Raw genomic sequence first — 57,671 nt, forward strand, 5'->3', positions numbered from 1 at the left:
TCTCAATTAATATCACCAAACTGAAATTTGGATTAAAAATTGAGTGCTACGTTTTTTGGTCTCTGAACATTCCGTATATCCATTTTTAACTCCTGAGCAGAAATTCAATAATTCAGGTTAGGACAAAAATTGATAGAAGAAAAATATTGATTTTCAAAAATACTGCGGAAAGTAAGGTATACTCTGAGTCTGGGACTTTTACCTAGCTTCTAGCTGCAACTCAGAAGAAAATGTAGGGTTAATATTTATAGCATCATGTTAAACAATTATGCTTAATCAATTCCAATGAGAATAACCCTTCAAGAGCTTGAAGGTTCCAAACTGTAATTTTTATCGGAATTTTTTCACTATAACGACTATATTAATCGGGAGCTCCATAGCTTTTTCATCATATCTGAAAAATATGAATTTTCGCATATTTTGTCCCCATTAAACTTTCTTAAGTTATTCACATCAAACTATATTAATTTTTTTGCTAAATACCCCTAACCAATGTATTTTTAATCAATATTTATCTTTCATAGAAAATTTCCCTGATATTTCCTGACAAAACTATATGTTTATATAGTTCCTTCACACATAACCTCCTTACTGTTGTATTATATCCTTAACAATAGAAACAAGGGGAAACAGTTTTTTGACTCAGGAATGCTCTGATGACTCAGGCGAATCGGATCGTGACCGTAGTTTCTTGTGTTTTTTTGGACTGCATAAATGGAAGCGAAAAAGTGGGGCATTGTTTTTTTTGCCAACAGTGCTCGAAAAACGCTATGAATGCATACGTTGTGGCAAATACAAGGTGATGTTCGAGAGGGAAAAAAGCTCTTACAGCCTTCCTGCTGGCAGGTCTTAACTGCAGAGAATTTATAGCCCTTATTTTTTCCATTCTTTTTCCATCTTTTTCTATCTTTTTCTAATCTTTTTTTCATTCTTTTTCTAATCGTTTCTAATCTTTTTCCTTCTTACTTTTTCTTTCTTCCAGTTGTTTTCCGCTGCCCTTCAATTATTATACCGGCGCCCTTTTCCTTGCTCGAAAAGTTAATCTATCTTAACTTTGTTTGTTAGAGCTATGAGAAGAATTGTGATTCTCGATTACGGGCTTGGAAACCTCCGCAGTGTTCAAAAGGGGCTAGAAAACGCCGGATCCAATTCCGTAATCTCTGGGGACCCTGAGGAGATTCTTGCCGCAGAAGGTTTAATCCTCCCAGGGGTTGGCGCTTTTGTGGATGCTATGAAGTGCCTTACCCCCATTAGAGGGATTATAGAAGAGTACGTTCGGTCAGGAAGACCTATGCTCGGGATCTGCCTCGGACAGCAGGTGCTCATGAGCTCTTCTGAAGAAGGAAAGCTGACCAACGGGCTTGATCTCATCTCTGGCAGGGTGCTGCGCTTTCCGAAGTCTGAATTAAAGGTACCTCATATTGGCTGGAACAATCTTAACATCAAGCAGGATCACCCTCTGTTTGAAGGTATTCCTGACAATTCTTTCGTATATTTCGTGCATTCATACTATGTGGACACCGCGGCTGAAAACACGCTTGCAGCCTGCAACTACGGGCTGGATTTCTCGGCGTCTGTCGTGAACTCGAAAGGCAATGTAATGGGTACCCAGTTCCACCCCGAGAAAAGTGGAGCTATAGGATTAAAGATCCTGAAAAACTTTGTGGAAATTTGTTGAAATGATTTATCGGGGACATCTGCCCCGTATCTGAATTTATATTTCATTTCTCCGGAATTAGTTATAATCCCTTAGACAGTTGAATTTTGAGTCTCAGGGTATTAAGTTTTGATCCCTGAATATTTTTACACTAATCATATTAAATTAACAGATTACTTAAAATAATAGACTACTTAAAATCAACAGATTATTTGTGAAATCAATTGACTGATACTTGGATGCCAGACTATCCTGCCCTGCCACCTTTAAGGGCAGAAATGTCTGCAAGAGATGATTACTATGGATATAGAAGGTTATGCAAAACGGGCTCTCAGGGAGGACCCTTCAGATGAAGCAAGGCTTGAGGCAAAGCTGGCTTCAAGAATTCTCGAAATTAAGAACATAAGCTCTGAGAGAGCTCATGAGATCGCGGCTGCGGTCATTTGTGAGGCAAAAGTAACACTTAACGTAGAAGGAGATGTGTTAGCCCCGACTATTTCAGGTGTTTCAATGGGAGAATTCGGTGTAGGTTCCAGGGGCACAGGGGATTTTTACGTTCACTCCAAGCTCGGAGAGGTTATAGGTAAGACAGGTGCAGTTGTGGATAGTTCCCAGCTTGATGACTCAGGGGTTGTCAAAATCGGTGAAAACTATCTGGTGGTCACGATTGATGGTATTCACTCTCGACTGAGCGACTTCCCTTTCCTCTCAGGCTTTCACGTAGCCAGGGCAGCTCTGCGTGATGTATATTCTATGGGAGCCCGGCCCCTGGCAATGCTTTCCGACATTCATGTAGCAGACGACGGAGATGTTGCAAAGATATTCGACCATATTGCAGGCATAACAACGGTCTCGGAACTTACCGGAATACCCCTTATTACGGGAAGCACACTTAGAATTGGCGGAGACATGGTTATAGGTGAACGCATGACCGGTGGCGTTGGGGCTGTGGGCATAACCTCTTCGCTTACATCGCGGAACCGTACCAGAGAAGGAGATCTTATCCTTATGACCGAAGGAGCAGGCGGGGGTACGGTTTCTACAACTGCGCTTTATTACGGGATGCATGAAGTTGTGGAAGAAACCATTAACATTCGCTTCCTGGAAGCCTGCGAGGCTCTGTTGCAATCCGGTTTGCATAAAAGAGTCCATTCCATGACTGATGTTACTAATGGCGGAATCCGGGGCGATGCCAAGGAAATTTCAAAAACCGCAGGCGTAAAACTTGTCTTTGAAGAGGAAAAAATAAGGGCTCTTGTGAACCCAAAGGTGCTTTCAATGCTTGAGCACTTGAAAATTGATTATCTCGGGGTTTCACTTGACGCCCTGCTTGTAATTGCCCCCCCTGCATATGTTGATGACATACTCAGTACTGTCAGGGCTGCAGGCATTGAGATTGACGTCATAGGACGTGTTGAGGAAGGAAGCGGAGCTGAAATTTCCTTAAATGGCAAACTCCGGGAATTTGTACCAAAATTTAGGGAGTCTGCCTACACACCTGTGAAAAAAGTCCACGGAGATGAGAATCCCAGAGACTTTGAGGAAATGAGAGCAGCAATCGATAAAGCTGCACTTGAAGCAATTGAAAAGAAACAAAAAGTCCTGGAAAAAATAAGAAGGAAATAAAGCCTTTTAAAAAAAGGCTTTAAGGAAAAATCGGTTAGAATAGAAATTGAACTGGAAGAGAGAAGAATAATTACACTTTCCTTTTTACTATGAGCACTTCCCTTACTTTTCCAGTAATTTCAACCTCTGTCTTTGGTTCGATTTCTTCTTCAGAGCGGGCTTTCCAGTATTCGCCTTTAAAGCGGACGTATCCTGGTTTTTCAGGCCCCAGAGGGTCTATGGACTGGGCAGTCTCACCTATAAACTCTCCAATTACAGGCTTTTTCTTTCTGATCTCGGTTACTTTGTAGACTGCAAAAACCAGAAATAACCCGAAAACAATCGTAGGAGCAACAATCGTTAGAGCAAGGAGTCTGCGGAATTCTGGAGTATAAATGTTTTCATTTCCCATAGGTATAAGGAACAGGCTTCCTATTATGAGGCTGATGAGTCCAGCAAGCCCCAGGATGCCGAATCCGGGAGACTTGATTTCAAGAATCAAGAGCCCTATTCCTACAAGGATAAGGAAGACTGCTGCTATATTAATATCAAAGCCTGTGCCTATCAGCCCCAGTACAATTAAAATAATCCCTAAAACTTCTGCCCCAACTCCAGGGCTTGATATTCCGAAAATAACTCCATAGAGCCCTATTGTCAGAAGAAGGGAGGAAATGATCGGGTTTGAGATTAAACCTAATAAGGAAAGAGAAAAGGGAGGCTCATAGTTCTCTATCCCTGCACTTTCGGTTTGCAGCGTTTTTCCCTTTATCTGTTGCCCGTCAGTCTGTACTAGCAGGTTCGGAACAGAAGGAGCCACATATTCTATTACGCCGGAATCGAGGGCTTCCTGCGCGTCAAGATTTTTGTTTTTCGTTATGACCTCTTCCGCAAAAGTCTCGTTTCTCCCATGTTTACTGGCTGTTGCGACCGAAAATTTGACAAGTGCATTTATAATTTTTTCGTCCTCTACGGGTTTTGTCCCTTCTGCCGACATCTTAACTGGCTGGGCTGATCCGATAACTGTAAATGGTGCCATTGCAGCAATATCCGTCCCCATAAGGATGAGTGTGCCGGCTGACCAGGCTTTCCCGCTCTCAGGCACATATCCGATAACAGGTATACTCGTGTTTTCAATTATCCTTATGATTTCCTGGGTTTCGTCCAGTCCTCCTCCGGGGGTATTCAGGCTGATTACCACAGCCTCAAAATTTCCGTTTTCCGCTTTTTCTATCGCATCCGCTATAATATCATCCGAAGCCGGAGTTATAGCCTCGGATATTTCAAGCACAAGCACTTTCTCTTGAGGCCCTGCCTCTGCCGAGGGCATGGGGGCAGCTGTGAGAACGAAGCACAGGAAGAAGATAAATAGGAAATGGAAAGCCTTTTCTACAGGCATATTTATCGGTCCTTCACTTATCAGTCCTTTCTTGCTTATCCATTTCCTTCTGTTCTTTTTGTCATTATCATCCCTTTCTTTCAACCCCTGTTTGCCTTTATTATTTTTTTCTTTCATCCATAGCCTGAGATAAAGCTGCTACATTTCCAGCCTCAATAGCCTGGGACTGTGTAACTACTATGAGATTCTTTTCCCTGGCAATCTCGGCTAAAGTTTGTAGCTCCCTCAGTTTGATTGCTGCAGGTATTCCCTCATAGAGGGAAGCGGCATCTTTCATTTTCTGGGCAGCTTGATACTCTCCTTCCGCAAGGATAATTCGGGCACGTTTCTCTCTTTCGGCTTCAGCCTGTTTGGCAATAGCTCGTTTCATTGTTTCAGGCAGGGCAACGTCTCTGATTGTAACTCCTGTAACCTTGATCCCCCATGGATCGGTATATGCGTCAAGAAGCTCCTGAATTTGTTTGTTGATATGCTCTCTTTCCGAAAGCAGCTCATCAAGCTCCATCTGGCCCATAACATCTCGTAGAGTAGTCTGTGAAAGAGTAGAGGTTGCAAACATATAATTTTCGACCTGAGTTATGGCAGCTCCAGGCTCCACGACCTTATAATAAACAACGGCATCCACTTCAACTGTGACATTGTCTCTGGTAATTACAGCCTGCTTGGGGACATCGATTGCAACAACTCTCAGATCTATTTTCATCGCTCTGTCTACAATCGGAATAATCAGGAAGACCCCGGGACCTTTCACGCCGCTAAGGCGACCCAACCTGAAAATAACCACTCTCTCATATTCATTAACCATTTTTATGGATTGTGAGAGTATTAATATCACAACTATTAATATAGGAAGAAGTGGGCTGGCAAATTGACTGGCAAAGATATTCATAATTTTTTTGACCTCTTATTCCATTAATGTTTAAATTAGATAATAATAATTAAGTATTCTTTGTTAGGATAACTAATTTCAAGGTTTCTATAAGTAAGCATTCAGCTTTATAAAAACCTATGCACTGCCTCCTCTAAATATCTGAAAAACTATAACTTACTTATTGTTACTTTTTGCATAAGGATTCTCCTTGGTTTTCCTTAAGACTTCAGTTTTTCAGATCATTGGGCGGCATTTGAGAATAAATGTCAGATACACATATGCCTGATTGTTATGAAAATATTATGAAACTTCTCAGAGATTCATTCTGATAAATAGTTATCTCTGAAAATACTTATATCTGAAATATAGAGAATACAGAACAGGAAAAAATTGAGTTAACAGGGAAAGAAAGGACCAGGATAACATTGATTTTCTGCCTGGGCCGGGCTGTATAGCCAGATCAGTGTACTTAAAAACTGACAGATGAATGATAAAGCTGTCAGGCTCAGGAACTTATTCTGTGCCCAGGCAGCAGAGCGAGAAAACGAAGGTTCGGAAGAACCATTGGTGTTGATATTAATGAGTAAGGAATGTTTAGACTGCCACGGACGTGGCTACAAAATAGTTTCAACCAATATCTGCCCTCAGTGTAAGGGCAAAGGTAAATCCAAATCAATTGATTTTATGAAAATGTCAGAGAAAAACCTTGATATTTTTTTGAAAAACGGTGCAGCGTGCGCGAAATGTAAGGGCACAGGAAGTATTGAAGTGACCACTCCATGCGAGACCTGTGAGGGACTCGGGAGGATATACACATGCAAGGTTTGTGGAGAACGCATTAAGAACCCCAGTGATCCCGAGGAAGAAGTATGTGATTCCTGTGCCCTTTCTCAGTTTGTTTATGCCCTTGATGAATCCTGCGACCTAAAAGACGTGGAGGCAGGAAAACTTTATCACGGGATAGTAAGCAGTAAAGCTTCTTTCGGAGTTTTTGTGGATCTTAACCCTCATGTAAGAGGGCTTATGCATTCCAGTAATGTCGGAGTTCCTCCGGAAGTAGGGGATGCCGTAATCGTGCTGGTAAAAAGCATTAAAGCCGGAGGGAAGCTGGACTTGATTCCCAAAACTCCCAAAAAATATGAGACCATCGAGCTTGAAAAGGAGCTTCCACTTAAGAACTCGGCTCAAATCGACTCCAATATGAAGGGAAGGCTTATCAGAATTGAAGGAGAGGTTATTCAGGTAAAACAAACCAGTGGACCCACTATTTTCACTATTAGTGATGAAGGAGGCTTTGTTCCCTGTGCAGCCTTTGAGAGTGCGGGGAAAAGATCCTATCCGCACATTGATACGGGGATGGTTGTTTCCATCACCGGAGAAGTGACTCTGCGAGATGACCAGGTACAGATCGAGGTCATGAGCATGAAATTGCTGACCGGAGAGAAGGAAGCAATAGTCAGGGGCAGGGTTGAGAAAGTAATTGACGAAAAAGCCGCTCCTGCTAATATTCCTTTCCTTATCGAAAGCGAGATTCTGGAGGAGCTCAAACCCAGAATGCTCCATGTCGCCAAAGAAATCAAAAAAGCTATCCTTCATTCAACCCCGATTATTCTAAGGCATCATGCCGACGCTGATGGAATCACCTCGGCGATTGCAATTGAGAGGGCAATCCTCCCCCTTATTACGGAAATCGGGGGGGCGGATGCAGAATATTATTTCTACAAGCGTGCTCCTTCCAAGGCTCCTTTTTATGAGCTTGCCGATGTCACGAGGGATATTTCTTTTGCACTTGAAGATCTTTCAAGGCACGGACAGAAGATGCCGCTTGTGATCCTTGTTGACAACGGATCAACTGAGGAAGACGTTCCTTCCATGCGGCAGGCAAGAGTATATGGAATTAATATGCTTGTTATTGACCATCATCAGCCTGATAAGGTTGTTGACCAGTATCTTATAGGGCATGTAAACCCTGCGCATGTAGGAGGGGATTTCGGGGTTACTGCCGGGATGCTCTGTGCTGAAATTGCTCGTATGATCAATCCCGATATCAGTGATATGATAATACATCTTCCAGCGGTTTCGGCAGTAGGAGACCGTTCCGAAGCCCCTGAAGCCGAAAAGTATATCTCTCTTGTCTCGGACCGCTACAGCCTTGAGGAACTGAAAGAAATGGCCCTCGCTCTGGACTATGAGCAGTTTTGGCTAAAATTCAGTAGTGGAAAGGGTCTTATAGATGACATTCTGGATCTAGGAAATCATGAAACCCATAAGAAACTGGTTCCCCTGCTCTGCGAACAGGCAAATGCCATGATAAAGGAACAGCTCGAAACCTGTCTCTTTAATGTCAAGTCTCATAAGCTGGCGAACGGGGCTATTATGAATGTGATAGATGTTGAGAACTATGCACAGAAATTCACCTTCCCGCCACCCGGAAAAACCTCAGGGGAAGTTCATGACGTGCTTACTAAAAGGAATCCGGATAAACCCGTGGTAACAATTGGATACGGACCTGACTTTGCGGTCATCCGTTCCAAGGGTGTGCTTATGAATATCCCGAAGATCGTCAGGGAACTCAGGGAAGAAATAAAAGGTGCAGGCGTCAGCGGTGGAGGGCATCTTGTCGTGGGTAGCATCAAGTTCGTAGAAGGCATGAGGACTGAAGTGTTATCCCGGCTTGCCGAGAAGATAGCAGTCGCAGAGATCCAGCATTAAAGGGCTTTAATAAGCCTCTTTCCTTCTCTCTATTCCTGCTTCAGACAGGAAACTCTGTTAAATAATTTATCTTAATTTTGCTATTTTTTAGAAAATCTGTTCTTAAATAAACCTGCTCTTAGGAATATATACTCTAAGAAAGGTCTGTTCTTAATTATCTATTCCTGGGGGTTCAATTAGGAACTCAACTCTTCCTGTAAGAACTCTTAAAAAAGCTATAAATTTGGAAATCTTTGGGAAACCTTTCTCTATGAAAGGTTTCCATGCAAAAAGGGTCACTAAAAATTTATCTTTACTTTGCCTTTCAGTCCACGCGCACAATCCTTACAAGTGACTGGATTGGTACATTTGCAATCATGTCCGCACCTTTTTTGTCTACTAAAACCACTACAGCCCTCGGTTTTGCGCCCATTTCCCGAAGCAGCTCGATAACTTCCATTATTGTAGAGCCTGTGGTGATAACATCGTCCACGATCACACAGTTTTTGCCAGCAACGCTTCCGAAGTTCCTGCTTATTGTCCCTCTCTGGCCTGGCTGGACTACATCCTGTCCTTTACGGGAATGATAGAGGGCGAAGTCAGTTCCTAATTCATTTGCCATCATGCTTGCCAGGGGAATGCCGCTGGCGGCGACACCGACAACCACGTCAACTTCGGCGTTTGTTTTTTCCAGAGTCTCAAGCACCATATCGCAAAGTGCAAGTGAAATGTAGTGAAGCCGGGTAGCACTTTTTCCTATACTGCTCCAATTTACGGAAATATCCTTCGGAGCGGGGACTGTTACTTCTTTTTTTGAACGGGTTAAAAGCCAGGTGACAGTCTCCCTTGAGACGTTGAGTTCGTCGGCAATCTGGCCGGTTACAAGCCCATTGCTTTGCAATTCTACCGCTTTCTGGATTAAATCTTCTATATTCTTCATGCCTCCATTCCCACCTGAATTTTTATTTGGCCGTATTTTTCGGCATGTTTTAGAATATAATCACAACGCTGCCTGGAATACTGCCTGGAAAACTATATTCAAATGTACATTCTCTCAATTAAAAACATTATTACATTATCAAGCATTATATCTTTTTCTTCAGCTCAGGAACGATTCTTTTCTTTTCTACTTTTTTTCCTTTTCTTTTTAAGAGGCGAGCCACAGATAGGACAGACGTCCCCTTTGTCAAAAGTTTTTCTGCAGCCTGTGCACTGCTTTTGCCAGATAATTATATCTTTGATTTTTTTCTGGGCAACGGGCTTAACATCAATCCCAAGTTGTACGGCAACGTTCTGAACTGCATAGTCGTCGGTAAGCAGTATGCCTCTGTCCCTGTACTCAAGAGCCTTTGCGAGGATTTCTATGTCTGTTTTTGAGAGTTCTTCGGAGTCCCGGGTAAGTTCAGCCATTTTCCGAACATCTTTTACCATTTCGGGATCAGGCCACTCTACGCGTAACCCTTCTTCTTTTGCAAGGTCAAAACGAAGCTCTGCGTCCTTGCTTTTCAATTCATCCGCAACCGAGGGAACAGTTATCATGAGAGAACTGTCCAGGTCAAAGTTCCCCATTATAAATACTGCTGAATCCGCTATGTAACAGGTCATTTTTCTTCTCTTTTCTCTTTTTAGTATATATTTGATTCCCGCCCGAATTGCCTTGGGAGGGCAGCGTCCTTTTCGATTGCGCTCAAGAGGGCTAATTACGGCTAAAAAACTAAGTTCCAATTGGAGAATCGGTTTGGGTAAGATATATTATTTTTACTGGATAAGCCGCGAGTTTATTGACAGATTATATCGCCTTTCGCCTATCATGGATTAATTTATGATGTAAACTCTTTTCCGTGCACCAGGTCTCCTGTACTGATAGAAATAATGGTTAAATTAGAGTCAGATGACAGCGCAGTAAAGAACTATAAAAGTGATAATCAGCGAGGCAGTTTCTTGGATTCTGAGTATTGAAGTTTCTCAGTTGTTTTTATGAAACTGAAAGGCTCGTACCCTTTCGACAGGTTTCTTTCCCGGAAACATCTTGAAAGGGATTGAGCACGAATAATTTTTATATGAGGGAGTGAAACACTTTCAGGCTTACTCAGGGCAGATTGCTTTGAGCCCTGAGGCGACATCAGCCAGGAGTTCGATCGGGATTCCCATAATCATTTCTTCATCTGCGATTTTGGTATAGTTCCTGCTTCCACTGCAGCCGACTGTAACTCCTATTTTGCCTTCTTTGTAGACTTTTACAACCCCGTCCGAACACAGGCTTTGTTTCCCTGCGAAACTTGATTTAATTCTGCCACCTGTTTTATACATCATAGCCTGCGTAAGCAGCATAACCTGTCTGGGAGTGCAGATAACCACAACAACATCCGGTGTAAATGAAGTGTTTTCCAGGGGAGAATACAGGATAGCTTCTGTTGAGTTTGCGGGAAGTTTGGAAACCATCTCAAGGGTACGCCTTGCTGCACCCTGGGTGCTGAATTGTTTTAACCCTTTAAAATAGAATTCTCCGCTTGCGACTTTCGGGGGCATTTCCCCAAGACCCATTGCACCGGCTCCGCCTTTACACATCTGGTCTTCGACCAGGGTATAGAATTTCTCGCCGGTCCTTCTTACCCTGTCAACCAGCTGGCAGTGTCTCATAGCTTCATCTACTCTGGTAATCCCTTTCGGGATTTCTCCTCCTTTAGGAATCAGTTTTACTGCAACCGGGGAAGTTGTGAGTTTCAGGCACTCTACCATTTCCTGTCCATATTTATTTATTTCTTTTACATCCATATTCTCAACTCGGGTTTTGAAACTTTTATTCTTTCTGAGATAGTAATGCTATTTTAACATTTATTAAATGTTTTAAGATCCTTGATATAAGCATTCCCGAGTTTGTACGTATACAGGCAATTTTCCACAGTACTCTCATGATCTTCAATTTCTCTTCCGTACTGTGAATCTCTCCAAGGGAATAATGGGGTTATATGGAATATTCACTCAAGTTTATCAAAGATAATTTCCATCTTTCCCATTTTTCGGGCAAGATTCTTCGAAATCATGTCGTTTTCAAGCCAGCAAGCATTCATTACTGCTGCCGGGACGAGACAGGTAGGTGTAAGGGGAACTTCAGCCATTTTCTGGCTAAGTATGGTTTCGGGGCCTCCCATGAGGTCTTTCATATCCATATCAAAATGTGTGCCCCATTTCCTGAGTTTTTCACATGTAGTCTTAATATGTACGTGAGTATTTTTCCCTTCTTTTGTAGCAATTATCTTTGTCGTATGTCCACATACTGTGTTCAATGAGATCTCCGTAACCAATATTTTTCTCTCCGAGTCGTTATTTTTCTCACCTGAAATGCTGCATTCCTTTTTGGGCATCAATAATTTTAAGTAGAAACTAATGTCTCAGTGTTAACCTGTAAAGTGATTTAACCTGTAAAATGATTCATTCATTTTATTTTTATTATTTTAATTCATTTTATTTTTACTATTTTAATTCATTTTATTTTTCTTAAATTCATGTAACTACTATTTTGGATTAAATTCAATATTTATATCCAAAGTTCCGTAATCTTTGTTTCTAATCTTTTCATCCCCTCTTGAGGGTAACTCTACCAGGGCAAGAGAAAAAAATTGAATTTTCTCTGGTTGCTTGATCGCAAAGTTCTTATACGATTCTATTTGTATTGAATAGTCCATAGCAAATATGCTAGTTAAGTACTCCTGTTAATATAATATATAATCAGAGCAATTAAGCTACTGTCAGGTATGCTCTTGCCCTGACACGATCACCATATCAGGATTACAGTATGCTTACAATCGGGAAGTACAGAGATAACCATTAAGTATAGACATTGATTATAATTTTCATACATAATGAGGTTTTAATATGAGATGGCAAGGTAGCTCTAGAAGAAAATTGACCGGTGGGAAAGTTATTGCTGCCCGCGGGAAGCGTAAGTTTGAAATGGGCCGCGAATCTGCGGAAACTCGTATAAGTGAAGTAAAGAGGAAGAATGTCCACACAAGGGGTGGCAACAGGAAAGTAAGACTTCTCCAGTGTGATGTTGCAAATGTGACCAATCCCAAAGATGGAAAGACCACTCCTTCCACTATTGAGAGAGTTCTCGACAATGCTGCAAACAAGCACTACATAAGGCGTAACATTCTGACAAAAGGCTCCGTAATAAGGACTTCCCTTGGAACTGCGAGAGTTACAAGCAGACCCGGGCAGGATGGAGTCGTAAACGCTGTATTAATCGAATAATTTCAATTAATTTTTTCCCGCAAATGGGGCCCTTTATCAAATTCTCTTACTTTGTGCCGGTGATCGACATGGATGAAAAAATTCGACATATACTGGAAATTCTTGAAAACGATGCCCGAACAAGTCCGGAAGAAATTGCATCCCTTACAGATATGTCTGCACAGGAGGTTTCCCAGACGATCGCAAAACTTGAAGAGACGGGAGTTATCCGGCACTATAAGACCATAGTTGATTGGGACCTGGTTGGGGAAAACTATGTTTATGCTGTAATTGAGCTGAAAGTAACCCTCGAGCGCAATCAGGGCTATCAAGCAATTGCAGAAAGAATTTACAAGTTTCCGGAAGTCAGATCAGTCAGGCTGTTATCCGGAGACTATGATATATCCCTTACCGTCCGAGGGAAATCGATGAAGGATGTGGCTTTTTTTGTTGCAGAGAAAATTGCAACCCTTGATCAGGTGCAGAGCACATCAACCCACTTTGTACTGAAGACCTATAAAGAAGATGGTGTTATCCTTCATGAACCTGAAACGATTGAAAGGCTACCAGTGTCGTTTTAATACGATCTGGCTTAAAGCCTGATCTCCCTATCCGATTTAACGTACTCATATAGTATTTTATAGGGTGTTTTGCTTGAGACCACCATGCGATCCTTCTAAGTTTGTTGCCGACGCTGTGAAAAATATTCCACCTTCGGGAATACGCCGCTTTTTTGATCTAGTTTCCGGACTTGAGGATATAGTCTCCCTTGGTGTAGGAGAGCCTGACTTTATTACTCCGTGGCACATCCGTGAAATGTGCATCCATTCCCTGGAAAAAGGGCAAACCTCGTATACCTCAAACTATGGGCTTCCAGACCTCAGAGATGCACTTTCCAGAACCTATTACAAGCGCTATGAGCTGGACTACGACCCTTCCTCCGAGATACTCATCACAACAGGTGTAAGTGAAGCTCTGGATATAGCAGTAAGGACAGTAGTCAACCCAGGCGATGAGGTTATTATCGTCCAGCCTTCGTATGTTGCATATGTGCCTTCTGTTATTCTTGCAGGGGGTAAGCCTGTTATCGTTTCCACTTACAGGGAGGACGATTTTAGTCTGACTGCCGAAACCCTCAAACCTGCGATCACAGACAAAACAAAGGCAATAATTCTCAACTTCCCTAATAATCCAACTGGAGCGATTATGACACAGGAAGAGCTTGAGGGCATTGCCGATCTTGTTGTGGAGAACGACCTGTTTGTTATTTCGGATGAAGTTTACGAGTGCCTCACTTATGAAGGTAAGCATGTCCCATTTTCTTCTCTTGACGGAATGAAAGATCGTACTGTCATGCTCAACGGATTCTCCAAAGCTTATGCAATGACAGGGCTCAGGCTCGGTTTTGCAATGGGCTCACCTGAAATTATACACTCAATGATGATGATCCACCAGTATTCCATGCTTTGTGCTCCCATAACCGCACAGATAGGAGCAATCGAAGCTCTCCGCAATGGTAACGAGGAAATGGAGAGGATGGTCAGAGAATATGACCGGCGCAGGCACTTTATAGTCAGGGGTTTTAACAGGATAGGGCTTGAGTGTTGCAACCCTAAAGGAGCATTTTATGCCTTCCCTTACATCGGGAATACCGGCCTTTCCTCCTCTGAGTTTGCAGAACGTCTTCTGGACGAAAAGAAAGTCGTTACAATTCCCGGGGACGTTTTCGGAGAAGCAGGTGAAGGCTTCCTACGCTGCGCCTATGCAGCATCAATAGATGATATTAGAAAAGCCCTGGATAGAATGGAAGACTTCGTTGATGGGTTAAAGCAGTAAATTCTGCCTGATCCTTTCAGGTTTCTTCTCAATACTTTTATTCCAGGCCTCTTTTCAATATTTTCATCAAATCCTATTTGTCTTTCAATTAACTCTTTTTTGTTTGGCTCTGTTTTTGAGGATATTTTCTTTTAGACTTACAATTTCTGCGGCTGTGCTGTAACTGTGCGGCTGCCGAAGTTAGTTAATTATATAGTTAATTATATATACAATTTCCAGGCTCAATTAGCTTGAAGTTTATGAAGCCGATTATTCCTGAAGATGAACGCTCTAAAGAACCTCTTGACACTGATAGGGTTATTTATCACCCGGATATGATAAGAGCCAATGAATGGGTTCTGACCGAGTATGAAGCTCCATACAGGGAACTCTGTATCTTCGTGCCCTGTGCCAAAAGGAAACCCTATCATGAAAGCCCTTCTCATAAAAAATTCGACAGGGTGATCTTCGGGATTGCAAAACCTGAGGATGTACATATAGTAACCTTCGGAACCTGCGGGATTACGCCGAGGGAACTTGATACCCAGTATCCTTTCATGCATTACAGTTTCATGATGGGAAAATGTAACGTGGCAAAGATCAAGCGGGATTTTATTAAAATGGAAAGCGAAAGGCTTGCAGCTTACCTTGAGAAAACAAGGAACAACTACAAGCACAGGATAGCTTACTGTATCGGGGATTTCCGTACTGCAATGGAAAAAGCCGTGGAAATGGTCGATATAGAGGTTATTATCGTACCGAAAGAATCAACTATTCAGAAAATGATTCAGCCCGATAAACCCTTCATTTACAATAGCCTTTCTTCCAGAGAGTATCTTCAGGATCTTTCCGATGCGATTACCGATGTTCTTAAGCTGCCAAAAAGAAAAGTCGGCCTTAAGGAAGACCTCTCGGTCGACGATACGGACTGGTATGTCCTTTAAGAATTTTCCCTTTTTCCTTCCTAAAAATCCCCTTCCATTACTTACTAACTGCAATATATCTGGATCTGGTTTCGGTACTGATATTCCCCGAATTATTTATTGTTAAACTGACAGTGTAATTTCCTGATTTACTGTATGTGTATACAGGATTCTTGTCCGTTGAAGTATTTCCGTCTCCAAAAGCCCATCTCCATGAAGCTGGCGATCCTGTGCTCTGGTCAGTAAAACTAACACTAAGCGGTGCAGGCCCTGAAGTCGGGTATGCAGAGAAAGCAGCGACAAGGGAGTTTGAAACTGCAATATAACCGGATTTTGTTAACACGTTAGTGCCATTTTCATTACTTGTTCTCAATGTAACATTGTATAGTCCTGATTTATTGTACGTGTGTACAGGATTTCTCTCTGTTGAGCTATTTCCGTCTCCAAAAGTCCACCTCCACGAAGTTGGAGACCCTGTGCTCTGGTCAGTAAAACTGACAGTAAGAGGTGCTTTTCCTGAAACTGGTGATGCAGAGAAGCTGGTAACAGGAATATCCAGGACGCCTGAAACAGCAACATATCTGGATTTTGTCAATACGTTGCTTCCATTTGCATTGCCTGTTGTCAATGAAACAGAATAAAGCCCTGGCTTACTGTATATGTATAAAGGATTTCGTTCTGTTGAATTATTTCCGTCCCCGAAAGTCCATCTCCATGATGTCGGTTCCCCTGTGCTCTGGTCAGTAAATCTAACCGTAAGAGGTGCTTTTCCCGAAGTAGTAGATGCAGAGAAACTGGTAACAGGAGCGGCTAAAGTATTCGAAACAGCAATATAACCGGTTCTTGTCAGTGCATTACTGCCATTTGCATTGCTTGCTGTCAATGTAACGGAGTATCGCCCTGATTTATCGTACGTGTGTACAGGATTCTTTTCTGTTGAAGAGTTTCCGTCTCCAAAAGCCCATCTCCATGAGGTTGGAGATCCTGTACTTTGGTCAGTAAAACGAACAGTAAGCGGCATGCTTCCTGATGAAGGGGACGCAGAGAATTTGGAAACAGGAGCATCTAAAACGTTTGAAACAATAACATATCTTGACTTTGTCAACGCGTTACTGCCGTTTGCATTGCTTGTTGTCAATGTAACAGAGTATCGCCCTGATTTATTGTATGTATGTACAGGATTTCTTTCTGTTGAAGAGTTTCCGTCTCCAAAAGCCCATCTCCATGAGGTTGGAGATCCTGTACTCTGGTCAGTAAAACGAACAGTAAGCGGCATACTTCCTTCAGTTGGAGATGCTGAAAAAGCAGTGACAGGAACAGTATAGCCATGATTCAACATCAAAGTACCGTTCTCAGAGCTTACATTTACATAGCCTGACTTTGTTAACCTATTACTGCCATTTGCGTTACTTGCTGTCAATCTCACAGAATAGAGTCCTGATTTATTGTACGTATGCACAGGATTTTTTTCTGTTGAATTATTCCCATCCCCGAGAGCCCATCTCCATGATGTCGGTTCCCCTGTGCTCTGGTCAGTAAAACTAACCGTAAGAGGTATTTTTCCTGAAGCCGGGGATGCAGAGAAATTGGCAACAGGAGTAGTTAAAACATTTGAAACAGCAATATAGCCGGCTTTAGTCGATGTATTACTGCCGTTTGCATTGCTTGTTGTCAATGTAACGTTGTATAGTCCTGGTTTATTGTATGTGTACACAGGGTTTCTTTCTGTTGAAGTGTTCCCATCCCCGAAAGCCCATCTCCATGAAGTTGGAGACCCTTTACTCTGGTCAGTAAAACTAACGGTAAGAGGAGCTTTTCCTGAAGTGGTAGATGCAGAGAATCTGGTAACAGGAATATCCAGGACGCTTGAGACCGCAATATATCTTGATTTTGTCAATGTGTTACTGCCTTTCTCATTACTTGCTGTCAATCTCACAGAATAGAGTCCTGATTTATTGTATGTATGCACAGGATTTTTTTCTGTTGAATTATTTCCGTCCCCGAAAGTCCATCTCCATGAGGTTGGAGATCCTTTTCCCTGACCAGCAAAATCAACAGTAAGCGGTGCTTTTCCTGAAATAGGAGACGCAGAGAAACTGGTGACAGGAGCATCTAAAGCATTTGAAACAACAATATAACCGGATTTTGTTAATGTATTACTGCCATTTGCGTTACCTACTGTTAATGTAACAGAGTATAATCCTGCTTTGCTGTATGTATGTACGGGGTTCTCCCCGGTTGAATATGTGCCATCTCCAAAAGTCCACCTTCTTGAGGTTGGGTGCCCTGTACTCTCGTCCGTAAAACTAACCGTAAGAGGTGCTTTTCCTGAAACTGGAGATGCAGAAAAAGCAGCAGTAGGGGCTTCATTCCCATTTGAAACCGTGATATAGTCTGATTTCATTACTCTATTGGGGTTCCCTGTTTCGTTTAATGTCAATGTAACGGAATATTTCCCCGGTTCTCTATATATGTGTACAGGATTCTTTTCCGTTGAATATGTTCCGTCTCCGAAAGTCCAATTCCATGAGTTTGGCGAGCCTGTGCTGTGGTCAGTAAAATTAACAGTAAGAGGGGTTTTTCCTGAGGTTGGCGATGCAGAAAATACTGGACGTGCCAGAACATTTACTGTTTCAGATCTGGATTCAGTACCGTTTTTATTGTTTACTGTAAGCGTTACTTTGTAATTTCCTGCTATAGAGTAAGTGTGTGCTGGGTTCTGCTGATTTGAGCTGGACCCATCTCCAAAGTCCCAGTTCCACCTATCTACATTCCTCGAGAGATCCGTAAACTGGACAGAAAGGGGAGCATAACCGGATGTGAGATTACTGCTGAAGTTTGCAAACGGAAGTAAGGGTTGTGGCGGAATGGGAGTTATGAACTGACCAAAAGCAATGGGGCTGAAACCTGTATTTATCATGTCTATAACCCTGCTTTTAGCTGCGTCGATTATAGAAACCGTTCTTCCTAGATTATCGTCGCTGCCAAAGTTAGCTACGTATACCTTTGTTCCATCTGGGCTGACTGCGATTCCGTAAGGACTTCTTCCGACTCTCACGGTATTTATGACAGTTTCTGTTGCAGTGTCAATTATGGAAACATTGTTACTGCCTTCGTTTGCCACGTACACCTTTGTCCCATCCGGGCTGACTGCAACTCCCATAGGCCATTTCCCTGCAGGCAGTGTGGCTGCAATTGTATCTGAATTCGTGTCAATTACAGAAATAGTGCCATCTTCACAATTCGTTACATACAGTTTTGTTCCCGCCTGGTTAACTGTAACCCCAGAGGGGCCAAGTCCAGCTTTCACAGATGCAATAACCTTGTTTGTGCCTGTATCAATTACGGAAATATTATTGCTATAGCGGTTCGCCACATATACTTTTTTTCCATCAGGTGTGATTGCAACCCCCAGTGGGTTAGCTCCTACAGGTATAGTGCCTATAACCGTGTTTGTAGCTGTGTCAATTATAGATACACCGTTGATATCACGATTTGCCAAAAATACTTTTTTTCCATCTGGTGTGACTGCAATTCCACAAGGGCTGTATTTGTACCCAATGTCTATAGTGGCTGAAACCTTTTTTGTAGCGGTATCAATTACAGAGACAGTACCACGGCCCTTGTAATTGACGTTCGTCACGTATACTTTTGTTCCATCCGATGAGACCGCAACCCCAAGAGGGTTTTTTCCTACAGGTACAGTGGCTGTAACAGTATTCGAACTCGTGTTAATTACAGAAACTGTGTTGCTGTTAAAGTTCGTAATATATGCATATGAAGGTGCAGGAATACCTTTTGGTACAACATTTACTGTAGCAAGCTTTGTATCCGTACCATTCGGATTGCTTACTTTCAGGGTAACGGTATAGATTCCCGCTTCAGAATATGTATGTGTGGAGTTCTGTTTTGTAGAGCCATACCCATCTCCAAAATCCCAGCTCCACTCTGTCACATTCTCCGATTGACAGGTAAACTGCACAGGTACTGAAAGGAAAACATAATCTGATGTAATATTGCTGCTAAAGTCCGCCAGAGGATAAACTGGCTGTACCGGGATAGAGCCTATAGACTGACCTGAAACACGAGGGCTCGTTCCTACAAGCATCGTGGCTGTAATAGTATTGGTTGCAGTGTCAATAACAGAAACTGCGTTGTAGAGATTGATCGCTACATACACTTTTTTTCCATCCGGGCTGACTGCAACTCCTGCCGGGTTGGGTCCTACAGGTATCGTGGTTGTAACTTCGTTTGTAGAAGTGTCAATTACCAGGATACTGCTAAAAGCCTCATCATTACTGGCCACATATACCTTTGTTCCTTCCGGGTTGACTGTAACCCCAGAGGGAATTCCCCTTATTTTCATTGTGCTGGTAATGCTATTTGTTGCCGTGTCAATTACCGAAATGCTTCGGTTATCAGAGTTCACCAGGTATACCTTAGTTCCGTCCGGCGCGACCGCAATTTCCTTAGGTCCTTTTCCTGCGGATACCGTGGCTGTAACCTTGTTTGTGGCAGTGTCAATTACCGAGACCGTTTTCTCCCCATAGTTTGTTACATATGCCTTTTTTCCATCCGGACTTACCGCTACTCCCGCAGGATTTTTCCCTGTATTCACTGTGCTTACAACAGTATTTTTGGCGGTATCAATTACAAAAACATTGTTACTGCCTTCATTCGCTACATATACTTTTTTTCCATTCGGATTGACTGCAATTCCTTTAGGAGAACTTCCTGCAGGCACCGTGGCTATAACAGTGTTTGTCGCCGTGTCAATTACAGATACATCATTGCTATGAGCATTTGCCACGTATATCCTTGTCCCATTCGGATTAATTGCAACTCCCACAGGATTTGACCCTACAGATATCGTAGCCATAACTTTATCTGTGGCTGTGTCAATCACAGAGATATTGTCACTCTCTTCGTTTGCAATATATGCAAATGGCGAGGCGCCTGCTATACTTACCAGAATTAAATAAGCAAGTACTGTTGTCCCCAAAACTTTATTGAAGGTATACCCCCTAAATATTCTATTACCTCTTGTCTCTTCCATTCAGACCCTCAACATATGAATTATAAACTAGTTGACAATTTGAATAAACTTGAAACTTAGTCAGCCTTTAGAATATTATAGCAATTCATCGAAACCAGAGTCAAACTCTTTGAAATTAGGGTTTAACTCTTTGAAATCAGAGTTTTTTGGCTTAAAGTGATTATCGCAACCAGATGCGGCTACATAAATAACAGGTACGAAAATTCCCCCAGAACTATGTAAAATAGTTGTAAACTACAACATAATAATCTTTCTTTTATTAACAGTTCAACAATAATAATTTTTACTGTTGTAATTAATTTTCGTAAATTTTTAGTTTCTTTAAAAAAAGTTTCAAAAAGGAGGTTTTAGAAGTTAATATTCGCTGCCCGGATCGATAACAATAAAAAGCAAAAAGCCTCTACTAATAAACTCGATTTATTAGGATATTTGCGAGGTACAGTCTTTATAGATACTTTTTTTATTAACATCAGGAAAAAATACTTGAAAAACAGTTTGCCACACTCGAATTTCCGTAACATCAATTATTGCGGAAGCAGTATATATGACGATTATTGTAAAATAAGATACAAAAAAATGAATATATTTATTGTAAGTAGAGGTATAATTTTAGATTAAAAACCAGGTCTGTAGATTGTGAAAGCTGTAAACTATGGATATTCCTCCTGTACCAATTCTCTATATTTCCTCAACAGCATTTTACGTGCATTTCTATAAACTGGCGCGCAATAGTGCGAAAGCGAAACCGGTGTATTCGACCGGAAATCCTAGATTTGTGAAATTATCAAAGTTATCAACAATTCCATCCCTGTAGACTTCACTGTTGTTGTTATGCTTTATTTTTGCTTCTCTAATGCTTTCTGACGGATCTGTATCCACATAAACCACAGTTTCTGTTCCGGCATATAATTGAGTGTTCGATGTATCGAATATAAAAATTAAGATGAATATAAAAGAAAACAGAGCTCTATTCAAACTAACCCTCTCCACCTACTCAAATTAACCCTTCCTATCTGCTTATATTCTCATTATTCTACTTTAATTTTCCTTGTTTTATTATCATGAATTTAAAAATTTTATTATACTCAATTTCCTGATTATATTAGTGAATTTAAAATTCCAAGCCAGGCTAGAGATTATCAAGTCAATGAAGAGCCCGATTTCAAACTCCTGCCCAGAACAGGCTGTGAGTGGTAGAGGTTTTACTTTTCTTAGGTTTGTCTTTTGAGCATATTTTCAGCCATACAGTTAACTTTAAATAACTTTACAATTTTTTAATTATTACACAATATGTAAAATTTATGAGAGTCTCTGGTGAAAATATTGTCATCATACACATTTCTAAGTCAGGGAAATCATCAGTGAAAGAAACTGGATAGGGGGTAAAAACGAGAAAATTATTTTGAGTGTCTGGTTTGTTTTTGTCTTATTTTTAAAGGCTGACCTCAAAATCTGGTTTACAGGTAACTGTGACCAATTCCTTACGATCCACCTTAACTGATCCATCGATCAACTGATATTATCGATCCAAACGATCCAATATCAAATCCCTTAATTCTGGGATATCCTGTGATACCTTACATAAATTCCCCGTATCCGGTTATTAACTCAGACAATTGCTAAAAAGACAAAATCGTGCTACTTAATTTAAAATTCTACTACGGGGCTTACCATGAAGCAAGTAAAAGAAACATCCAGAATGATTTTTATAGTAGCTCTCACGCTTCAGCTGATGACCGCAGGAAGTGCAGCAGCTGCTATGATTTATGTAGGTAACAGTACTGATCAGGTTGTAAACTTCACTTCTATCCAGGCTGCAGTAGATGCTGCAAATCCAGGGGATGAGATAATTGTCAAACCCGGTATTTACGAAGAGAATATTGTAATTACCAAGAACATATCCATTGTCTCAGAATCCGGAAATTTCTCCGATACCATAATCCGGGCAGCTGATAGTTCTCAGGATGCTCTCTGTATCTGGACAAACGGCGTAAGCATTAAAGGTTTTAGTATTAACGGATCCGAATCTGCTGGGATTCACTTTTTCGGGGTTATTGACTGCCGAGTTGAGAACAATAAACTGTCCAATAACAGCTGTGGTATCGATCTATACATGATAAGTTCACGTAACACGATTGATAATAATGAAATCTCAGACTGCACCACCGGCATCAGCATTAGTGGAAGCTGGAACAATAATTTGAGCAATAACTCAATCTCAAACTGCAGTAACGGTGTTTCACTTTTTGACTCCCCTAACAATATCATTGAGAATAATATAATCTCAGAAAATATAGAAGGCATTTCTCTCACAGGCGAATCAAACGGCAATACCCTGTCTAATAATAATGTAGTTCTCAATGAGGAACTTGGGATACATATTTACGAGGCTTCGGGCAATCTGATTTACAACAATTATTTTAATAACACACTGAACGTAAAATCCAATGCCATTTGGGACACGAATATCTGGAACATTACCAGAACCGAGGGTATTAACATAGCTGGTGGCCCTTACCTGGGAGGTAACGTCTGGACAAGGCCTGATGGGGTTACATATCCTCAGGGAGTCCGGGATGCCGACTTTGATGGAATCCTTGATTCCCAGTACAGCATTGAAGGTACCCAGTTCACAGATTATCTTCCTCTCAAAGAATTAAAGCCTGTAACGCTTACTGTAAATAACAGTACAGGGCAGGCTGCTGATTTTACCTCTATTCAAGCTGCAATAGACAATGCGTTCCCAGGTGACACAGTTCTTATTTCCCCGGGAATCTATGAAGAAAACGTTGATGTATACGTAACAAACTTAACCCTTACTTCCGAACCCGGTAGCAGTGGTGATACCATTGTTAGAGCAGCCAGCGCTCTGGACGACGTTTTCTATGTTATTGCAGATGGAGTGACAATTCGCGGGCTGAATATAACAGGACCCGTAGATTCCCCAAACGCAGGCATCCGTCTTAATGGAGTTAAACACTGCAATATTGAAAATAATCAGATATCTACCTACAGTGACATATTAAATGCTTCCATAGATAACTTAAATACTTCCAGTGAGAACAGTTCCCTCATTCTCAATAATTCAAGTTCGGAAACAGGATTTGGAATTCTCCTCGACTCTTCCAGCACCAATATACTGGACAATAATACTGTGTCCGGGGATGGAACCTTAATTCTTCTCCGCAGTTCCACGGAGAATAAACTTAACAACAATTCGGTATCCGGAAGCAACTACGGTATCTTGGTAGACTCCTCCAGCAATAATACTCTGAACGGGAATAATCTGTCAAACAATGAAGTCGGTGCCTATCTAAAGACTTCTAGCGGAAATATCCTTAATAACAGTACAGTATCAAACAACACAGTTTCCGGTATTTATCTATGGGATTCTGTTGGAAACACATTGAGTAATTCCACAGCATCGAGAAATAATGCTTCTATTGTTCTGCAGAATTCCAGTTCAAATCTGATTGATAATAACACTGTATCCAGTAGCAACTACGGTTTCTGGCTGTACTCTTCCAGCAACGATAATAAGCTAGATGGCAACACAGCATTAAATAACAGGATCGGTGTCCATATTAATGCATCAAGTGGAAATGTTCTTACAGACAACACTGCATTAAACAGCATTAGATCCGGAATTAGTTTATGGGATTCGGTTGAAAACACGCTAATTAACAATGCAGCTTCGGGCAGCGACAACTCGATTTTCCTGCACAATTCCAGCAAAAATACACTTGTCAATAATACTGTATCTAACAGCAGTTACGGAATGTGGGTTGCTTTTTCCAGCAACAATAACCTGAGTAATAATAGTGCATCGAATAATACATTCGGTCTCTACTTGAAAAATTCCACTGCCAATCGACTGTCAGATAACTGGATAAGCTCAAATTCCAGACTCGGGATCTATATGGGCTTCTCAAGGAGTAATATTTTGAGCAAAAACAGGATTATCTCCAACTCGGAATATGGACTTTACATGTTGGAATCCGGAAACAGCTCGATTTATAATAATTATTTCAACAACACAAACAATACCTATCTTAGAGGCTTAAACATAGGTACGAACTTGAACACAACCCTGGTACGGTCAGAGAATATCCTCAATGGGGATTATCATGGGGGAAATTTCTGGGCTACACCAGAAGGAGATGGCTTTAGCCAGACTCACACTGACAAAGATGGCGATGGTATCTGTGATGTAGCTTATATTGTGGATAAAGAGTTCGTTGATTATCTGCCTCTTGCAGATCCTCGTACCATAAATCAGTCCTGAGAGCTGCAAAAGAGCATTTCCCTGACTGTTAGGAGACTAGCAGCAGGGATCTGCTGGCATGACCAGAGATCCGGGCTGCACAGCTTCTTAGAGGGATTTATAAGAAGCTGTACTTTTTTTACTCGAAAAATTGAAAAAGAATGAATAATCAATCATTAAAATGGATATAAATAAAAAGAATAACAGGTTACTTGAGAGCCAGTACTCACTAAAAATAACGCGGCTCCTTAAAAACGATCAACCACTGAAGCGATCCTTAATGAAAACGATCAATCACTTGAGGTTTTGTCTTTTGGGCTTTCCTCAAGGAACTTCTGAAGCCATACGATATCAAAATACGTTCCGAACTTCGTTCCTGCAGCTTTGAACCTGCCACACTCTACTTATTTCGAGATCCTTATTTATCACGATTTATATTTATAATTTATTATCAGTAAGATTATATTTATATACTTATATTGTATTATTCCCTGCATAAGTAATCCGATCCTATCAGTGTTTCAGGCAGGACTTTGATATTTAGGGGGTCTAAAAGTCCGAAAGCCAGAATGACCATTGAATTGTTGTGTCTCATTCAGGTAAGTGAGTACTGAAAATAAAAAACATAAGAGAAGATATTTCTCAATGTATTTCTATAGAAGTGAAAAATAGATGTTTCTTAAACAAGACAAAATTGTAGAAAAAATCCGTGAAATTCCTGTTACACTTGGAGATGTTTCCGAAAGCATCTTCGGAGGTGTAAACACAAAACACAGACTACTTCACAGGCTTGCCCTTCCTGAGGAAGGAGGTTCAGACTCGTTTTATCTTTGCGAGGGCATGTGTAAACCTGTATTTTTAGAGCCTGAACTTGTCTATCCGTATGTGTCAGAGGCTTTTTCCGAAAAATTCACATTTCATCCTTCACCTTACGGTTTTATGCTGCCTTATGAATTGTCTGAAGGGGGAAAAAAGAGAGAATACGCTGTAATTCCTCCTGAAGAGCTCAGGGCAAGGTTCCCTATGACTTACGGCAGAATTCTTGAGTTCAAAAGAGAATTCCGCCATGACAACTCGCCTCTTAAATCTTCAGACTATAGTATACGCGGTAGAAAGTTCATGGAGTATCTCAACACTCCTAAAATTATTGCTACTGAGGGTTATCATCTGCAGGCTGCATACGATGCTACCGGTAATCATGTGTTTGAGAACGGGTGCGGTATTGTCCTCAAGGACTCGAGTAAGTATGCTTATGTTACTGCGGTTCTTAACAGTTCTATTGCCAGACTCTTTCCTTCAGTCTGTAAGTCTGAAATGACATACTCAGAATATACTGCACCTGCAGTAATGAAACATTTCCCAATTGTGTTTCCTGATAACAGGTTAACCGAAGATCTCATAAACACTATCTCCAGTTACCTTTCATTCCTTAACAGGCAAAAGTGTGCAAGAGATTACTGGGTTCCGGACTGGCTTCGGGAACTTATAGATTTCTACGAGCAGGTCTCAAACCTTCTGGTGCTGGATACTTACTTCTTAAACAGCCTTGATCAAGGGCTTCTGAATGCTCTTGAGGAAAATATCCATCCTTATGCTGGAGATCTGAGTTCTGGAGAAAACGATCCTGAGGACAGTGATAGTCTCCTTAATGCGCTGTATTATATAAAACAGAAAATCCTTGAAGCTTCAAGTCCTGAAAAGTACAAGTTCAATATGGGACTGCCTGAAATTCTCAATTTCTATCAGAGTAGTGAAGAATTTTAAGGCATCCTTTTTATTCTTTACTAAATTTCAGGGGGTTTATCCATCATTATTTTACATTTAGATTTTTATCAAAAAGTTTATATATTTTGACCTCCCCACACCCAGGGGGTAAAAAGTACTCTCAGGGCAGAAAATTAGTTTTCCGGTAGATGACTGAACCTGTGTAAATAGTTTTGCTGCTTCAAGATGAGTTTCCAAACTCCATGCTGCAGAGTTCTGGCAGCAAATCAAGCGAGTTATTCCCTCCTTAATGTTAGAATATTCTTGAAAATTTCTGCTCTGAGAGAATTTTAAACTTCATGGAGTTGAGATCAGGGTTTCTATAACGCATGAAGAAGTCCAGAAGGCTGACAAAGAAGAAATGCTGATATAGAGGTTACAGTGCCAATTTCAGGAATCTTTGAAAAAGTCGGTAGTGAGGAGATCCAGGTATATGAGCTTCCCGGAGGAAAGATGACAAAAATCGTCCATAACGGTCCTTATGAGGAATGCAGTCAAAATTACGAAAAATTATTCTCCAGATCTGCAAAAACAGGAAGGGTAATTTCCGGACTTATTCTCGAAGTGTACTTCAACCATCCAAGAGAAGTTCAACCTGAAGAAATACTAACTGAAATCTATGCGCTCAGCGGCTAATCAGGGAAGCTCTTAAAATCTTCCCCTGGTATAATTTCATTCTTTTCTTTAAATCCGTACTCTTTAGTTTTCTATCCTTTCTCTTTATCAGGCGTATCAAGTCTGAGTTGTACCGTGAAATATCCCTCTATGAAATCTTCGGCTTTTGGTTCAGTTCCGAGGATGAGCTACCTACGAGTACTTCAATCATCAACTTGACTCTCCAAAAGTCTCAATTTCTTATGAAATTTGTACTTCTGAGGAAGGGATTTCTTGCAGTGCCTCCACATTCCCCGAGTTAAAAAGCTCTGTATACCTCCCAACTTAATGCAAAAACTTATATATCTTGGTCTTTGTAATTATTATAACATCTTATGTTTTTTAGCTCCGTTCGGATGATTCCCCCTATTCACAGAACGATTATTCATAAAAGGAAGGTAGTCCTATTTCCCTGCAAATTCATACCGCTGCATTTCCCTATATGGGAGCATTAATTTTTTCGGGGCTTATATCGGCCTTGCTTGCAATCAAAGCATACAAGTCCTTTAACTACCGCAGGATGTATTTTCCCAAGTATTTCATACTTATTATGTTAAGTATGTCTCTCTGGTCCTTGAATTATGCTTTTGAAGTTGGACTTATGGACATTGAGCTCAAATATCTCTTTGCCCGTTTTGAATATATTGGGGTTGCGTTTGCTCCTGTAGCGTGGTTTATGTTTGCAGCTGAGTATTCAGGGGTTGGTAAAGAATTCATTAGAAAGTATGAAAATGTTTTTCTCATGCTTCCTTTTCTCGCAATTTTCTCAATGCTTACAAATAGCTTTCATAGAATGCATTTTACAACATATTACCTGGATATCTCAGGAGGCTTCCCACTTCTAGTACTCGTACATGGGCCTTTCTTCTGGATATTTTACATCTATTCTCTCATTTTAATCCTATTTGGAGTTTTATTCTTCCTCAAGCAGTATGTCCATTTAACTACACCCTATAAGGCTCAGGCAGCAATTGCTCTCACGGCAGCCTTCATTCCAATTCTAGGGAACATTCTCCATATCGCAGACATAGGTCCTTTTGCATTCTTTGATCCTACTCCGTTTGCATTTACAGTCACGGGTTTGATTCTTTTTTGGGGCATTGTGCAGCATGAGTTCCTCAGTATTATCCCGATTGCGAGAGGAAGCGTAATTGAGTCTATGCGCGATGGATATATCGTGGTAGGCCTTAGGGATTCCATAGTAGATATCAATAAGGCTGCTCTTGAACTGGCAGGAAAAACAGAAAAAGAGGTTATCGGGAAAAACCTAAATGATCTTTTTGGGGATGAAGTGAAGATACCTCAGAGTGAAATGGGTACGGGCACCTTCAGCAGAGAAATTTCCCTGAAGAACGGGCTTGAAACAAAGTACTTTACTTTTAGTATCAGCCCTCTTATGACAAAAGATCATGAAGAGGGTAAGCTGATAATGATCCATGATATTACAGAAACTTACAAGTATCAGGAAGCTCTGAGACAGGCTAATAAAAAAATAAATCTTATGAGCAATATTACCAGACACGATATTCTCAATCAGGTGAATGTACTTTCTGGTTATACCGAACTGATTTCAGAAACTCTTCCTGAAGATGTCAGGAGTGATCCTCGAATTGGAAAGTATCTTCTAAATCTCAATAAAGGTATAGAGACAATTCACAGCCAGATTGTTTTCACCAAAGACTACCAAGAACTTGGAATAGTTTCCCCTACCTGGCAATCCATTAGTGATACGGCAAAAGAAGCAGCCTTCCCTTTCTCCGGTCAGAACATTAAATTTTCCATCGAGGAGAGCGGACTGGATGTATATGCCGATCCTCTACTTAAAAAAGCCTTTTACAACCTTTTTGATAATGCAAGGGCACATGGAGAACATGTAACCGAAATTATTGTTAGTTCTCGCAGGGTTGAAGATAGTCTTGTAATAGAAATAAAAGATAATGGCATAGGAGTTCCTCCTGAAATGAAAGAACTGATTTTTGAAAAATCCGTTGGGAAAAACACAGGGTTAGGACTTTTCCTTGTAAGAGGCATTCTTTCCATTACAGAGCTGGAAATAAGAGAAACCGGAATCGAGGGTAAAGGTGCTACATTTGAGATTACAGCACCTCCGGGTAACTGGCGCATTAATACTTCTCAGTAAAACTTACAACTTTAAGTGTTTGAAACTTCCTGAGGCCTGATCTCTTTTTTTCATTCTATTTTTATATAATTTTATATCTTCACTTTAATATATTATCAAATACATGATAATACTTCAAAAAGCATTCTTTCAGCTGATAAGTCCATTCTGGTGACAAAATGAATAAATTTACCCTAAGAGAGAGATTTGAGAAGGCACTCAAAGGAGTGGCATTAGATATCGTCCCTGTCTGTTCGGTAACCCAGACCGGCACTGTCGAACTTATGGAAATGACTGGGGCATACTGGCCCCAGGCAAATTACAATGCCGAAAAGATGGCTGCTCTCGCACTGGCAGGATATGAGATTGCGGGATTCGAGAATGTACGCTGTCCTTTCGACATTACCGTGCTTGCCGAAACGCTTGGCTGCACAGTAGATGAAGGAAGTATAGATATACAGCCCTATATAACGGATTTCCCCTGCAAAAAAAAGAAAGATGTAAGGGATATAACAGTTCCGGATTCACTCCTTGAGAGCAGACGAACCTCAGTAGTGCTGGATGCCGTTGAGATTCTGAACGAAAAAGTAGGGGAGACCGTACCTGTTGTTGCCGGAGTTGTGGGCCCTGCAGGACTTGCCTCCATGCTTGCAGGAATGGAAAATTACCTTATGTGGTTCGTGACAAACCCTGATGTAGTTGAGGAATTTATGGGAGTTCTTATTGATGCATGTATAGAGTACGCCAATGGTCTGCTCGAAAGAGGGGCTCATGCCATAACTCTTATAGATTCCGAGGCAGGACCTGATATTATTTCTCCTCAAATGTTTGAAACATCGGTCTTCCCTTTGTATAAAAAATTTTGTAGGGAAGTAAGAGGCTTTAAGGTTCTTCATATGTGCGGCGACGCTACTGCAGTGCTTGACCCGCTCGCAGATGCAGGCTTTGACGGAATAAGCATTGAAGAAAAAGTAGACGTCAGTTCCGCAAAGAGAATTACAGGTGACAGAGTACGCCTTATAGGAAATGTTTCCCCTTCTGATACTCTTCTGACAAAAGGGACTGAAGCAGTCCTCATTGAAGCTACTGCCTGCCTTGAGGACGGAATTGATATTCTTGCCCCGGGCTGCGGGCTTGCTCCCCATACTCCACTTGAGAACATAAAAACGCTTGTCAGAGCGAGAGATAACTACTTCTCACAGTGAGTTTTCGTTAAGAGCCTCCTGTTAAGTACTTTCAAAAGAGAGCTTTATCTCGCTTTCCTTTATATTTTCAGAACCCTTGAGGCTTATGAATGCTGCAGAAGCCAGTATAAATGCACAGCCTGCAAGTGTCTCGGAAGGCAATCCGATTCCCAGTACAGCAATATCAAAGAATACTCCGCTGACAGGTTCTACCAGAGCAAGAAGGCTGCCGGTCTGGGCTTTAAGATTAGCAAATCCCAGAATGGTAAATATCTCTCCAAGACCTATGGACACTATTCCAAAGGTTATAAGCACCTTCAGGTTACCGTAAAGTGCGTCAGGAGAAACCTCTAATGCAAAGGGGCTTAGAAGCAAAAGGGCGACCCCCATGGGCCAGAACATGATTGCAAGTTCAGGATATTCTGCTTTCAAGATTTTTACGTTCATGATTAATGCCGCAAAGATTACTCCTGAGAGCAACCCGGCTGCAATACCAAGCATATAGTCGCCTGTAAGTTCAATGCCCGAGAGGTTTTCCGGCTTTACTATAAGGAATACTCCCATAATTGCTATAAAGAGGGCAGATATACTTTCCTTCCTAATCTTCTCATTCAGGATAAGAGGAGAGGCAAGCATTACGTAGAAGGGGGCCGTGTACTGGAGCAGGATAGCAATAGAGACGCAGGTAATTTTCAGGCAGGTAAAATAGAGCAACATGCATGCGACTACAAGCACTCCTTGAAGGAGAAGGCTTCCCTTTCTTTTCTTTAATTTCAGATCTGAGGTTTTTCCCCTGGCAGTTATATATATACAAAGAAACAGAAGACCAAAAAATAGTCTGTAAAATATTATGGGAGCAATTGACATATCGTGAATGCGGTCAATGAAGAGCCCATTCATGCCGTAGAATATACAGCCTGCAATTACTGCGAGATGCGGCTTTTTGCCCTCCAGAAACATTCAACAGGGATACGCCTGTACCATTTATATACCTGCTGTAAATGTCATAGAATTAAGTTTGAAAATTCCTGGATCTTCAGTTTGGGAATAATTAATTATTAGCCCGTCGTTTTAAGGGCAGTTAGTTAGAGTTCAAATTTAGTTGTTGGAGTTAAAGCCTCTCAAGTTCAGCTTTACTTTTTGTCTCATCTGTCAGCTTTTTAACTAATTCATCTTCAAGCTCCTTGTTTACAAGAATAATGAATTCCACGGTGTCTGTATACATTTCCTTCCTAATAACTCCATATTTCTCGATCAGATTTCTTACTTTCTGGCTTTCCGCATATCCCAGACATACTCTTAATTTAACCTGCTCCAATACCTCGACAATTCCTGCCTCTTCAATAGCAGCAAGTGCTGTATCCCTGTATGCTCTTGAAAGTCCCCCAAAACCCAGTTTTATTCCCCCAAAATATCTGGTCACGACCACAACTGCATTCCGGATCTCCTTTGACTCCAGTATTTTAAAAATAGGTTTTCCTGAGCTGCCTGCGGGCTCTCCGTCATCGTCATATTTGAGTGCAAAGGAACTTTTTTCTTTTACAAAATAAGCCGAAACATTATGATTTGCATCCCTGTTTAATTCCTTTATCTTTTTTATGAAAGCTTTTGCTTCATGTTCACTTTCTACAGGTCTGGCGTAACCTATGAACAGAGAATTCTTGAATTCTTTTTGAGCCTTGCCACAGGACTTAAGAGTTTTGTGATTTTTCAGTGTTCTGCCTCAAACGGCTTTCACATATTTTTTCCAAACCGGGTGTTTACAGGTTTGTATTCCTTCAACGGAAGGATATCATACCACCTTTAAATACTTTTCTGTCTCCAAATAATCCTTCTTTTTGATCTTCTACTCATTTATTCGCCTTCTGTTATTTATTTTAGATACTTTAATTATAAATAAATTAGAAGGATTTTTATAATTCTTATCTTATTACAAGTAGTCTGGAGGTATGCATTCTAATCATATAAACTATATTGTTATATTATTTTTTTTGCCAAATCGAAAAGTTTTAATGTAATTGGCTGGTCATGCATAAATATCTCATAACAAAATCATAGGATTTTGTATGAGCTGGGTGTAAAAAGGAAGAGAACTTTAGAGGTATTATTAATGAAAAAAATGTTAAAGATTATGGCAATGCTCCTTGTTATTGCCACAGTTGTCTTTGCAGCCGGCTGTGCTGAGCAGGCCGAACCAGAGGCAAACGAGGGAGCAGAAGAAGTGACTGACGAAGCAGCAATTCCAGTAGCAGATGAAGCTGCCCCCGCAGAAGAAGTAGCAGCTGAAGAAGCTCCAGCCGAAGAAGCTGTAGTCGAAGAAGAAGCTGCAACTGAAGACGTTGTAGCTGACGACGATGCTGTCGCTGACGATGACGCTGTCGCTGACGATGACGCTGTCGCTGACGATGACGCTGTCGCTGATGACGATGCTGCCGCTGACGACGATGCTGCCGCTGACGACGATGCTGCAGAAGAACCAGCCGCTGACGACGATGCTGCCGCTGACGACGATGCTGCAGAAGAACCAGTCGCTGAATAAGCCTAATTCTGCAATGTAAAGAAGAAATTATCTAAGTAGCCTTTTTAAAAGGCTACATTTTTCCGTTTTTCAAAATTAGTTTTGCATGAGCTAATTCTGATTTTACGTTTCCTGATGTCGAAAACTCCAGAAAATATTAAATAAAGTGATTGTGACTTTTCGTTAATTTTATTAGGGAAGATTTTGAGGAATAGTTGCTAACTTATTAATAAAAATCTGCGTTATCTTTTTTAAGTTGATTTAAAACCTTTTTAAGTTGATTTGATGATCCATTTGCTTTTTATTTTGCTATGGAATGTTTCAAGAGAACACCACAGGTGGGTTAAATAAGAGACTACTAAGTTTATCTTAAATGCACCCACTAGTTATACTTTTTGACGGACCTATTTCAGTCCTTGATCCTGAAATGATCGGGAGAGGTTTTAAACGTCATTAAAGACCTTGCAAAAGAAAGGCATACAATGGGTGCGGTAACTCAGGAGATGGGCTCTGCAAGAGAAATAGGAGATCGTGTGCTCTTCATGGATGACTGCATCGTAGTAGAGAACGATACTTCCCAGGAAATCTTCTTAAATGTCCGGAATGAGAGGATAGTATCGCCTTTGAGTAAGGTTTGTAATGCAGTGTTTAATTTGATTTTTCTATTTTTTAAAAATAGCAACCTCTTAACTAGAATTTCAATCAGTTTTCATAAATTTTATGTAATAGTTTCTCTTAATTACCCATATTGTTATCGAGGCTAAAAAATGATAGAAACCCTGAAAGCCTATCTTGATCTTATTCGTGCTCATTTTCTTCCGGCATGGCCTCTGATCTCCTGCTCTGGATTGATGCTTGCTTTTGCAAATTATGGTGGTTTTTCATGGGAATTGACTCTCAAGGTGGCTCTGATGGGTCTGCTTGGGTTTGAGGCAGGTTTTATACTTAATGATTATGTGGACAGGAATAGAGACAGACTTGATGTGGAGAACACGCTCACAAGGTACTGGAGGCCTTTTAAAGAGAGACCCATCCCTTCAGGAAAAATTTCTTCAAAAAATGCCCTCCTGTTGTTTATTCTGCTTATAGCAGTCATTTCAGCCTTGATTTTCACGCTTCCCTATCCAAACTCTTTATATGTATTTGCAATTATGCTGTACTCTTACGGCATAGAGGCTTTTTACCAGGTAAAAAAGAGAAATCAGAGTTATCCGATTGCCCAGCTTTCGGGCAGGACGGACTTTACGCTTTTTCCGGCGGCAGGTTATCTCTGCTACGGGCAGCCGGACATAACCATGCTACTATATATGGTTTTTTTATATCCATGGACAATGGCTCACCTTGGATTAAACGACTTTATAGACCTGAAAAATGACCGGGCAAGAGGTATGAAATCCATAACCGTGCTCTATGGTGAGAAAGGGACGATATACTGGATTATAGGCTTTACAATCCTACATCTACTTGCAGGAGTTGTCTTTGTGAGGGAACTTGGAAATATTGTCCCTTATGGTTTTCTTGCAGGGTTTGTACTTCTTGCAGGATCAACCCTCTATCTCTGGAAAGAAAAAAGTCCAGCAACAGGCTTGAAAGTGCTTCCCCTTTTTCACGTAGCTCTGGTCACCTATGCGATTTCGATTATCCTTGACTTTATCTACTGAACCGAAAAAACTAACTCTGTAGAAAGGGAGCCTTGGAGTTTTCTTCTTTTCCTTCGCTCTTCTTTTTCAGTCTCTTTTCAGTTCTCTATCTAGTCTTTTTGCCTTTCATCTTGCTCTTTTCGACTCTTTGCCTGACCTTTTCTGCCTTTCTCAAGTAAGATTTTACTCTAAGACGGAAAGTCCACTTCTTCGGAGGGCGAAGCCCGACAGATGGGCTGAAAGCCGTCAACTTCATTATAGTAAGCTTTATAAAACCTATATATCTTTTCAAAATGTGTAATATAATATGTTAAAAGCCTACAAATACCGAATCGATCCTAATAAATAAAAAGAAATGAACAAACTAAGAAATCAATCTCAGGGTTTGATTTACAGTACAATTTAGCGCACGAAGTAAAACCTTCTCCTACGCCTCATGGAGTAGTTCCGTAACAAGATTAGAGTATAAAGCTGAATAGTTGGGAAAAACTGTTCTAAGGATAGGAAGATTTGAGCATCTTCTAAATTATGCAATGTTTATGGGTATCACAATTCTAATCTAACTTTGATGTTAGAGGGTGGATGTGTCCTGATTACAAAACAAAGTATGACAGAGACCAAAGTATGACAGAGACATAAATGCTGCAATCAATATCAAAAATTCTTTCTTCAAGATCAAAATCTTATAGTTATCTGACACCTGCGGAACGTAGGGGATGGGTTTGTGGACTTGCGAACAATGGTTCGAAGAACGAAGCAAGAAGGTCCTTCCTCGCTTTCATCAGAAAGCAGGAGAGTTAGTTCACGTCAGCAGGATAAATTACCAGGATAGGTGAACCGGATATGAGAATAGCAGTCTGTGGGAAAGGAGGTAGCGGAAAAAGTACGATTTCGGCTCTCCTGGCAAAGGAAATGGCAAAAACTAAAAACGTGCTCGTGCTTGACATTGATGAGTCAAATTATGGGCTGCATAGCCAGCTGGGAATGGCAGCTCCACGGGACCTTATGGAATATTTCGGAGGGAAGAAGGGCTTTAAGGAAAAGCTGAGGGCAGCTCCAAAAACCACCCAGTTCTGGGGGTTTGCAGCAAATGAAGGTACTTCTGGACAGCCGGTGCAACAGCAGTCCCGATTTTTTAAAAACAGGTGGGGTTTTTCTGACCTCCCACCGGAATTTGTTGAGGAAAAGGACGGGGTAAAGCTGATGGCGGTTGGTAAAATCCATGATTTCGGGGAGGGTTGCGCCTGCCCAATGGGAACACTGACGAGGGAGTTTCTTGAAAACCTGGATCTCGGGAAAGACGATATTGTTATCGTGGATACGGAGGCTGGCACCGAGCATTTCGGGCGCGGGGTTGATAAAGACTTTGACCTCATTCTTGTAGTCATTGATCCCTCTTACGAATCCTTAAAGCTCTCAAAGAAATTCGATGAATTTGGTGCTCAGTGCGGATGTAAAGTTTATTTTGTGCTTAATAAGGTTGAGCCGGATATAAGGGAGGAAATGCTGGCATCGGTAAACTGCGTGAATGTTGTGGCTGAAATCCCCGCAAAAAGAGAGATCTTTAAAGCGTCTCTGAAAGGTGAAGAACTTGATTTCGAACTGGATGAAATCAAAAAACTTGCAGCGTTCCTGGAAAAAATTGAGCTATTGTAACATTGAGACATTTATCCATCAGCCGGGCAGTAAGCGAACAATCTCTGGTTTCGTTACGCCCCTTTATTTTGTAAATTTTTTACTGGCGGCGATTAAATCCTGATCCTCTGTTGCTTCTTTTAACATCTCAAATCTACGGTTATCCGCACTGCATCATAGTCAACTATTGGCTTTTTATGCAGTATAAGGTCCTTTCTCTCTTCAAGTTCCATAAACTCGATTCCTTCCAGATACTTTACGTCATTTCTATAAACTTCGAATATTTCTCATTTTTTCCTGCCTGTTAACTGATCGCAAAAGAGGAATACTTCAGAGCACTTATCCGAAAGTATATTATTGATCGTGTTATTTCAATAATGCAAAAGTTTATCTTGTCTCGGGCAGCACGTCTATTACCGGGCTGTCCTTATTGAACTTCAAACTTATTAAACCTCAAATCTTATTGAAATTGCGCTAATATCATTGAGAAAATAATTGAATTTGCTGATGCAATAACAAAAAATATATTTAATTTGTTATAAAGCAGGATTTTCCCTGTTTAGATGCTGGAGATATGAATTATGACTATGCGTGAGTACATGCTTGGAAATGTGGCAATTGCCCGCGGACTCCTTGAAGGCGGCGTGCAGGTTATTGCAGGCTATCCCGGAACCCCCTCTTCGGAAATTATTGATACGCTTGCATGCCGGGAAGATCGGGATTACCATATAGAATGGTCGGTTAATGAAAAGGTTGCAATGGAAGTCGCAGTCGGAGCTGCCTGGGCAGGCGTCCGTTCTGTAGTGACAATGAAGCATGTCGGGTTAAATGTTGCAGCCGACCCTTTTATGACTCTTGCTTATGCAGGCACGAAAGGTGGGCTGATCGCAATTGTTGCCGATGACCCTTCCTGCCACTCCTCCCAGAACGAGCAGGATACCAGGCGCTATGCCCAGTTTGCCCTTGTGCCCTGTTTTGATCCTTCAACCCCCCAGGAAGCCAAAGATATGCTTCCCTATGCTTTCGAATTCTCTGAAAAGTTTGAAGTCCCTGTAATCTTCCGGCCCACTACCCGGATCTCACACGGGAAATCTGATATCGAGCTGGGAGAGATCTCTGCAGAAAAGGCGCTTCCACATTTTGAAAAACTGCTTGACCGCTGGGTAATGCTTCCCAAGAATGCCCGCCCCCGCCATACACATCTCCTCTCGATCCAGCAGCCTATTGAGGATGCCCTTGCCGAATCTCCCTGGAATTCCCTTGAGCTCAAGTCTGAAGCAAAATTAGGGGTAATAAGTACAGGCATTGCGGCAATGTATGCAAAAGAGGCGCTTGTAGAGCTTCGAATTGAGGCTTCCTTCCTTAAAATTGGAGCTTATCCAATTCCAAGACGGCTGATTCTTGAACTGCTTAAAACCGTAGATGCCGTGCTTGTATTCGAGGAGCTTGAACCTGTTGTGGAAGAACAGGTAAGGATGATCGCACAGGAAGCTGGGATTGAGGTCTCAGTACTCGGGAAAGCTAACGGGTTTGTGCCCAGGGAAGGGGAACTGGATGTAGGTGCATTCCTTGAGGCTCTTAAGAAAACTTTTGACCTTGAGACAGAACTCGAACCGTCAGGCACGGCGATTGAGCTTGCACCCCGCCCGCCTGCCCTCTGTGCAGGTTGCTCTCACAGGGCAACTTTTTACTCCATGAGAAAGGTCTTTGGAAAAGATGCGATTTACCCCAGCGACATCGGCTGTTATACCCTCGGAATCCAGAGCGGCACGGTTGATACTACACTTTGCATGGGCTCGAGCATCAGCATTGCCTCAGGACTTTACCACGCAGGGGAAAAACGCCTGATTTGCTGTTCCATAGGGGACTCAACCTTTTTCCACACAGGCATGAACTCGCTCCTTAATGCAATTGTCAATAAAGCGAATATTACAGTTACAATCCTTGACAACCGCATTACAGCCATGACCGGGCATCAGCCAAATCCTGGTGTCGGGTTTACGGTAACAGGGGAGCCAACCGTTCAAGTCTCACTTGCCGAGCTCTGCAAAGCAATGGGTGCCGGATTCGTATCAGTTGTCGATCCTTACAAGCTTGAGGAAACTCAGGAAGCACTTAAAGCCGCAAAGGAATTTGAAGGTACAGCTGTGGTTATTGCCAGACAGCCCTGCGTGATTTCTGGAAAGAGGGCAGGCATACGTCGGGTCCCGTATATTGTTGACCCTGAAAAATGCGAAGGCTGCAAGCAATGTGTAAAGTTCGGCTGTCCTGCAATTGAGTTTGATGAGGAAAACAAATATGCTGTAATTACAGCACTCTGCAGCGGGTGCGGGGTCTGTGCCCAGATCTGCAAGTTTGAAGCTATTCAGGAGATGATGAAATGAGCCAGGCTGAGCAAAAAAAGTTTGACCTCCTTATTACGGGAGTAGGAGGGCAGGGCGCAATCCTTGCCTCAGACATTATCGGAAAAGCTGCCGTTACTGCAGGGCTGTCCATCCGGGCTGCGGAAACACACGGCATGGCCCAGCGCGGAGGCTCTGTTGTGAACCATATCCGGATCGGGCAAGCTTATGGCTCCATGATCCCGAAAAAAGGTGCAGACATTATGCTTGCCCTTGAGCCAATGGAAGCCGTAAGGTACCTGGATTTCCTGAAAGACGGTGGGGTTATTATTGTAAATACCCAGCCTGTAGTTCCTGTAACCGTTGCCTCGGGGCAGGCAAAATACCCTGAGGTTTCGGATATCCTTGATGCCCTGTCTGAAAAATACATAGTAAAAGCCTTCAATGCCGATGAACTTGCGTTTGAAGCCGGGAGCAGGCTTGCAATGAATGTCGTAATGGTAGGGGCAGTCTCAGGCTATCTGCCCATTCCGAAAGAAACCCTGCTTGAGAGCATAAAAGCCCTTGTGCCTCAGAAAACGATTGAGGTGAATCTCAGGGCTTTTGAGGCGGGAAGGCAAAAAGTAGAGGAAAGTTGAGCCTTAGGAAAGCTGAAATTTAGGAAAATTAAAGCCTTTTATCTTGAAGATTTACAGTGAGAAATAGTTTTTCTGCGGAAATTCATATCTTTTGAATAGTTGTGTTATTGCATAGCTATTCGCCTGTACCTTTTTTTATTTCATCGAATTTCTACAGAGTCATTTTTTTCTCTCCGTTAACGATATCTCAGTAATCATACTCTATCGTTATTTCCAAAAGGTATATTCAATTTTACTCCTCAAAATCTGACAATTTTTACGTATAGTTTTCGATTCATAAATTTTTACAAGCTTAGCCTGCAGGTAAAGAGACAATTCTATCTTTGCTTTTCACTTTCTTAGCTGTTGTTACTTATAAGATTATGGAATCTATGAGGGTTTTTGGACTCTCTTAAACTGTCTTTAATTATTTATACAAAATATCAAATAGACATGTTTTTATAGAGATTACTTTCTCTAATTGTTTACTTATAAATTTATTAAAAACTCTAGTAAAAACCCCAATTTGGTAAGATTCTGCTGCTCTAATATCCCTCCCTCAATTAGAGTAGCTGGAAAAAAAGGTTTACTGAACGACTTATCCCTATAATTGAAACTCGTTGCTTTGAGAATTTGCCTCCTCGAATCGAATTTTGAGAAGGCGGTTTAGTTTTCTATTTAAGCAATTCTGAAAACTCTTGATTTTTCAAGGGTGAATGCTTTGGGACGGCTCCAGACTGAATAAAATCTGATTTCTGAGAACGACGCCCGGTAATTTAACGTATGGTTTTAGAGGGGATACTAAATGAGTGAGATAGCAGGAAATTCTCTGGGAATCAAGCCGGATCTCCAGAACCAACAGGTACAGTTGTCGAAAAGTGATATCTTTGGGATTCTTCAGAACGACAGGCGAAGATACGTCCTTGAAATTCTCCGTAGCAAAGGCAATCAGAGCGTACGCTTTCTTTCGGAAGAAATAGCCCGCCTCGAATCCGGAGAAGACGACCCGAAAAGCACGCTTAGAAAGAGCGTATACGTCTCCCTTCTCCAGACCCATATCCCCAAGATGGAGAGCCTGGGAGTCATCAACTACAACCGTGAAAACGATTTTGTGGAACTTCTCCCTGCAGCCAGCACCTTTGACATCTACATGGAAACCGTCCCGAAGGGCGACATCCCCTGGTGCCAGTTCTACGTCGGTCTGAGCACCCTTGCCTTCGTCGGCAGCGTGACTATCTCTGCAGAGCTCTTCACCTGGGTCTCAAGCGAACATTGGATGCTCCTTACAAGCAGCCTTTTTATGGTATCTTCCCTGGCTCACATGCGCCACGTCCGCAAACTTTGAGCTTTCTCCCTTTTGCTCAGGTTTTCTCCTTTTTTCTCTCTATTTTACTTAAATTTTTCAGTGTCATCCGAATGCGGTAATCTTCCATTAAACCTGTATTAGGATGAGTAGCTCAGATTTGTTGAGTTTAATAAGTTAGGTGGAATTCCTATGTTAAACTCTTTCATTACAACCATCATAATCTCCAGTTAACTCATTTGGCAAAAAGAGTGGAATTACGTTTACAAATAAATTAGGAGAGGAATAAAGAAGACGAAGGAAGTGATTAATCCCTTTCCGCAGATGTCTCAAAAAAGCCATTAATTCTCTCAATACGGAAGTAGTTTAAATGATCATCTAGCATTTACAGAGAATTAGTGGGCAAATCGGCAAGTAAATTCTATATCTGTGCACATCTATGGAATGTGGGTTCTAACATTTTCCCTCATTATGATTATAAGATTCTTATTAAATGAAAATTTTTTATATTTACCTTAAGTTGAGGGTCCTTTTCCAAAGTGCTAATGTTCTTTTAAGTCCAATTTTCTTTTTGTGCCTTCCTCTTACCTTTTTTTTGCACCATAAAGGCAAAAGGAAAAGGGTAAAAGCAGAGGTATAAATCAAAATTTCCGCAACTGCGGGGAGGTATGGGCTGATCTCCGCAAGTTCAACTATCCAGAAGACAGGCAGAATATAAGGGACTGTACTGATTTCTGCCGGTGTATTTTCAGGAGCGGTAACCACTATTTCGTTAAATTGGGTATAAGTAGACGGGGCAACAACTCCATCAGGAGCACTGACCTCATATTCATTAACTTTAGTCTCATTAAATGGAGTAAGCACTCCGTACCAGGGGTAAATATCAAGCATCAGTTCCGGATTATCAGGTTTTATGGTATACACCATGGGAAGAAAACCAGAATTGTCTATCTTGTTTTCACTTTTAAGAACTATATGCCCGTTATCTCCCAGATTAAATGCAACTATCCCTAAAAAAACAAGCCCGCTTACAAGAATTAATTGTGTTAGTTTTCTCCACTCTAATTTATAGTAAGTTTTTTTAGCGATCTTTTTCTGCTCGCGTTCCAGTTTTCGGGCACGACGTGGATTGCTGTATATCATCATATTTCTTATTTCATCGAGAACGATTATGCCTGAAGGAAGTATAACCATAAGAATAAAAAAGATTTTACTGGTTCTGAATGCGTCAATCAGTAATCCTAAAAAGGGAATGACAAATGCCAATTTTCCAACTACATTAAATGCAGGCACCTTAAAGTCATCTGCTATGTTGTTTGCATCGCCTTTAGTATGGAAGGAACGTATTTCTCCTGTTGAGGAGTGGACTTTTCCTATGGAAATTATCCGGTGTGTAACGAAGGTACCAGGTTTACCGCCTGGAACTTGAAAGGTTATAACATCTCCAACATTAAGCTCATTAGGATCTACAGATTTTGTGATCACGATGTCACCAGGAAGAAAAAGAGGCACCATGCTTCCGCTCAGGACTATCATAAGCTTGTATGATCCTGTATAGAAGGGCATTAATGTATTAATGAGAAATATTCCAATTATAAGGAAAATCGCTATCTGGATAATTTCCTTTTTCTTCATCTTTTCATATCCGGGCTGATACAGTAGCACATTGATCGTTTTAATATTTCCGTTTGTCTTTCCTCATTTAATATTGTTTCGAATTATCTTAATGTTTGAATTTAAAAGTTTCAGCAAATTATCGGAATTTCCACTTAAACTTTTTTATTCCAGGCTCTTCATTGTTTTTTGATTTATCATAATCTGGACCTGCAGGAAATCCCTGAAATTTCCTGATTTTTCTGGTGTTTCCTGTGCATAAAGGAGTATTATGAAAGAATAACACTATTTCCTGGTTACCGCGCACGTTAATAAAATATAAATATAAATCTTTCGCAACTTGTAATAAAATATTAGATATTGAGCTTAAAAACTCTTAGTAATCTTTTGTTACTTGAGATATATTGACCTTAATCGGCAATTACTTCTTATCAGTCTATAATGTGCCTCTTGATAACAGTAATTCTTCGTTACCTGCCCGGAATTTCCATCAATCGGCTAATAACTATATTCGAATGAACCATAGCAAAGTATAGCTCAAACAGTTGAGAGAAAATGAGTGTTTAAGACATCACAATGTCTAGAAGTATTTTCTTTCATCTGTTTGGAGTAATTATTTGGAAGAGGTGTTTAATAATGGTTAACAAAAAAATGCTTTTAAGCATATTGATAATTGCCTTTGTTGGCATTGCAGCAGCTGGAACTTGGGCAAATTTTGTTGTCTCAGCTGAATCGACTGGTAACACGCTTACTGCAGGAGAATTGGGTATCGATCTCAATAGACCATTACAGCGGGCATTTGCTGTAAATGGGATAATTCCGGATTCTAAAGAACAAATAGAGTACAAATACCTTTTCTTCTTTGAGGATGAATATTTTGTTAATATAAGGAATACCGGAAACATCCCCGGACAACTCTTTATCTCAGCAACTGAGTCCTCAAGTGTTCAATCATTAGCAGATAATGTTAAAATCTACTATTCCACAAATCCGAATGACCCCAATCCAATAGAAATAACCGACACCCCAGTAGACACTGGCGAAGTCCTAAATGGCGGCCAGTCTACGACTCTCTATTTCTGGTACTCATATAAGAATGTAGATTCCTCGATTCAGAATAATGAAATGGGACAAACTCTCAATGTAGATATGAAGTTTGAATTAAGGAATCCTGAGACCTCAGTAAGCACAATTCCAGGGGCATAAACACAGTTTAATTTATTTTTAAACACATTTAAATCGACTACATATGTAGTCGATTTTTAACTTTTTCTGAACATGGTTATCAAATTATAGGTTAATCGCAAGTATTAATCAAAAATTAACTTTGAACTCCAAGAATCCTGATACACCTACACCAGGTGACGGTATTTAAATTGTTCAAGCCTATTTAAATCAGCTACAAATGAAGTCGATTTCTATTTTTTCTAAATATTATAAAGTGTATTGTCATTGACTAAAAACCGGTACTGAGTTTCTTATATATAGTATTTTTGTGATATTCATATTACAATTTTTAATCAAGAATCGCTCGAGACTCAAAACTTATCTTTGATAACTTATAAAAAACTAATCTGGTTTTAGAAAGACATGAAAACAATAGATACTCTCGTTAAGGTGTTTATTCTCTTAATACTCTTACCAATCTTTATTACTAGTATTCCTACTGGTCCCTTACATATTATGACCGTTTCGGGCAACAGCATGGAACCTGTAATAACAGCTAATGATATCGTTGTAATTATTCCTGCAATTACACAACCTGCAGTTGGAGACATTATCACCTATCGTCCTCATTTTCAAAGTGACGAGGGAGCGAGCATCACTCATAGGGTAGTAGGAGTAGTAGAAGAGGGATACATAACTAAAGGAGACGCAAACGAATTACCGGACGGCATCGTTGCCCCTGGAGACGTGATAGGCATTATGGTTTTCAAAATTCCCTTCATCGGTGCCTTAGTTCATTTTGCGCGTACTCCGGTTGGATTTTTGACAGTTGTACTTTTTCCTTCAATTATACTGATAATTATAGAAATACGAGAGATAATTAGACTCCTGTAAGAATAAATAATTCCATTTAATTTTCAGATTATACTTAACATACATTAAGAACTATAATATAAAAAAATAATATGTTTAAATTAGATATCTATTATTTCCGATAATCATACCTGCCATTATTTGAATGATTTACCCCGGCAATCTAGAGCTTTTTTGGTCATGTTTACTTTAAAATACTATTTTCTCGTGGAGTTTTGAAGACCGGTTTTTTATGATTTTATTTCTGATAATATTTGGAACTACAAAAAATATTGTTACATAACTATGTCATTTACGCAAAGAATTACACTTTAAATTGAACCTATACATTCCCATTTAGAGAAATTTTGTTTCTAGTTCATAATGAGAATTAAAGTGTAATTTTTTGCATTCAAGGCTATAAAACAGAGCTTTTAACACCTTTAATCTTGCCCGCCGTGATCCTCAATACAGAAAGTATGGAAAATCACCAGAATTGTTAAAAAGAAAATTAATTCTTGCCGCGATAAGAGGCTTTCATTTATAAAAATATGTGTTTAACTGCATATGCTTTCAAAATTTAACATTAATTAAGAAATAGAATCTAGACTCATTCTATTTATTTTTCCCATTCATTATTAAAAAGTCAAGTTTCTCTTAAATATATTTATATTATATAAGTGTAGTAAATCAAAAAAACAATTTCTCCATACTTTTTTTGAAAATAGCTTCCTTTATCCTTTTTAATTACTTAAACTTTATTTATTTATTAATTAAATGTAATTATATATCCCGATTATTTTATATATAGGATAGATATACTCATTAATTATCTTAAATGTAATTCATTAATCAGGTATGAAAAAATAAACATTAATCCGTTTTTGGAACACATGTTTAAAAATTCATACTCATGCTCAATGAATCATATTCACAATAGTATATATTATTCTGGCTCGACAACCTGTTTTCTTCCTTAAGAAGAAATAGACTTGCAGCCAGAGTATGAAAAAACATGAAACTTGCATATTATATACGGTAATTTACTTCGTTAAATTCAAATTTCAGGATTAATATTCATTTGAGGGCAAAATAAGGGCTAGTAGACGTTTTAATTAAATCCTGGGTTAAAACAATTGGGTTTTGTTGGGTTTTAGATCTTTCAGGCTCAACCAACAGGTTGCAGGTCTGTCAATCTCAAATTGAATATATTTATCAGAAGTTAATTATCAAATCAACATAAATATATATGCTTCATTGGGGTTAAAAAAATAGCATACTGGCAGTAGGGTGATTAAAAATGAAGTCCGTTAATAAAATATTACTATGTATGGTGGTATTTTCTTTCTTTACCTTCAGCACTTTTCCTTCCTTTACAGATACATCTGCTTCATTCACTGATGCAAAAAATGTTAATGCCGAAATCAGGACAGGTGTCTGGGAAAGCCTGGAAGAGCTGGTCGGGGCGCCTGACCTTAACCTGACTGGAGGCAGGGACGGGCTTCAGGAAAACGATTTCGGTCCGATAGGAGACTCTAATTCGAGAAACTACAGTGAGTCTGTAGCTGTAAACTTTTCGGAGAATCCCAGTTCTATTCATAACGAAAGTTCTGCAGAATTTACTAATCAGACAGATAATTTGCCCATAGAGGCAAATGAGACCATTGACCCTACCAATCAAACCAGTGATATTAACCTTACAAATAATACTAACTTTACAAATTCTACTGACCTGATCAACAATTCTACTGATACACAAAGGACAGTTTCCCTTGAAGAAGCCAGTATCAACACCGGTAGCCTGGGTCCGAGCTCTGGAGGTTCTGGGGGTGGCTCTAGAGGTGGAGGTGGGTCAGGAGGTTCGGACGAAGATGATGGAGTCCTTCCTGATGCCGGCTTTAGCAGCAGTGTCACAGAAGGCTATGCTCCTCTAGCTGTGCAGTTCACCGACCTCTCGCAAAATGCAACAGAATGGAACTGGGACTTTGGAGACGGAGCAAGCTCTTCCGAACAGAACCCGGCACATATCTACCCTACAGCAGGGACCTATACCGTTACTCTGGAAGCCTCCAACGCAAACGGCACGGATTCCGAATCTGCTGAGATAACCGTTCTGGAAACTCCTGAAGTGGTTCTTCCCCCTGTTGCCGGCTTCACAAGCAGCATAACCACTGGACCTGCTCCTTTTTCCGTGCAGTTCACTGACCTCTCGCAAAACGCAACAGAATGGAACTGGGACTTTGGAGACGGAGCAAGCTCTTCCGAACAGAACCCGGCGCATACTTACTCTGCACCAGGAACATACTCGGTCACGCTTACAGTAAAAAATACGGCTGGAGAAGATTCCGAGAAAAAAGCAGGTTATATAAAAGTAGGTGCAGCTTCCTCAGTAACATTGACTGACCTGACCCTAGACGGAGAAAACTCCTCTGGGGCTACGACAGGCTCAGGGGCTTTTACCACAAACCCTGAAGACTCCTTCGGGCAGATAGGCGTCAGGGACGAAAATGGAATTTTCTTTAACATGCCTTCTTCCGGTGGTCCGCTTGGCAAAATTTCCATACCCCTTCAGGTAGGAGTCAATAATTTTTCCCTTGTTGCCGATGGAGTCTACCCTGGAAATGAATACTACGGTGCAGTGCTCTTCTTAAATGGATTCTCTGCCTCCCCTCTGATAGCAATTTACAATTCCAATGGCGGGACAGGAGCTTTTTCTGTGCAGCCTGCAGGTACGGAAATAACAGGCAGTGCTGAAGGAGGTTCATCTTCAGTCAAAGCACCTGGCTCATCCTTCTATGTTACTCCTGACGGGACAAAAATAGAAGTTGTAAGTTTTGTTGTCGATTCAAAGAAGGGGCTTACGGATGAAATTTCAGGCGAAAATTTTGGTGCAAACGGAGTTCCCGATACCGTAGCAAAACTAAGCCTGATAGTGACTCCTTCTGTCACGGTTCCGCTTGCATCTTTCTCTGCATCCTCCCTTTCCGGGACAGCGCCTCTGCAGGTCTCCTTTACTGACAGCAGCACAGGTTCCCCCACTTCATGGAACTGGGACTTCGGAGACGGAGCCAGCTCAACCGAGCAGAATCCAACACATACTTACTCTACACCAGGGACCTACACCGCAACGCTCACAGCAAGCAATGGAAACGGTACAAGCTCAACATCTGCCGTAATTACTGTCCTGCAGCCTGTACTTCCTGTGGCAGACTTCAGCAGCAGTGTCTCATCCGGAAACGCTCCTCTGGCTGTACAGTTTACAGATCTGTCTCAAAACGCAGCAGCATGGAACTGGGACTTTGGAGACGGATCCAGCTCAACCGAGCAGAACCCCTCGCATATCTATTCCACGGCAGGAGACTATACCATTTCTCTTACTGCATCCAATGCAAACGGCACGGATTCCAAATCTTCCACAATAACGGTATTAAGACAGCCTGTACCTCCTGTAGCAGACTTCAGCAGCAGTGTCACAGAAGGCTATGCTCCTCTAGCTGTGCAGTTTACCGACCTTTCGCAAAATGCAGCAGAATGGAGCTGGGACTTTGGAGACGGAGCCAGTTCAAGCGAGCAGAGTCCCTCGCATACTTACTCAGCAGCAGGAAGTTACACAGTAACACTTACTGTAAGCAATGCCGATGGTACGGATTCAAAAACAGGAGGGATTTCTGTAGCTGAAAAGCCCGCAGATAATTCTTCAAATGATACTGCTGCCGACAGTTCTGGAGATTCCAGCTCTACAGGCAGTTCCGGAAATGATGGTTCTGAAGATAGTTCCGGAAATGATGGTTCTGAAGATAGTTCCGGAAATGATGGTTCTGAAGATAGTTCCGGAAATGATGGTTTTGAAGATAGTTCCGGAAATGATGGTTCTGAAGACAGTTCCGGAAATGATAGTTTTGAAGATAGTTCCGGAAATGAAAGCTCTGCATAACTGAGGTAATGGACCCGGTGCGGAAATGAAACCATGAAGAAAAAAGAGATTTCCAGGCAGCAATTCTCCTGCTCATTGTGTTATTCCTGGTCAATGCTTTAATCCCATTCTTTACAGGATCAAAAATGCCTCTTATAGTATTGAGTGGAAGCATGACTCCGGTGATGCTGCCTGTCTACTGGATAATTGCGCTTTCGGAAATAAACCCCTATCTTCCTGCTCTAGCGGAAGTTGTGCTCTATACCTGCCTTTCTTCCCTGCTCCTGCTCCCCCTCTGGTACAGGAAATCGGTTGTCGGCAGAAAAAGTAAAAAGGTAAAATTCCGCCGTCTGGTTGCACAGTGGATAAGGACGCTGCATCTTGTCTGAGCTACAAGCTAAATCCCCGGATGGTCAGATGTTTAAATCTCTGGTGTACTTATTGCTGGAAAATCTTCACCCTCAAATAAGTTTGATAGAAACATAGACAAAAATTTGAAGCTTAACATAGCTAATTTGAGACAAGATCTAAATTGAAGCTGAATATTAAATTTAGCGCAAAAATTCGAAATAAAAAATATAAAGCCCAGCTAAAAGCGAAGAAATTGAAATAAAGGCAGAAGTTCGTATCTTATATCCAGTCGTGGCCAGTTAATAATAGAAATTTAAACTGCTTAACTGCTTGTGTTTTCATCTTATTAACTGGTTTTGGCTTTGCCTTTAACTATTATTCAATATATCCATTTTTATTTTAATGTGTATGTAAACCAAAAAAGTGCCTAAGATGGAAAAACAAGAGGCTGAACAATGAAAGTATGTGAGCGTCTGGAAAAATATCAATTACTGTTGATTGAATGCCTGTGTATAGCACATGGAGTAAATATCGAAAAATGGGGGTGAAACTCTGAAACCTGTATTTCTTAAGCTTAAAAACATCTTAATAGACAAAGCGAAAATCCTTTTTTTCGTATTCTTCCTGATGGTGATTCTTTCAGGTTTTTGGATGTTTCAGGAATATTCCAGAGTGGTATATGAAGAAAAGAATATAACTGCTTATACACAGCGTGCCAATTATACATACTCGGCTCCTGTAACTGAGCCAAACCCTCTCTACCCTGAAGGAACTCAGCTTGGAATGGGAAAGCCGGCTTATTTCTTTTCCGTATCTCCTACCGCAGACATCTCATTCGTATATAGCCTTGAAGCTGCAGAATCTGCTGACATTAGCGTGGAAGCTAATACAGTGATTTTGGCAAGCTGCAAGGGAGGGTACGGAGAAGAACAGAAAATTTTCTGGCAGAAGGGGTTCCCTCTTGGAGATTCAAAAACTGCTCAATTGAAAAGTGGGGAAGTTCTTACCTCTAATTTTACCCTTGATGTCCCTCAAATCCAGTCAAAAGCCAAAGAGATTCAGGATCAGCTGAACTATTCCTCGGATCCTACAATCGAAATTGTTACTTCCATCAATTATGAAGGTAAAATAAATGGGAAAGAAATTACGGGTACAGAGAGCTTTGCTATACCTGTTAACATCAGTTCTACATACTACCAGATGCCTGAAGAATTTGGGTTCGTCAAGAATACATATAATAATATCTGGGTCCAGAAACCTCCTTCTCTCTCAACGGTAAAACTCCCTCTGCTTTTATTCCTATTAAGCGTGGTCCTGCTTGGAGCGATGATTCCCGTCAGGAAAATGAGTAGAGTTGATCCTGAGTACATTGAAAGACTGGAAAAAGAAGAAAAAAATTCGTCTTTTAAGGAGTTTATAAGCGAGGGCAAACTCCCAGAAAACAGGAAATCCCTTCTGCAGGTCGAGATTTCTTCACTTCAGGATCTTATAGATGCTGCTGCTGATATGAATGAAAGAGTAATCCATGATGCTGGAACCGGCACATATTTCACAATTCATAGTGGTGCATTGTACATTTTCTTTGATGCACCTCTAGGAGAAAACCAGATAAACAATTAAAAATTAAAGCCATCAATTTCTGTCAAATTTCTAAAGCGAGAAGTTCTTTTCCACTCATATTTATGTATTGAGCTCATCCCAAAACTTGATTTACCCTCACTATTGCTGCTAACATTACAACTCCAAGGTATGATATTTCTTTGACTTCATATCTTGGAAAAACTTTCTTGTATGACTCTATCCAGCTAAAGAACCTTTCTATTGCACTTTTCTTTTTGAACTCTTCCCAATCTACCTTTATTGGTCTTCCTTTCTTCTTTTTCTTTCTATTTCTTTTGTTTACTGGTATATTGGACTTTATTCCTCTTCTTCTATTATATTTTCTGATACAACCTGTTGTAACAACATACAAAATCCCATTCATTAACTTCCTTAAGTCAGAACGAGGTCTTCCTGTATGTGGTTTCTGTGGAGGAAAATGATGTTCTATGGATTCCCATAGAACATCGCCGATTGTGAGCCATATCCGGATCTGGCAAACTTATGGCTCCATGATCCCGAAAAAAGGCGCAGACCTTATGCTTGCCCTTGAGCCAATGGAAGCCGTAAGGTACCTAGATTTCCTGAAAGACGGTGGGATTATTATAGTAAATACCCAGCCTGTAGTTCCTGTAACCGTTACTTCGGGTCAGGCAAAATACCCTGAGGTTTCAGATACCCTTGATGCCCTTGTCTGAAAAATACATAGTAAAAGCCTTCAATGCCGATGAACTGGCGTTTGAAGCCGGGAGCAGGCTTTCAATGAATGTCGTAATGGTAGGGGCAGTTTCAGGCTATCTGCCCATTCCGAAAGAAACCCTGCTTGAGAGCATAAAAGCCCTTGTGCCTCAGAAAATGGTTGAAGTGAATCTCAGGGCTTTTGAAGCAGGAAAACAGAAAGTAGAGGAAAGTTGAGACTTAGAAAATCTAAAACTTTCCTTTTTAGAACTTTTTTTCCTTTTTAGAACTTTTCTTTTTTTTCATTGCCTATGCCCATATATACAGGCTTTTTAACGGGGCAATTTAAATATTCTCGTTTTATACACCTATATAAATATATTACATTTAAGAAGTAAGACTTTAATTAAATAGTAAAAATACATCGTCAATATAAATACATAAATTATAGAGTTAACTTTCATTGAGAACAGATACTTTACCTATGACCCACTACATGTGAAGGGGATACTCAAACATGGAACAAATTAAGAATGATATTGTCGATTATTTGAAGGCTAATTCTTTTATGGACAATAACACTCTCCTGAATGATAATGATTCTCTCACTCAAAATGGCATAATAGATTCAATTGGTTTGCTTGAACTTATGGATTATATCTGTGAGAAATATTCTATTGATATTCCTGAGGACATGCTCACCCCGGAAAATTTTGATACTCTGGAAGGAATTGCGAATATGATAATTAAGCTGTCGAAGTGACACAGTATGCGGATTGATGCGTATATCAGCGAGTACGCCAGAAAAACCCCTCAAAATATTGCTCTTGAAGAGGGCACAAATTCCATTTCCTATAGCTGCCTTGACACTGATATAAATGCTATTGCTTCACATTTGACAGATTTTAATCACTGTCGGTTTGCAATCCTGGCAGAGTCAAGCATGCGGTATATAAAGATGCTTATGGCAGTATACCGATCAGCTAACATTGCCATTCCTCTGCCAATAGAATTTCCCAGGTTCAGTCTTGAGAAGCTTCTTGACACAGCCCATATCAACAATATCCTCACAACCGATACCCAGTACTCAAGATTTGGAGAGGGATTTTTTGAGCGTTTTGGAACTGTAATAGTTCTTTCCAGGGATACTTCCGTAAACATTCTCCGCAAAAATATCGAGACTGAACGGAATAATCCTGAACTTCGGCTTGTTCTTTATACCTCAGGCACAACAGGTACTCCAAAAGGAGTCATGTTAAGTGACAGAAATCTTGTATCAAATGCAGAATCCATAATCAAGGTACTTCGGCTAACCTCCAGTGATAAAGGAGCGCTTGTAATATCCCCTCATCATGCTTTTGGGAATTCCATAATTAACTCCCACCTGGCGTCTGGGGGTTCGGTCTGTGTTGGGAATATGAATTTCATTGCTTCAGTTTTCAACCTTATAGAATCAGATGTCTCAATATTTTATGGAGTACCCAGCACTTACCGTATACTTCTCAAATATCCTGATAGATTCAAACGATCCTTTGCAAAGGTCAGAACTGCTGCATCGGCAGGTGGAGGAATGGATAAAGCTATTGTGAAAGAAATGAAGGAGTTAGTTCCTGGTCTTGAAATCCTTCCTATGTACGGCCAGACTGAAGCGACTGCTAGACTTGCCTACCTGCCCGCAGAAGATGTGGATGAGTTTGTTGACACTATAGGAAAAGCAATTCCTGGTGTTACACTTGATGTTTTTGACTCCGATTGCAATCCCGCAGAGATTAACACAACAGGCGAACTGGTTGCTGCTGGAGATAATATTATGCTGGGTTATCTGGACGACGAGATTGCAACTGAAAAGAAAATTATCAATGGTTGGCTTCATACCGGCGATCTTGCACAGAAACTTCCCAATGGATATATCCGACTTCTCGGGCGCAAAGATGACCTTATAAAAATAGGTGACCATCGTGTTAATCCGCGAGAGATTGAAAGAAATATAGAAGAGAATACCGAGGTCTCCAAGGTTTTTGTCGTACCTGTGCCTCATGAGCTTATGGGAACTGCAATCAGTCTCCTTGTCATACCTTCAGAAGGAACAGAAATCGAAAATCTGTTTTCGTTCTGCCGTAAAAACCTTCCAGGCTACCTGTGCCCAAGAGAAATCCTGTTCATTGATCATCTACCCTTGAGCGAAAACGGGAAAATATCCAATCGATCCATAATAGAGGAGTACAAACATGTCAAAGCTAATATGCAAAAAGTGTGTTCTTGATTCCGATATTCCCGGTATCCAGATTAACGAGGAAAGTGGTCTCTGCCATTTCTGTGAGACATATACTCCTCTTACTCTTCAGGAAAAGACTGATTATCTGACAAGAATAGAAAAACTTTTTGAACAATACGCAGGGACGGGAAACTACGATGTAATTTATGCACTTTCAGGGGGCAAAGACTCTTCATACACCCTTTATAAACTTAAAAAAGATTATCCCTTTTTGAAAGTTCTTGCTGTTCAGTTCAATAATGGTTTTACTTCCGAGGGTGCAATTAAAAACGCAAAAAAGATTTGTGAGATTACAGGCTGTGATTATTTCCAGTTGACAATGAAAGAGGAAATTCTGCTTGATACATTCCGAAAAGCTGCTGAATCTTATGACGCCTTTCCTAGATTTGCCAAATATCGAGCCAGTGATATCTGTAATGTTTGCATCAGTATCATTAAGCAAAAACTGATCGAAAAAGCCATCACTGAGAAGGCTCCTTTTATTGTATTTGCTTTTACAGCTGGTCAGTCTCCTAATCCTATAATCCCTCTCTCGGCAAATTTTCTCAAGTGGTCAAGAAACCTGTTTGAAACCCAGCTCCAAAAAATAGGGGTTGATGATAAGGATGAAGTTTTCCTCCTGAAAAAATCGGTTCTTGCAAATCTGGGTGAGAATGTTCCGAGTATCCTTCATCCTCTCTGCCTATGGGATTATAATGAAGATGTAATACTTGAGACCCTGCTTGAAATCGGCTGGGAATCCCCAGGAATCAACGACAGCAACTCAACTAACTGTATCTTGAATTCCTTTGCCTGTTACAACCACCTGAAGAAATATGGATTCCACTCATACACCTTTGATATTGCAGGGCTTGTTCGAAGCGGGGATATGTCGAGGGAAGAAGGGTTTGAGAAAATTACTCAGGAACTCTCTCAACCCCTGATAATGGAGGCTGCAAAGAAGCTTAATTTCGATTTAAATCGATTTTGAGACTTTTAACTAAGATTCAACATAAGTGGTACATAACTAAGATTCAACATAAATGGTATTCATTCCGAGGGTTAAGCTATGGAAGCAGCAGAAGGTAAAAATGTCCATATTCTGGAAGAACTTAATCGAGATATTGAAAATTTATCTTTAAATCTCAAGAAATTTATTAAAGAGCAAGTAAGTGTTTTTAAGAAAAGAGGGGTGGTCATAGGAGTATCTGGAGGAATAGACTCTGCAATAGCATTAACCCTCTGTGTCCATGCACTTGGGAAGGAAAACGTGTACTGTCTTCTCCTTCCTGAAGACGAATCCTCTCCTTCCAGCGCAGCCCTTGGAGCTGAAATCTGTGAGAGCCTTGGAGTTCCATACGAGGAAGTGTCCATCTCCCCTATCCTCAGGTCGCTTAATATCTATGATAAAAAGGAACAGATTATAAAGCGAACCTGCCCTGATTACGACCCTGATCTCCATAAGACGTCGCTTGTTCTTCCTGATTTTCTTAACCAGGGACTTTTAAATGTTCCTTATATCCAGCTTGTTAAAGATGGGGTACCTGCTGGGAAGTACAGACTGAAAGCGAATGATTATCTTGAATTAATAGGACTTCAGAATGTCAAACAGAGATCTCGAATGCTTGTTCAGTATATGTATGCTGAGAAGTTGAACTATGCGGTTTGCGGGACAACGAATAAGACAGAACTGTTTCTTGGTCAGTTTGTGAAATACGGGGATGGAGGCTCAGATTTTGAACCTCTAGCTGACTGTTATAAGGTCCAGGTTTATGCCCTGGGTAGACTGCTTAATGTCAACGAAGCTATTATGAAACGTCCTCCAAGTGCTGATACCTGGAGCCATTTTACTAGTGATGAAGAATTTTACTGGCGTATGCCTCTTGAGATTCTGGATCAGCTTCTGTACGCTCAGGAGCACCAGTTGCCGACCGAGGTGATTGAGAAAAATACCGGACTATCAAGTGAAACTATAGAAAAAGTCCTGATACATATCAACAGGATTAGAGATAGTACGGAGTATGTACGAGCCGCGCCGCCTATCTGCTATATTAGCAGGTAAAGACAGAAGTAATCTACATTAAATTGAGGATATGTACAGAGTCTAAAATACTCTTATTTATTTCATTCTTCCGAGTTATTCATAATTTTTTTCGAGTTTATTTTAATGGAAAAACCTTTCTTTTTATCTATTTGCTGCTGTCTTTTACCTTCCGTTTTCCAACCATTTTTTTCTATAAGGAAGTGCGGCAAGTGACAGACAGAAACAAATGTAATGCAAAAGATTCATGCTTGAAGGGAAAAAACGAGCAGAACAAATAATGATGCTGTAATACTGGGTGCAAATACTTTAGCTTCGATGATGCTGTTTTTTTTGGATTTGTCTCTGACTTTTTGACATTTATTATTCTATTTTCTTTTCCGGCCTACTTTTTCCCAAAAAACAGTTTAATTGTGGAGTTAGGTGTGAAGTTATAAATCGATATCATCAGCACAATCATCTTTCATAAATTATTTTGTTGAAAAGTATATCCATTAACTTTATATAATCTTCTAATGTAACTTCTGTAATATAATGTTATTTGAATCGATTAACATTATATGATAAATCTAAGATTTCCAACAGAAAAACACGCTTGAACTTTTAACAATAGCTTGTGTGAAAGATCCCTAATTTAGTGGAGTGCTTATGAAATTCAAGTGTAGCGTTTGTGGTGATTATTACACTTGTTCACTTTGTTATTAAATTGTAATATCCAAGACAATCTCTGTATAAAAATTTCCAAACACCTTGACAATAACGTCTCAACAATAAGTCTCAGAAAAGAGGTCTTGAAAATGAGCAGTGAGCTTTGTATGGATAATAGCAATCAAAGCATGATTAAAAACAAAGAACAAATATTCACTGCTATTAAGGCTCCTCAAAATCTAACTGTGATTCTTCCTGCTTACAATGAAGAAGTATCCATTGGAAGCATAGTCCTTCTTTCCAGATTGTATGCAGATAATGTCATCGTTGTTGATGATGGCAGTTCTGACCGCACAGCTGAAATAGCTAGAAAAGCCGGAGCTGAAGTGATAGTCCATGAAGTTAACCGCGGAAAAGGCGAAGCCTTAAAAACCGGCTTTACAGCAGCAGCTAATCTAGGTGCTGATATAATTGTGACAATGGACTCCGATGGTCAGCATAACCCTGCTGATATTCCGAAGTTAGTTGATCCTATTATCCGAGGTGAGGCTGATATTGTCAGCGGTAGCCGTTATTTAAATGGTCTGGGTAGAAATACTCCTGTCTACCGCCGTTTTGGACAAAAAATTCTGGACAGATTTACCAATCTGAACTCAGGTCTCAAAATTACTGATTCTCAGAGCGGCTTCTATGCATTTGCAGCTTCTACAAGAGATGCCTTTCGCTTCACTGACAAGGGTATGGCAATAGAAAGTGAAATGCTCGCAGATGCAGGAAAGGCAGGTTTTAGAACTAGAGAAGTAGAAATTGGTGCCCGTTATGATGTGGAGTGCTCGACTTTAAGCCCGATTAAACACGGATTTGAGGTTTTTTCAAAGATTTTAAGGGATATAGAGCTTGAGAAGCCCCTTTTCTGCTTCACAGTGCCTGGTACGCTACTTGTAATAGCCGGTCTCTCTACAGGAGCTTACTTTCTGCATGTCTTTATCTCAGGAGGAAACCTCTATTTCGGACCTACAATACTTATGGTTCTCCTTACTGTTGTAGGGAGCTTTTTGGCGCTGATTGGTATACTATTGCATTCAATGTCCACAATCATTAGAGATATCAAAGGAGTTTAAAGCTTAATAATTGGCTGCAGCATAATGTTTTATTTTTCGAGCAGAAGAGGCTAATGGTTTCAGAGGAGTTAATAAGATGGATAATATTCCCAAAGTGTCTGTTGTTGTTTGCTCATATTCTCATGAGAGATATTGGGACACTATCGAGACGATAGAGTCGTTAGTCAAGCAATCTTATAAAAATATTGAGATTGTTCTAGTGGTCGATAGAAATCTAGATTTATTTAAAGCCTTTAATGAATCCGAGTATCTGAGATCATTAGATAATTTGATAATAGGTTTTTCAAATTTGCCTGGTTTATCGAATGCTCGAAATAAAGGAGTTGAACTCTCCTCTGGGAGTATTATCGCATTTATTGATGATGATGCTATCGCAGATAAAGACTGGATTTCTAATTTAGCAGTTTTTTATAAAGATCCAGAGGTTGTCAGCGTGGGAGGCCCTATGAAACCATTATGGATATCGGGTGAAGCTAAATGGATTCCAGAGGAGTTTTACTGGACAATGGGTTGTTCGTATAAAAGTCAAAAAGACACGATCCATTGTGTGAGGAGTAATTTCGGCTCTAATATGTCGTTTAGAAGTATGGTATTTAGTAAAGTTGGTCTTTTTGATGATAAATACGGTCTGATAAATAACAACATGAGAACTGGGGAAGAGACTGAATTTGGTATTAGAATTTTGAATACGTTAAATAATTCAAAGATAATATATACTCCAGACGCGGTTGTCTACCACAAAATATTTGAATTCCGTAAATCTTTTTCGTTTTTAGTGAAGCGATGTTTTGGATACGGTCGTGCGATATCAAATATAGGTAGTCAGAAAAAATTAGTAGATAATCAATTACAGTCGACGGAGACAAATTTTTTAAGTTATCTGATAAAATTTTCTTTCCCTGAAAGATTGAAAAATATTATTCGTCTAAGAAGCGTCTGTACTAACATTGCAAATATTGTTGCACTCCTTACTTTTTGTATGGTTGTATTTGGAGGCTTTGCCAGCGGGGAATTAATTCAATTGATTAACTCATTTTCAAGAGTTATTTTACATTTTAATGAAAGTTCGCATAATTATTTTGGCAAAGAGAAAACTGATTAACTTATAATTTACGTACCAAATGTATAAAATTAAATATAATAACT

Annotated in this window: 42 protein-coding genes and 1 pseudogene; 31 read left to right on the forward strand and 12 right to left on the reverse strand. The window is 40.5% G+C overall.

Annotated elements, in window-relative coordinates; genetic code table 11:
* The first annotated feature begins 1,069 nt into the window (after positions 1–1,069).
* Both hisH and AOB57_RS10130 read left to right on the forward strand, forming a co-directional pair.
* Positions 1,070–1,678 (forward strand): imidazole glycerol phosphate synthase subunit HisH, encoded by a 609-nt coding sequence (hisH, locus tag AOB57_RS10125; protein ID WP_054297591.1) that lies wholly within the window; start codon positions 1,070–1,072, stop codon positions 1,676–1,678.
* Positions 1,679–1,957: 279 nt separating this feature from the next.
* Positions 1,958–3,283, forward strand: coding sequence for an AIR synthase-related protein (locus AOB57_RS10130; RefSeq protein WP_054297592.1), 1,326 nt, complete (start codon positions 1,958–1,960; stop codon positions 3,281–3,283).
* Positions 3,284–3,353: 70 nt separating this feature from the next.
* On the opposite strand, the gene AOB57_RS10135 is transcribed toward AOB57_RS10130, so the two are convergent.
* Both AOB57_RS10135 and AOB57_RS10140 read right to left on the reverse strand, forming a co-directional pair.
* Positions 3,354–4,658, reverse strand: a complete 1,305-nt coding sequence (locus AOB57_RS10135) for an NfeD family protein (RefSeq protein WP_054297596.1) — start codon at positions 4,656–4,658, stop codon at positions 3,354–3,356.
* Between the two features lie 100 nt (positions 4,659–4,758).
* Positions 4,759–5,547, reverse strand: a complete 789-nt coding sequence (locus AOB57_RS10140; protein WP_054297593.1) for a slipin family protein — start codon at positions 5,545–5,547, stop codon at positions 4,759–4,761.
* A 561-nt stretch (positions 5,548–6,108) separates the two neighbouring features.
* Here AOB57_RS10140 and AOB57_RS10145 point away from each other — a divergent pair.
* The gene (locus tag AOB57_RS10145) at positions 6,109–8,241 is read left to right on the forward strand and encodes a DHH family phosphoesterase (protein ID WP_054297597.1); all 2,133 of its coding nucleotides are present in this window, start codon (positions 6,109–6,111) and stop codon (positions 8,239–8,241) included.
* 304 nt (positions 8,242–8,545) lie between these two features.
* Here the strand turns inward: AOB57_RS10145 and AOB57_RS10150 are convergent, their stop codons facing one another.
* The 4 genes from AOB57_RS10150 to AOB57_RS10165 form a co-directional block, all read right to left on the reverse strand.
* Complete coding sequence (locus tag AOB57_RS10150; protein WP_054297594.1) at positions 8,546–9,160, reverse strand: orotate phosphoribosyltransferase-like protein; 615 nt, start codon at positions 9,158–9,160, stop codon at positions 8,546–8,548.
* A gap of 164 nt (positions 9,161–9,324) precedes the next feature.
* Positions 9,325–9,825 (reverse strand): NOB1 family endonuclease, encoded by a 501-nt coding sequence (locus AOB57_RS10155; protein WP_054297598.1) that lies wholly within the window; start codon positions 9,823–9,825, stop codon positions 9,325–9,327.
* Between the two features lie 480 nt (positions 9,826–10,305).
* Positions 10,306–10,995: a DUF169 domain-containing protein gene (locus AOB57_RS10160; RefSeq protein ID WP_167829598.1), complete on the reverse strand. Its 690-nt coding sequence runs from the start codon at positions 10,993–10,995 to the stop codon at positions 10,306–10,308.
* 203 nt (positions 10,996–11,198) lie between these two features.
* A complete protein-coding gene (locus tag AOB57_RS10165) occupies positions 11,199–11,525 on the reverse strand; it encodes a DUF6951 family protein (protein WP_054299521.1) in 327 nt (108 codons plus the stop codon).
* A gap of 571 nt (positions 11,526–12,096) precedes the next feature.
* Between AOB57_RS10165 and AOB57_RS10170 the strand changes: the two genes are divergently transcribed.
* The 4 genes from AOB57_RS10170 (at position 12,097) to AOB57_RS10185 (ending at position 15,212) form a co-directional block, all read left to right on the forward strand.
* Positions 12,097–12,474 carry a 30S ribosomal protein S8e gene (locus tag AOB57_RS10170; protein WP_054299497.1) on the forward strand — a complete coding sequence of 126 codons (378 nt, stop codon included), beginning with the start codon at positions 12,097–12,099 and terminating at the stop codon, positions 12,472–12,474.
* A gap of 68 nt (positions 12,475–12,542) precedes the next feature.
* A complete protein-coding gene (locus tag AOB57_RS10175) occupies positions 12,543–13,034 on the forward strand; it encodes an Lrp/AsnC family transcriptional regulator (protein ID WP_054299496.1) in 492 nt (163 codons plus the stop codon).
* A gap of 73 nt (positions 13,035–13,107) precedes the next feature.
* Entirely contained in the window at positions 13,108–14,289 is a 1,182-nt protein-coding gene (locus tag AOB57_RS10180) for an aminotransferase class I/II-fold pyridoxal phosphate-dependent enzyme (protein WP_054299495.1), read from the forward strand.
* A 239-nt stretch (positions 14,290–14,528) separates the two neighbouring features.
* Entirely contained in the window at positions 14,529–15,212 is a 684-nt protein-coding gene (locus AOB57_RS10185; protein ID WP_054299494.1) for a DUF5591 domain-containing protein, read from the forward strand.
* Between the two features lie 37 nt (positions 15,213–15,249).
* On the opposite strand, the gene AOB57_RS10190 is transcribed toward AOB57_RS10185, so the two are convergent.
* Positions 15,250–20,247, reverse strand: coding sequence for a PKD domain-containing protein (locus AOB57_RS10190; RefSeq protein WP_054299493.1), 4,998 nt, complete (start codon positions 20,245–20,247; stop codon positions 15,250–15,252).
* A gap of 1,672 nt (positions 20,248–21,919) precedes the next feature.
* On the opposite strand from AOB57_RS10190, the gene AOB57_RS10195 reads away from it, so the two are divergent.
* The 5 genes from AOB57_RS10195 (at position 21,920) to mtaA (ending at position 30,253) form a co-directional block, all read left to right on the forward strand.
* Positions 21,920–24,532: a right-handed parallel beta-helix repeat-containing protein gene (locus tag AOB57_RS10195; protein ID WP_054299491.1), complete on the forward strand. Its 2,613-nt coding sequence runs from the start codon at positions 21,920–21,922 to the stop codon at positions 24,530–24,532.
* A gap of 651 nt (positions 24,533–25,183) precedes the next feature.
* Entirely contained in the window at positions 25,184–26,275 is a 1,092-nt protein-coding gene (locus tag AOB57_RS10200; protein ID WP_054299490.1) for a hypothetical protein, read from the forward strand.
* Between the two features lie 381 nt (positions 26,276–26,656).
* Entirely contained in the window at positions 26,657–26,911 is a 255-nt protein-coding gene (locus tag AOB57_RS10205; protein ID WP_054299489.1) for a GyrI-like domain-containing protein, read from the forward strand.
* 460 nt (positions 26,912–27,371) lie between these two features.
* Complete coding sequence (locus tag AOB57_RS10210; RefSeq protein ID WP_054299488.1) at positions 27,372–29,069, forward strand: histidine kinase N-terminal 7TM domain-containing protein; 1,698 nt, start codon at positions 27,372–27,374, stop codon at positions 29,067–29,069.
* A gap of 158 nt (positions 29,070–29,227) precedes the next feature.
* Entirely contained in the window at positions 29,228–30,253 is a 1,026-nt protein-coding gene (mtaA, locus tag AOB57_RS10215) for a methylcobamide:CoM methyltransferase MtaA (protein ID WP_054299487.1), read from the forward strand.
* Positions 30,254–30,274: 21 nt separating this feature from the next.
* Here the strand turns inward: mtaA and AOB57_RS10220 are convergent, their stop codons facing one another.
* A complete protein-coding gene (locus AOB57_RS10220; RefSeq protein ID WP_054299486.1) occupies positions 30,275–31,192 on the reverse strand; it encodes a DMT family transporter in 918 nt (305 codons plus the stop codon).
* Between the two features lie 151 nt (positions 31,193–31,343).
* Positions 31,344–31,946 (reverse strand): IMPACT family protein, encoded by a 603-nt coding sequence (locus tag AOB57_RS10225; RefSeq protein ID WP_054299485.1) that lies wholly within the window; start codon positions 31,944–31,946, stop codon positions 31,344–31,346.
* A 396-nt stretch (positions 31,947–32,342) separates the two neighbouring features.
* Between AOB57_RS10225 and AOB57_RS14570 the strand changes: the two genes are divergently transcribed.
* The 6 genes from AOB57_RS14570 to AOB57_RS10260 all read left to right on the forward strand — a co-directional run bounded on the left by AOB57_RS14570 (position 32,343) and on the right by AOB57_RS10260 (position 40,329).
* Positions 32,343–32,771, forward strand: a complete 429-nt coding sequence (locus AOB57_RS14570; protein WP_054299484.1) for a hypothetical protein — start codon at positions 32,343–32,345, stop codon at positions 32,769–32,771.
* Between the two features lie 746 nt (positions 32,772–33,517).
* The gene (locus AOB57_RS10240) at positions 33,518–34,411 is read left to right on the forward strand and encodes a prenyltransferase (RefSeq protein WP_054299482.1); all 894 of its coding nucleotides are present in this window, start codon (positions 33,518–33,520) and stop codon (positions 34,409–34,411) included.
* Positions 34,412–35,233: 822 nt separating this feature from the next.
* Positions 35,234–36,046, forward strand: a complete 813-nt coding sequence (locus AOB57_RS10245; RefSeq protein ID WP_054299481.1) for an ATP-binding protein — start codon at positions 35,234–35,236, stop codon at positions 36,044–36,046.
* Between the two features lie 560 nt (positions 36,047–36,606).
* Positions 36,607–38,409: an indolepyruvate ferredoxin oxidoreductase subunit alpha gene (iorA, locus tag AOB57_RS10250; protein WP_054299480.1), complete on the forward strand. Its 1,803-nt coding sequence runs from the start codon at positions 36,607–36,609 to the stop codon at positions 38,407–38,409.
* Positions 38,406–39,005 carry an indolepyruvate oxidoreductase subunit beta gene (locus AOB57_RS10255; RefSeq protein ID WP_054299479.1) on the forward strand — a complete coding sequence of 200 codons (600 nt, stop codon included), beginning with the start codon at positions 38,406–38,408 and terminating at the stop codon, positions 39,003–39,005. The genes iorA and AOB57_RS10255 overlap by 4 nt, the downstream gene beginning before the upstream one ends.
* A 784-nt stretch (positions 39,006–39,789) precedes the next feature.
* On the forward strand, positions 39,790–40,329 hold the full coding sequence (locus AOB57_RS10260; RefSeq protein ID WP_054299478.1) for a DUF7344 domain-containing protein: 540 nt from the start codon (positions 39,790–39,792) through the stop codon (positions 40,327–40,329).
* Between the two features lie 468 nt (positions 40,330–40,797).
* Here the strand turns inward: AOB57_RS10260 and AOB57_RS10265 are convergent, their stop codons facing one another.
* On the reverse strand, positions 40,798–41,922 hold the full coding sequence (locus AOB57_RS10265) for a signal peptidase I (protein ID WP_054299477.1): 1,125 nt from the start codon (positions 41,920–41,922) through the stop codon (positions 40,798–40,800).
* A 615-nt stretch (positions 41,923–42,537) separates the two neighbouring features.
* Between AOB57_RS10265 and AOB57_RS10270 the strand changes: the two genes are divergently transcribed.
* The 5 genes from AOB57_RS10270 (at position 42,538) to AOB57_RS10290 (ending at position 49,804) form a co-directional block, all read left to right on the forward strand.
* The gene (locus AOB57_RS10270) at positions 42,538–43,107 is read left to right on the forward strand and encodes a hypothetical protein (RefSeq protein ID WP_054299476.1); all 570 of its coding nucleotides are present in this window, start codon (positions 42,538–42,540) and stop codon (positions 43,105–43,107) included.
* Between the two features lie 384 nt (positions 43,108–43,491).
* A complete protein-coding gene (locus AOB57_RS10275) occupies positions 43,492–43,962 on the forward strand; it encodes a signal peptidase I (protein ID WP_054299475.1) in 471 nt (156 codons plus the stop codon).
* A 1,258-nt stretch (positions 43,963–45,220) separates the two neighbouring features.
* Positions 45,221–47,854 carry a PKD domain-containing protein gene (locus AOB57_RS14960; protein ID WP_082384285.1) on the forward strand — a complete coding sequence of 878 codons (2,634 nt, stop codon included), beginning with the start codon at positions 45,221–45,223 and terminating at the stop codon, positions 47,852–47,854.
* Between the two features lie 125 nt (positions 47,855–47,979).
* Complete coding sequence (locus AOB57_RS10285) at positions 47,980–48,222, forward strand: hypothetical protein (RefSeq protein ID WP_054299473.1); 243 nt, start codon at positions 47,980–47,982, stop codon at positions 48,220–48,222.
* A 613-nt stretch (positions 48,223–48,835) separates the two neighbouring features.
* On the forward strand, positions 48,836–49,804 hold the full coding sequence (locus AOB57_RS10290) for a DUF5305 family protein (RefSeq protein WP_054299472.1): 969 nt from the start codon (positions 48,836–48,838) through the stop codon (positions 49,802–49,804).
* Between the two features lie 73 nt (positions 49,805–49,877).
* On the opposite strand, the gene AOB57_RS10295 is transcribed toward AOB57_RS10290, so the two are convergent.
* Both AOB57_RS10295 and AOB57_RS15050 read right to left on the reverse strand, forming a co-directional pair.
* On the reverse strand, positions 49,878–50,168 hold the full coding sequence (locus AOB57_RS10295) for a transposase (RefSeq protein ID WP_054299471.1): 291 nt from the start codon (positions 50,166–50,168) through the stop codon (positions 49,878–49,880).
* 21 nt (positions 50,169–50,189) lie between these two features.
* Positions 50,190–50,270 (reverse strand): annotated as a pseudogene (locus AOB57_RS15050) (hypothetical protein); the annotation flags it as partial.
* Between AOB57_RS15050 and AOB57_RS14855 the strand changes: the two are divergent.
* From AOB57_RS14855 to AOB57_RS10330, 8 genes are all read left to right on the forward strand, one after another.
* The gene (locus AOB57_RS14855) at positions 50,233–50,481 is read left to right on the forward strand and encodes a 2-oxoacid:acceptor oxidoreductase family protein (protein WP_181952275.1); all 249 of its coding nucleotides are present in this window, start codon (positions 50,233–50,235) and stop codon (positions 50,479–50,481) included. The pseudogene AOB57_RS15050 and the gene AOB57_RS14855 sit on opposite strands and share 38 nt — an antisense overlap.
* The gene (locus AOB57_RS14860; protein ID WP_261788295.1) at positions 50,474–50,698 is read left to right on the forward strand and encodes a 2-oxoacid:acceptor oxidoreductase family protein; all 225 of its coding nucleotides are present in this window, start codon (positions 50,474–50,476) and stop codon (positions 50,696–50,698) included. Before AOB57_RS14855 ends, AOB57_RS14860 begins: the two co-directional genes overlap by 8 nt.
* A 280-nt stretch (positions 50,699–50,978) precedes the next feature.
* The gene (locus AOB57_RS10305; RefSeq protein WP_054299470.1) at positions 50,979–51,224 is read left to right on the forward strand and encodes an acyl carrier protein; all 246 of its coding nucleotides are present in this window, start codon (positions 50,979–50,981) and stop codon (positions 51,222–51,224) included.
* A 6-nt stretch (positions 51,225–51,230) separates the two neighbouring features.
* Positions 51,231–52,724, forward strand: a complete 1,494-nt coding sequence (locus AOB57_RS10310; RefSeq protein ID WP_048167052.1) for a class I adenylate-forming enzyme family protein — start codon at positions 51,231–51,233, stop codon at positions 52,722–52,724.
* On the forward strand, positions 52,690–53,706 hold the full coding sequence (locus tag AOB57_RS10315) for an adenine nucleotide alpha hydrolase family protein (RefSeq protein WP_048167051.1): 1,017 nt from the start codon (positions 52,690–52,692) through the stop codon (positions 53,704–53,706). Before AOB57_RS10310 ends, AOB57_RS10315 begins: the two co-directional genes overlap by 35 nt.
* A gap of 78 nt (positions 53,707–53,784) precedes the next feature.
* Positions 53,785–54,777, forward strand: a complete 993-nt coding sequence (gene nadE / locus AOB57_RS10320; RefSeq protein ID WP_054299469.1) for an NAD(+) synthase — start codon at positions 53,785–53,787, stop codon at positions 54,775–54,777.
* Positions 54,778–55,553: 776 nt separating this feature from the next.
* A complete protein-coding gene (locus AOB57_RS10325; RefSeq protein ID WP_048167049.1) occupies positions 55,554–56,525 on the forward strand; it encodes a glycosyltransferase family 2 protein in 972 nt (323 codons plus the stop codon).
* A 76-nt stretch (positions 56,526–56,601) separates the two neighbouring features.
* Positions 56,602–57,627: a glycosyltransferase gene (locus AOB57_RS10330; RefSeq protein ID WP_048167048.1), complete on the forward strand. Its 1,026-nt coding sequence runs from the start codon at positions 56,602–56,604 to the stop codon at positions 57,625–57,627.
* Positions 57,628–57,671 lie beyond the last annotated feature (44 nt).

This window comes from Methanosarcina flavescens (assembly GCF_001304615.2).
In the GTDB taxonomy this organism is placed as follows: domain Archaea; phylum Halobacteriota; class Methanosarcinia; order Methanosarcinales; family Methanosarcinaceae; genus Methanosarcina; species Methanosarcina flavescens.

Excerpts from the sequence above, each read along its gene's own strand:
- hisH (WP_054297591.1), top strand. The coding sequence starts at position 1,070 with ATGAGAAGAATTGTGATTCTCGATTACGGGCTTGGAAACCTCCGCAGT.
- AOB57_RS10130 (WP_054297592.1), top strand. The coding sequence starts at position 1,958 with ATGGATATAGAAGGTTATGCAAAACGGGCTCTCAGGGAGGACCCTTCA.
- AOB57_RS10135 (WP_054297596.1), bottom strand. The coding sequence starts at position 4,658 with ATGCCTGTAGAAAAGGCTTTCCATTTCCTATTTATCTTCTTCCTGTGC.
- AOB57_RS10140 (WP_054297593.1), bottom strand. The coding sequence starts at position 5,547 with ATGAATATCTTTGCCAGTCAATTTGCCAGCCCACTTCTTCCTATATTA.
- AOB57_RS10145 (WP_054297597.1), top strand. The coding sequence starts at position 6,109 with ATGAGTAAGGAATGTTTAGACTGCCACGGACGTGGCTACAAAATAGTT.
- AOB57_RS10150 (WP_054297594.1), bottom strand. The coding sequence starts at position 9,160 with ATGAAGAATATAGAAGATTTAATCCAGAAAGCGGTAGAATTGCAAAGC.
- AOB57_RS10155 (WP_054297598.1), bottom strand. The coding sequence starts at position 9,825 with ATGACCTGTTACATAGCGGATTCAGCAGTATTTATAATGGGGAACTTT.
- AOB57_RS10160 (WP_167829598.1), bottom strand. The coding sequence starts at position 10,995 with ATGGATGTAAAAGAAATAAATAAATATGGACAGGAAATGGTAGAGTGC.
- AOB57_RS10170 (WP_054299497.1), top strand. The coding sequence starts at position 12,097 with ATGAGATGGCAAGGTAGCTCTAGAAGAAAATTGACCGGTGGGAAAGTT.
- AOB57_RS10175 (WP_054299496.1), top strand. The coding sequence starts at position 12,543 with ATGGATGAAAAAATTCGACATATACTGGAAATTCTTGAAAACGATGCC.
- AOB57_RS10185 (WP_054299494.1), top strand. The coding sequence starts at position 14,529 with ATGAAGCCGATTATTCCTGAAGATGAACGCTCTAAAGAACCTCTTGAC.
- AOB57_RS10190 (WP_054299493.1), bottom strand. The coding sequence starts at position 20,247 with ATGGAAGAGACAAGAGGTAATAGAATATTTAGGGGGTATACCTTCAAT.
- AOB57_RS10195 (WP_054299491.1), top strand. The coding sequence starts at position 21,920 with ATGAAGCAAGTAAAAGAAACATCCAGAATGATTTTTATAGTAGCTCTC.
- AOB57_RS10200 (WP_054299490.1), top strand. The coding sequence starts at position 25,184 with ATGTTTCTTAAACAAGACAAAATTGTAGAAAAAATCCGTGAAATTCCT.
- AOB57_RS10210 (WP_054299488.1), top strand. The coding sequence starts at position 27,372 with ATGGGAGCATTAATTTTTTCGGGGCTTATATCGGCCTTGCTTGCAATC.
- mtaA (WP_054299487.1), top strand. The coding sequence starts at position 29,228 with ATGAATAAATTTACCCTAAGAGAGAGATTTGAGAAGGCACTCAAAGGA.
- AOB57_RS10220 (WP_054299486.1), bottom strand. The coding sequence starts at position 31,192 with ATGTTTCTGGAGGGCAAAAAGCCGCATCTCGCAGTAATTGCAGGCTGT.
- AOB57_RS14570 (WP_054299484.1), top strand. The coding sequence starts at position 32,343 with ATGAAAAAAATGTTAAAGATTATGGCAATGCTCCTTGTTATTGCCACA.
- AOB57_RS10240 (WP_054299482.1), top strand. The coding sequence starts at position 33,518 with ATGATAGAAACCCTGAAAGCCTATCTTGATCTTATTCGTGCTCATTTT.
- AOB57_RS10245 (WP_054299481.1), top strand. The coding sequence starts at position 35,234 with ATGAGAATAGCAGTCTGTGGGAAAGGAGGTAGCGGAAAAAGTACGATT.
- iorA (WP_054299480.1), top strand. The coding sequence starts at position 36,607 with ATGACTATGCGTGAGTACATGCTTGGAAATGTGGCAATTGCCCGCGGA.
- AOB57_RS10255 (WP_054299479.1), top strand. The coding sequence starts at position 38,406 with ATGAGCCAGGCTGAGCAAAAAAAGTTTGACCTCCTTATTACGGGAGTA.
- AOB57_RS10260 (WP_054299478.1), top strand. The coding sequence starts at position 39,790 with ATGAGTGAGATAGCAGGAAATTCTCTGGGAATCAAGCCGGATCTCCAG.
- AOB57_RS10265 (WP_054299477.1), bottom strand. The coding sequence starts at position 41,922 with ATGAAGAAAAAGGAAATTATCCAGATAGCGATTTTCCTTATAATTGGA.
- AOB57_RS10270 (WP_054299476.1), top strand. The coding sequence starts at position 42,538 with ATGGTTAACAAAAAAATGCTTTTAAGCATATTGATAATTGCCTTTGTT.
- AOB57_RS10275 (WP_054299475.1), top strand. The coding sequence starts at position 43,492 with ATGAAAACAATAGATACTCTCGTTAAGGTGTTTATTCTCTTAATACTC.
- AOB57_RS14960 (WP_082384285.1), top strand. The coding sequence starts at position 45,221 with ATGAAGTCCGTTAATAAAATATTACTATGTATGGTGGTATTTTCTTTC.
- AOB57_RS10285 (WP_054299473.1), top strand. The coding sequence starts at position 47,980 with ATGCCTCTTATAGTATTGAGTGGAAGCATGACTCCGGTGATGCTGCCT.
- AOB57_RS10290 (WP_054299472.1), top strand. The coding sequence starts at position 48,836 with ATGTTTCAGGAATATTCCAGAGTGGTATATGAAGAAAAGAATATAACT.
- AOB57_RS10295 (WP_054299471.1), bottom strand. The coding sequence starts at position 50,168 with ATGAATGGGATTTTGTATGTTGTTACAACAGGTTGTATCAGAAAATAT.
- AOB57_RS14855 (WP_181952275.1), top strand. The coding sequence starts at position 50,233 with ATGGATTCCCATAGAACATCGCCGATTGTGAGCCATATCCGGATCTGG.
- AOB57_RS10305 (WP_054299470.1), top strand. The coding sequence starts at position 50,979 with ATGGAACAAATTAAGAATGATATTGTCGATTATTTGAAGGCTAATTCT.
- AOB57_RS10310 (WP_048167052.1), top strand. The coding sequence starts at position 51,231 with ATGCGGATTGATGCGTATATCAGCGAGTACGCCAGAAAAACCCCTCAA.
- AOB57_RS10315 (WP_048167051.1), top strand. The coding sequence starts at position 52,690 with ATGTCAAAGCTAATATGCAAAAAGTGTGTTCTTGATTCCGATATTCCC.
- nadE (WP_054299469.1), top strand. The coding sequence starts at position 53,785 with ATGGAAGCAGCAGAAGGTAAAAATGTCCATATTCTGGAAGAACTTAAT.
- AOB57_RS10325 (WP_048167049.1), top strand. The coding sequence starts at position 55,554 with ATGAGCAGTGAGCTTTGTATGGATAATAGCAATCAAAGCATGATTAAA.
- AOB57_RS10330 (WP_048167048.1), top strand. The coding sequence starts at position 56,602 with ATGGATAATATTCCCAAAGTGTCTGTTGTTGTTTGCTCATATTCTCAT.